This is a genomic window from Faecalibacterium faecis (genome assembly GCF_040096475.1).
In the GTDB taxonomy this organism is placed as follows: domain Bacteria; phylum Bacillota; class Clostridia; order Oscillospirales; family Ruminococcaceae; genus Faecalibacterium; species Faecalibacterium taiwanense.
Genome location: NZ_JBBMEP010000001.1, coordinates 1 through 57,439, shown reverse-complemented (window position 1 = coordinate 57,439; position 57,439 = coordinate 1). Strand labels below are relative to the sequence as shown.

The following is a 57,439-nucleotide window of genomic DNA, read 5'->3' as shown; positions in this document are numbered from 1 at the left end:
GTCCGGGATGACCATGTCCACACCGTACATGTCGCTGTCCGGGAACACAAGGCCGCAGTCCACGATGATCATGTCGCCGTTGCACTCGTACACGGTCATGTTCTTGCCCACTTCGCCCAGACCGCCCAACGGATAGATGTGGATGGGCACAGCGGCCTCTCTGGGCTGCTGCGGGCGGCGGGGCCGACGGTTATAATAAGGGCGGCGGGTGGTGCGGGGGCGCTTTTCGCCCGTCTGCGCGGCGGGTGCGCCGGTGCTCTGAGCAGCTGCTGCTGCCTTGCTGCGTGCGGAATTATTGGTATTTTCTTTCGACTGTGCCATTCTGACCTCCAAAATAATTACAGCGCAGGCCGTCCCCGCTTGTGGAAACAGCCGCGCTGTGCATGGGAAGCACCTTGAAAAATCGCATCGGCTTCCGTTGGATGCACCGTATAGAATTTATTTCTCAGCGTGTTTTTTGCAAACCGCTGCCTGTTCCGTAAGAGGTTTTGTGCCAGATAGGTCCATCTGCTCGATGCGACCGTGGCTTTTCTGTTGGAACGCCCGGGCACACGCCTGCGGTGCGCCCCTATACGCATTTTGTTAGGATAAGTATAGTATTTCCCGGCGTTTTTGTCAATTCCAAGGTTTGGCAGCTCCGGCACGGAATATACATTCGCACTTGACAGAAGCCGGAAAATAGCGCTAAATAGAAGCAACTCATTTTAGAAGGAGAACCGCATGAAGCAGGTCGAAGTGTACACCGACGGCGCATGCAGCGGCAATCCCGGCCCGGGCGGCTGGGGTGCCGTGCTGCGCTACCGTTTTAACGGCAAAGTTTACGAAAAAGAGCTGAGCGGTGGCGACGACAGCACCACCAACAACCGCATGGAGCTGACAGCCTTTATCGAAGCACTGCGCCAGCTCAAGGAGCCGTGCGAGGTACGGCTGTGCTCCGACAGCCAGTATGTCATCAACGGGCTTCAGAAGGGCTGGGCCAAAAACTGGCAGCGCCGGGGCTGGAAAAAAGCAGATGGCTCCCCTGCCCTGAACCCGGACCTCTGGGCACAGGCACTGGAGCAGGAAGCCCGGCACAAGATCACCTATGTCTGGGTCAAGGGCCACGCAGGCCACCCGGAGAACGAACGCTGCGACCAGCTGGCCGTGGCCCAAAGCAAAGCACATGGCGGGAGGCAGGGAACATGAGCGACACATTTTTGCCCGGCAGCGGGTTCGACACCTACGAGAGTCAGGATAAGGTTCTGGTGCAGATGGACGGCAGCAGAGAATGCGCCGTAGCTGTGCGCATTTTACAGCAGCAGGGCTTTGCCGTGGCGGGCGCTGCCGTGCGGCTGGCAGCAGAACAGACCGCCGATGCGGAAAGCGCCAAAAAGGCAGCAGAGGCCCTTGGCATCGAGTGCATCGTGCTGAACGCCGAAGCACTGGCCGGACAGGACGCAGACGTTCTGGGCGAAGGCGGCACGCCGCTGTTTGCCGCCCTGCTGACGGCTGCAGACAAGCTCGGGATGCAATATGTGGCAACCACTCACCGTGCCCGGGTGGAGACCGGTGCAGACGGCGTGCACACCGTCTGCCCGCCCGCAGGCACCGGCAGTGATGACAGCACGATTCTTGCAGCTCTGCCGCAGGAAACGCTGGCACGGCTGATCTTGCCGCTGGGCGATTTTGCCCCGGAAGATGTGGCGGAGATGGCCGAGGATTTTAAAGTTTAACCGTACGTTTCAAATGGCCTCCGTTGCACTCTGGCCATATTCAGCGGAAACATTATTTTTATATTAGAATTCCGGAAAATCTGCGGATTTTCCGGAATTCTTTTTTTCACAGGCAAGGCCGCTGCGGCACACGGCATCTGCTGTTTTTGCTTCCTGCGGAAACAGCCGCACGGCGGCAGAAATGCATTCTGCGGTTCGGACCCCATTCCCGTGAAAATGAAAATCGGGAACATCCGCAGATGTTCCCGATTTTCGCATTATCAATATAGTTTCCGCTGAATATGGCGCAGCGCACGCAGAGCCATTCCAAATCGTTTTGTCAGTTCTGGGGATGCACGATATCGCGCCAATCCAGATCGCCGCGCTCCAAGCCGTGGATGAGCACTTCTGCAGTGGCAATGTTGGTGGCCATGGGGATGTTGTGCACATCGCACAGGCGCAGCAGCGTCATTTCGTTGGGTTCGCTGGGCTTTGCGTTGATGGGATCACGGAAGAACAGCAACAGGTCGATCTCATTGCAGGCGATGCGGGATGCGATCTGCTGGTCGCCGCCCTGCACACCGGCCAGAAAGCGTTGCACCTGTAAGCCGGTAGCTTCTGCGATCAGTTTACCGGTGGTGCCGGTCGCTACCAGTTTATGCTGGCTCAGGATGCGGCAGTACGCCGTACAAAACTGAACCATCAGCTCCTTTTTGGAGTCATGCGCAATGAGTGCAATCGTCATCCGTTACCCTCTCCTCTTCCTAAACGATTGGAACGCTTTTGTAAAAAAGTCCTTCGCCTGAAATGATATCACAAAATCCAATCTTTTACAACTGGTTTTTATACAGAATATTCAATTTTGTTTTCTTTTCAGGGATGTTTCCATTCAAAACCCCGCTGCAGTGCCCTTTCCCGTGTCGGTTTTGTCTCCCGTTTTCAGTTCTCCGGCGCAATGGCATCGGGGTTCTGCTCGGTGTCTGCGGCGGGCTGCTGCTCGTCCTGCACGGCAGGCTGGGCTTCCCCTTCTGCTGCCGTTTCCGGCGCAGCAGTGTCTGCGGCGGGTGCCATCTGTGCAGGCTGGGCTGCGGCATTGCCGGTGGTCTGGCCTGCAGCGGCCTGTGCTGGGTCAGTGGTCTGCGCCTGATCTTCCTGCTGGGCCTGCTCGGCTTCCTTTTCCGCTTCGGCCTGCTGGGCAAGGCTGCCATCCTTCAGGGCAAAATAGGCATTTGCAATGTCCACCACCAGATCACCGGTACGGGCACCATAGCCTCCGTACTCAATGCTAATGCCAATGGCGATCTGCGGATCATCCGCCGGGAGGTAAGCCACCATCATGGCGTTCAGATAGTGCTTACCGGGCGCATAGGTCTCACTGCGCTGAGGTGTACCGGTCTTGCAGGCGATCGGCACCGGATAGCTGGAAATTTTGCCGCTGATGGTGCTGGGCACCTGCCTCATGCCCTGCCGCACCAGCTCAAAGGTGTTGCCGGTGCCTTCGATCACATCCATGACCTCGGGCTTGGTCTCGCTGAGCACCTCGCCGGTGTTGGTGTCCAGAATGGCCTTGACGAAATGGGTGCGGTAACGGGTGCCGTTGTTGGCCAGCGTTGCCGCGTAGGTAGCCAGCTGGATGGGCGAGACCACCGTGTTGCCCTGACCGATGGCGGCCTGCACATCCAGCGATGCCGTATAGTTGGAGTCGCTCTTGGTGGTCAGACGGCCCACGGCCTCGCTCACCTCCACACCGGTGCGCTGGCCAAGACCCAGCTTGTAGGCATAGGCATCGTACACATCGCTGGTCAGGCGGCGGCCAACATCATAGAAGAAGATGTTGCAGCTCCACTTAATGGCCGTTACCACATCGATGTTGCCGCTGTGGCCATGGCGGGTACAGCGGGGGTGGTAATCCTTGAAGTAGTTGTACACGCCGTTGCAGTAAACGGTAGAATACTGGTTGATGAGGCCGCTATCCAGTGCAGCCACCGCCACGGCGGGCTTGAAGGTAGAACCCGGCGTATACAGGCCCTGCAATGCGCGGTTGAACAGCGGCAGGCTCGGGTCGGAGCTGTACTCGCTGTAGTTGGCGGCATACAGGTTCTGGTCATAGCTGGGATAGTTGGAAGCAGCCAGCACACTGCCGTCCTTCACGTCCAGCACCACCACCGCACCGGCGGCAGCTTTCATGGTGCCGGTATTGTACACGCGGTTGATCATATCAATGTTGTCCGCCAGTGCCTTGTCCACGGCACGCTGGAAGTTGCTGTCAATGGTCAGCTGCACGGTATGGCCCGGCTCCGGCACAGTGGTGAGCTTTGTATCCACGATCACGCCGTCCGAATTGCGGGTGATGGTCTCCACGCCGTCCTTGCCGCGCAGCTCGTCCTCATAAACGGATTCCAGACCAGAAATGCCCAGAACATCGTTCATGTTATAGCCTTTTTCCCGCAGCGGATAGGTCACCTGACCGTTGGAATCGGTCACCTTCCACTTTTCCGCCGTGATCTTGCCCACACGGCCCAGCACCGCCGGGATGATATCGCTCTGGTCGTAGCTGCGGGCGCTGGTCTCCACGATCTCCACACCCGGCAGCTGCAGGCTGTGTTCCTTGATGGTGGCCACCGCGAGGGTGCTCACGTTCTCCGCCATGACAAAATTGTTCACATTGGAGAACGCCTGCCGGTCCATCTCGTAGTGGATGCCGGCCAGCACACGCTGCCATTCCGGCGAAAAATCCTGCAGATCGTTCTTTTCCACCAGCATTTCCATTACATCGTTGGCGGTGGCGTACTGCTGCAGACCAAGCGTTTCCTTCATGTCTGCCAGCTGCTTCTGGTCGCTGGTGGACGTGTCATCGTCCGTAAAGGCGTAATTGCCTGCTGCGTCCGCCTGACCGATCAGCAGCGTATCATTCCAGCTCTCGCCATTCGCACGCAGCAGCTCCACGATCTGCTGCAGCATGGTGTCCAGATCCCGGTCGCCCATCAGCAGTTTGTTGAGGACCACATTGTAGCTGGTGGTTGTGGTGGCAATGCGCCGCCCGGCGCTGTCCACGATATCGCCGCGGGCCGCCGTGACCGTAAAGTTATAGTCGGTGGTGTTGGTGGCCTTGGCCTTGAAGTCGTCGCCGTTGACCAGCTGCAGAAAGATCAGCCGCATCACGTACAGGCCCATGATAACACATGCCACTGCAATGAGCAGGATCATCCGGCGCACAACGTTTTTTCGTTCGTTTTGGTTCATCCGCGTTTCCTCCGGCGGTTCAGACTACGCCGTTGTCGATTTTGAATGCGCTGTAAATGTGCCGCACCAGACTGAACAGCATCAGCGACGGCACCAGCGTCATCATGGCCGAAGGCAGCACAAAGGTCAGCCAGCGGCTCAGCGCCCAGCTGTAGCCGGGCATGTAGTAGAAGAACAGCCAGTCCAGCGAGAGCACCACAAGGGCCGTGCCGGTGCTGATGAGCGCAAAGTTCCATGTGCTGCCCTGCAGATACACCTGAACCAGCACCGAAAGCGCAAAGCAGAGCAACAGCAGTTCCAGCGCCAGCATACCCACGGTGCGCCCGGCGGTGTAGTCCCACAAAAGGCCGCTCACGGCACCAAACAGCGCACCTGCAAACTCGCCTTCATACACGGCCACAGCCAGACACAGCGGCAGAATGAACAGCGGCTTTGCCTGCCCCAGCTGGAGCAGGCCGGGGGTCGTCTGCAGTGCCGCGCACACAAACAGTGCCACCGCGTAGCAGACCCATTTCAGGATCTGGCTGCGGCTGCGCATGCGGCGTGATTCCATACAAATGCGCCCCCTTAATAGTCGGTAATAACGAATACGTGCTTGACCGTGCGCGGGTCTGCACCCGGGCGCACCACTGCAATGGAAGATTTGCCGCTGACTTCCGGCTCCACCTTCTGCACGGTTCCCACCAGCAGATCCGGCGGGAACACTCCGCCAAGACCGGTGGTGATCACCTGATCGCCCATCTTCGTCTCAGTGGCGCGTTCCAGATTGGTCAGCACGCACAGGCCGTCACCGGCATAATCGGTGCTGCCATTGATAATGCCGTTTTCCCGCGTGCGGGATACCACGCCCGCAGCGCTGAAGCTGGGGTGCAGAATGGTCATCACCTTGCAGCTGGTGGTGTCGGCTTCCACCACCATGCCGATCAGATAGCCCTTATCGCTGATCACGGCATCGTTCACGGCTGCACCGTTCACCGTGCCGCAGTCCAGCGTAAAGCCTCCGAACTCATCCAGCGGGTCGCGGCCGATCACAAAGGCAGAAATATAGCTTGCTTCGGTGTTGGAATCCTGAATGCGGGCCAGTGCCTTGTAGGCTTCGTTCTCCGCCTTGATGCGGTCGTAGTCCACGATCTGCTGGCGCAGCTCAGCATTCTCCGCTTTCAGCTGTTCGTTCTGTTCCATGACCTCATCGATGCTGGTGTATTTTTCCCACACCGAGCCAATGCCGCCGCTCAGTGCCGATGTGACCTTCTGGAGCGGCATCAGCACCACGCCCAGCAGTTCCTGCGGGGCAGCAGTCAGCCGTCCGTTGGCACCGGCATAGGCCATGATTCCCACCAGAAACACCGCCACGGCTACCAGTATCTTAAATTTCCATGTGTCAAAAAAATCCTTCAAGGGAGTACCCTCCTGTTTCGGGTGGATGCCATGCCATAAGAAAAGCGCGGACAGCCCTGCCATCCGCGCAAGAGACATTGTTTGCAGCGGAAATCAGCGCAGACGCTGCGCAAAAGAGCCTTTTTCCGCAAGTGTGGGCCTTGCCCGTGTTACATGTGGCCGCCGTCGGTGTCCAGCACGTCATGCAGGACATCCACATGATCCAGCACCGCACCGGCACCCTTGGCCACGCAGTCCAGCGGGTCTTCCGCAATGTGTACGTCGATGCCGGTCTCGCTTTGGATCAGCTGATCCAGACCGCGCAGCAGTGCGCCGCCGCCGGTCAGGGTGATGCCGCGGTCGATGATATCCGCACTCAGCTCCGGCGGGGTGCGCTCCAGCGTTTCCTTGATGGCGCTGGTGATCTTGACCAGGCATTCCAGCAGAGCTTCGCGCACATCCTCAGAGTGGACGACGATGTTCTTGGGCAGGCCGTCCACGAGGTTACGGCCCTTGATCTCCATGGTCATTTCGGGGTCCAGCGCATAGGCGGAGCCGATCTCGATCTTGATCTGCTCTGCGGTGCGCTCACCGATCAGCAGGTTGTACTTGCGCTTGATGAAGGCGATGATGGCCTGATCGAACATATCGCCTGCCATGCGCACGCTGCGGGAGGCCACGATGCCGCCCAGAGAGATCACAGCGATCTCAGCCGTGCCGCCGCCGATATCCACGATCATGCTGCCGGTAGGCTCGCTGATGGGCAGGCCCGCACCGATGGCTGCTGCCATGGGTTCCTCAATGACGGACACCTGACGGGCACCGGCCTTCAGGGTAGCTTCGCGCACAGCGCGGCGCTCCACCTCGGTAACGCCGGACGGGATGCAGATGACCACGCGGGGGCGGGAGAACATGCTGTTGCCGCATGCCTTCTTGAGGAAATTTTCCAGCATGTTGGTGGTGATGTCAAAGTCAGCGATCACGCCATCCTTCAGCGGACGTACAGCCACGATGCTGCCGGGGGTACGGCCAATGACAGCCTTTGCCTCGGCACCCACACAGCGCACCTCGTCGGTCTTGGTATCCACAGCCACGACCGAAGGCTCCCGCATGATGATGCCCTTGCCCTTCATATATACCAGAGTATTTGCGGTACCCAGATCGATACCTACATCTTTAGAAAACAGGCCCATTGTAAAAATTCTCCTTATGCTTCCCATTTTATCTATAGCGCCAGAACATCCGGCAGCCCTTTTGTGCCGCCTTTGCGCAGAATAACACGGTTCTATTATAGCCGCAAGGCAATGATTTCTCAAGCGTTTGCGCAAGTTTTCTTCGTTTTTTCCAGTTTTATCACACAAAATGTGCCAGCAGCTGTACGGTGCGGCTCACCGGCAGACCCATGATGGTGTAGTAGTCGCCCTCAATACGGTCCAGCCAGAGGGCCGCCCGCCCCTGAATGGCATAGGCACCGGCTTTATCGTAGGGTTCGGCGGTGGAAGCGTAGAAGTCGATCTCCTCTTCACCCAGTGGGAAGAAGGTAACGCGGCAGCTGTCCACAAAGCTTTCAGTGCGCGCACCGTCCGAGATGCACACGCCGGTGTGCACCTCGTGGGTGGCACCGGAAAGGGCGCGCAGCATCCGCTTTGCGTCCTCTTCGCTGTGGGGTTTGCCGAACACCTCGCCGTTCACATCCACCACCGTATCACAGCCGATGACCACAGCGCCCGGGTGCTGGGCCGAAACAGCAAGGCACTTGCCCCGGGCCAGCTGTTCCACCAGATGGGCAGGCGTAGCGGCCTGCACCGCACTTTCGTCAAAGTCACTGACGCAGACGGTGAAATTGGTGGTATATAAGGAGAGCAGCTCCCGCCTGCGCGGGCTGCCGGAAGCTAAGATCAGGTTCATGATTCCATCTCACTTTCCGGTAGAGCCAAAGCCGCCCTCGCCGCGCTGGGTATCGCCCAGCTCTTCGGCAGGCACAAAGGCAGCGGTGTACACCGGTGCGATGCACAGCTGGGCCACACGCTCACCGGGCTGAATGGTGTAGGCTTCCCTGCCCAGATTGACCATGGGCACCTTCAGCTCGCCGCGGTAATCGCTGTCCACCACACCCACGCCGTTGGCCATGCACAGGCCGTGCTTGATGGAAAGGCCGCTGCGGGCGTACACCAGTGCCACGCTGTGGGGGCCGGGCAGCTCGATGGCAAGGCCGGTGGGCACCAGTGCCCGCTCCATGGGGGCAAGGGTGAGCGGCGCGTCCAGTACGGCGCACAGGTCGGCGGCAGCAGAGCCGGGGGTTGCGTAAGAGGGCACCTTGGCACGGGTGTCCAATACCTTATATTTTACTGTGATGGGTTCCATAGTATACCTCGTTTTGATTTTATAGCAACTCCTTCAGTCTCGCATACGCTCGCCATCTCCCTCAGGGAGGTGGCATTGCGTCAGCAATGACGGAAGGAGTTTCAGTTCGTACCTTTAAAATACAACCCACGGGTAAAATCACCTTCAAAGGGTGCATGGGTGCGGATCATCTCCAGAATTTTGGCCGCTTCCTCCCGGCTTTCCAGCGTGAAGTAAGCCACACCGTAGTCCACCGTCAAAGCGCCCGGCTTATCCCCCATATAAATAGGTACAGGGTTATAGATGGTGCGCACACCGAGGCCGCACCGCACTGGGAACTTCTTGGCCTTGCGGTCGGTCAGCACGCCGGTCTTGTCGCAGTGGGCGCAGTCGTGGATGTTCTGCAGCGGGCAGGCACGGGTGATCATCAGCGGCATATGGCCGTACACCAGCACGCCGGTGGGCACCGGCCTGCCGTTATGGGTGGGCGCAATGGTGCTGATGTCGCTGTCCTTCACCTCGGGCAGGATGAGCATGGAGCCAAGGCCGTTGTCCGCGTAGAACTGCGCGGCCAGCTGGTTCGTGATGTTCAGGCCAAAGCTGCCGCTCATGGGCAGGCCCCGACACAGGCGCAGGTGGGCGATATTGCTCACCTCATAGCCTGCAAAACCGGCGTCCTGCGTGGCCGCGATGCGGCGGGCGGTATCCTCTTCCAGCTTGCCAAACATGACCCGGGGCAGCTCCAAAAGGGTCTTTGCCCGCCATTCCCGGGGCACGCGGTCGGCCTGCGCAATGGGCAGGATGAAATACTCGATGCCGTCAAGCGCCCGCTCCGGCACCTGCTCCCAGCTCTCAAACCGGGCACGCAGGGTACGGTGGGGCGGCAGAGTGCGCAGCGGCAGGGCAGGCACATGCTCCTCGGTGGTGGGCCACGGGCGCAGCACTTCCCGCTTTTTGAGCAGGGCATCCAGCGCTTCGCGGCGCAGCTCGTTCACCGCACCGCCCGGGATAAACCACGGCCCGCCGTCCATTTCCACGGTAATATCCTGATCTTCCACCGCAAAAGGCGTGCCGCCGGTCTTGGCAAGGCTGCGGTGCAGGCTTTCGGTGGGATCAGTACGAGCAGGCTGCGGCTCTGCATCCCCATAAGCAAAGGCCCTGCTGCCGTCTGCATCGGTGACAGTGAGCTTTTCGCCACCCTCTTCAATTTCCAGCTTCATCTTTACCGGCACGCGGCTGCGCTCACGGCGGTAAAGCTCCCGCAGCATGGGCAGGGTCTTTTTGGTCTGCTCTGCGTCTGCTTCACTGCGCACGCCGAACATGGTGCCGTCGATCTTTCCATCCAGATAGCCGGAGGTGAAGCCGGAACGGCTGAAAGCATTCTTCAACAGATCGCGGTCGTAGGCGCGGCCCTCGCGGCCTGCAAGACAGGCGCTGACTGCCGCCGCCACATACTCCGGCGTGCGCAGACGGCCCTCGATTTTTGCCGATGCCACGCCAAGCGCCTGCAGCTTGTCCAGCTTATCAATGACCGAATTATCCTTTAAGGACAGGTGGTGCAGACGGCCCGGCTTGCCCTCCGGCAGGGCATTTGCCTCAAACGGCAGGCGGCACGGGCCGGCACAGGAACCGCGGTTGCCGCTGCGTCCGCCCAGAAAGGCCGACATGTAGCACTGGCCGCTGACGCACATGCACAGCGCGCCGTGCACGAAGCACTCGGTCTCGATGCCGCAGTGCTTTGTGATATGCTCCACCTCGGGCATGCTCAGCTCACGGGCCAGCACCACGCGGGTGAAGCCCAGCTCCTTGAGCTCCAGTGCACCCTGCAGGCTGTGCACGCTCATCTGGGTGGAGCCGTGGCGCGGCAGCTGCGGTGCAATTTTACCGATCAGCGTTGCCACTGCCAGATCCTGACAGATGACCGCATCGGCACCGCTGGCTGCAACGGCACGGATGGCCTGTTCCAGCGCGGGCAGCTCACCGCCATAGACGGTGGTGTTCAGCGCCACATGCACAGCCACGCCCCGCGCATGGCAGAAGGCGACCGCATCTTTCAGCGTATCCGCGTTAAAATTGTTGGCACTGGTGCGGGCATTGAAACCCGAAAAACCCAGATACACTGCGTCGGCACCGCTGAACACAGCGGCACGCAGCATTTCTTCGTTGCCCACCGGGGCAAGGATCTCGATCTTTGACATACTTCTCCTTTATCCTGTAAACGGCTTATTCCGCCTTGTCCGCTTCGCCCTCGGCAGCAGACTGCTGTGCCGCCTGCTGGGCGCGCTCCTCGCGCCGGGCTTCCTTATTGCGCATCTTTTCCAGCTGTTCGCGCAGGGCGGCAGCTTCCCGCCGCAGCACCTCATTCTCTGCTTTGACCTTATCTTCCGCCAGCTTTGCGCGGGTAGCATCCGCAATGTAATCCTGGATCTGGCTGCGCATATTCTCAGCACTGCCGGTGCTCTTGCGGTATTCGTCCAGATAATCCATGGCGCAGAACACCGCCGCCTTAGTCACCGAAAGATTCGCATTATCGTCCAAAAGCTTGGTGATGTCTTCATCCAACTTTTTCGCCAGCGACAAAATATATTTTTCCGGGTCCGTCGTAGCAATGGCATACGGCGTACCTGCAATGTTCACCCGTACCTTGTTGACCATATCTGTTTCCCCTTTTTATCCTTTTCTGCCCGCAGCGGGCAGTGATTTTCTGATTTTTGCCGGGAAACGGCACCGTTCCCGGTACCGTTTTGGTGTCCTGTCACCCGCCGGGCGAGTTACCCGGCACATTTCTCCCGGAGTTTGTCCCCGAAAATGTTTCGGAACACAGCTTTCTCTCCCTATTATAATATAAATAAGCATCAAGAAAAAGTGTATTTTTTGAAATTTTGGCATATTTATCAGAAAGTTCAATAAAAAAATGTCAGTTACAGAAAAAATCCCCTGATTCCTTGCATTTGTCATTCTGCCATATTATAATATCTTTGTTATGTTGGCGGCAGAGCAAGTGAGGGAAAGTGCCTGCAGGCGCCAATTATTTCAATTATTTTAGCAAAGCTGAAAACTTATGCGGATAGGAGTACCTTTATGACATCGAAAGAATTCGGTAAACTTCTTCAGGACAAGCTCACCAGCGAGTACGGCGTGGAGCTGAGCGTTGCTTCCAACCAGCAGATCTACCGCTCTTTGGCTCTGATCTGCCGCCAGATGATGAGTGAGAACCACAAGAAGTTCCAGTCCAAGGCCATTGGCACCGGCACCAAGCAGGTGTATTACCTGTGCATGGAGTTTCTGATGGGCCGCAGCCTGAAGACCAGCCTGCTGAACCTGGGTCTGGACGAGGTGGCAAAAAAGGCCCTGTCCGATGCTGATATCAATATTGACAGCATCTTTGAGGAAGAGCCGGATGCAGGTCTGGGCAACGGCGGTCTGGGCCGTCTGGCTGCCTGCTATCTGGACGGCATGGCCACCACCGGCATCTGCGGCACCGGCTACTCCATCCTGTACGAGTACGGCATCTTCAAGCAGAAGATCGTGGACGGCTGGCAGCAGGAGCGTGCCGACAACTGGCTGCCCGGCGGTCAGGTCTGGCTGCAGAGCCACCCCGATCAGGCTGTGGAAGTGCGCTTTGACGGCGAGATCCACGAGAACTGGGACAAAGGTTTCCACTATATCCAGCACACCAACTACAACAGCGTCATGGCTGTTCCCTCTGATATGTATGTGCAGGGCTACGACGGCAAGGGCGTTGCAAAGCTGCGCCTGTGGCAGGCAAAGGCCCCGGACTTTGATATGTCCAGCTTCTCTCTTGGCAACTACAACACTGCAATGAGCAAGAACGCCAATGCAGAGCTGATCTCCAAGGTGCTGTACCCCAACGATAACCATGTTGAGGGCAAGATCCTGCGCCTGCGCCAGCAGTACTTCCTGTCTGCCGCATCCATCGGCGATATCGTCCAGAACCACCTGTCCAGCTATGCGACCCTCGAGAACCTGCCCGACAAGGTGGCCATCCAGCTGAACGACACCCACCCCACCCTCGCCATCCCCGAGATGATGCGCATTCTGCTGGATGAGTGCGGCTTTGGCTGGGACAAGGCATTCGACATCTGCCAGAAGGTCTTCTCCTACACCAACCACACCGTCATGGCTGAGGCTCTGGAAAAGTGGAACGTGGATATCTTCAAGATGACCCTGCCCCGCATCTACCAGATCGTGGTGGAGATGGACCGCCGCGCCCGCGCAGAGCTGGAGAAGGTCTTCCCCGGCGACAAGGGCAAGATCGACTATATGGCACTGATCGGCGACAATCAGGTGCGCATGGCAAACATCTGCGCCTACACCGCCAACAGCATCAACGGCGTGTCCAAGCTGCACAGCCAGATCATCAAGGATAGCGTCTTCCACGATTACTACCTGTTCAAGCCGCAGGCCTTCAAGAACGTGACCAACGGCATCGCTTACCGCCGCTGGCTGCTGGCCTCTAACCCCGGCCTGTGCAAGCTGCTGGACGAGACCATCGGCGACGGCTACAAGCATGATGCTTCCGATCTGTCCAAGCTGAACAAGTTTGAGAACGACAAGACCGTTCTCAAGCAGCTGAACGCCATCAAGCTGGAAAACAAGAAGAACTTTGCCAACTATCTGTCCAAGAGCACCGGTCAGGTCATCGACCCGAACTCCATCTTTGACTGTCAGGTCAAGCGTATGCACGAGTATAAGCGCCAGCACCTGAACGCGCTGAACATTGCTGCCCAGTACCTGTACCTGAAGGAGAACCCCAACGCCGACTTCATCCCCAAGACCTATATCTTCGGTGCAAAGGCTGCTCCCGGTTACTACATGGCAAAGCAGATGATCCGCATGATCTGCAAGCTGGGCGACCTCATCAACAACGACCCCGCTGTGCGCGACAAGCTGCGCGTGGTCTATCTGGAAGAGTACTGCGTCTCTCTGAGCGAGCACCTGATGCCCGCCGCCGAGGTCTCTGAGCAGATCTCTCTGGCCGGCACCGAGGCTTCTGGTACCGGCAACATGAAGTTCATGCTGAACGGCGCTATCACTCTGGGCACTCTGGACGGCGCAAACGTGGAGATCGCAGACGCTGCCGGCAAGGAGAACGAGCTGATCTTCGGTATGCTGACCCCCGAGGTGAACAACCTCAAGCAGGTGGGCTACCATCCCAACGCTTTCATCATGGGCGATGACGTTGCCAACAACGCTCTGAACTTCCTGGAGCGCGGCTGGAATGGCGAGAACTTCCACGAAGTGACCGAGAACCTGCGCAGCAGCGACCCGTATATGGTCATGGCCGACTTCAAGGATTACCGCCGCGCACAGGCCGACCTGCAGAAGCTGTATGCCGACCGCGAAAAGTGGGCACACATGAGCCTGAAGAACATTGCCAACAGCGGCATCTTCAGCGCCGACCGCTCTGTGCTGGATTACGCACACGACATCTGGTACGCTTCCCCGGTGCCCATGGGCAAGTAATTTTCCCTTAAAAAATCCATCTGCCCCGGCGGCGTTTGGCCCGCCGGGGCTTTTTTGAGAAAGGACGACCCTGCTTTGTCTTGTCTGTTCAATAGCTACGACCCCTATTTCAAGCAGCCCTTTGGCGCACTGCGGGCCGGTCAGACCGTACGTTTGACCCTGTGCATCCCGGAAGAGCTGGGCTATGTCGATCCTCATCTGGTGCTCCAGAAGGAGGGAAAATATGACGTGCCGGTGCACTACCGCATGAAGTTCGACGGCCAGACCCCCCAGCAGAACCACTTTTCCGTGGAGCTGCCGCTGAATGACCCGGGCCTGTACTTCTACTACTTCGACCTCTACACCGACTTCCGCCGCATCTACCGCGGGCCGGACAACTGCGGCGTTGTCAGCTGGCAGGAAGGCGAAAAGTGGCAGATCACCGTCTACGATGCCGGTTTTCAGACCCCGGAGTGCATCAAGGGCAAGGTGTTCTATCAGATCTTCCCGGACCGGTTCTGCGAGGGCATTGAGAACAAGCCCATGCCTTTCCCGGACCGGCTGTATCAGGCCGACAAACACGCCGAACCCTTCTGGCAGCCCAACGAGACCGGCGGCCACCTGAACGAGGACTATTTCGGCGGCGACTTGGAAGGCATCCGCATCAAGCTGCCCTATCTGCGGGAGATGGGGGTGGACTACCTTTACCTCAACCCCATCTTTGAGGCGCACTCCAACCACCGCTACAACACCGCCGACTATCTCAACGTAGACCCGCTGCTGGGCACCAACGAGGAATTCGAGGTGCTCTGCCGCGAGGCCGCCAAGTACGGCATTGGCATCGTGCTGGACGGTGTGTTCAGCCACACCGGTTCCGACAGCCGCTATTTCAACCGCGAAGGCCGCTATGGTGACGGCGGCGCTTACCGCGACCCCAACTCCCCCTACCGCAGCTGGTACGATTTTGACCCCAAGTATAAGGGCGGCTACCGCAGCTGGTGGGGCTTCGAGACCCTGCCCGAGGTGAACGAAGAGAACCCCTCCTATGTGGAGTTCATCACCGGCGAGGGCGGTGTCATTGACACATGGCTGCGGCGCGGTGCCGCAGGCTTCCGTCTGGATGTGGCCGACGAGCTGCCGGACGACTTTATTGAAAAGATCCGCGCCGCTGTCAAGCGGGTCAGCCCGGAGAAGTTCCTGCTGGGCGAGGTGTGGGAGGATGCCACCACCAAATACGGCTTTGGCCAGCGCCGCACCTATCTGCTGGGCAAGGGGCTGGACAGCGTGATGAATTACCCCTTCAAAAACGCTGTGCTGGACTTTGTAAAGGGTAAGCCCGCCGAGCAGGCCATGGGCGAAATTCTGTCCATCTGTGAGCACTACCCCGCCCCTGCCATGGACACTGCGCTGAACTTTCTCTCCACCCACGACACCGAACGCGCCCTCACCGTGATCGCGGACGAGCCCGCCAACGGCCGTGGCCGCGAGTGGCAGAGCGGCCGCTGTGTGACCGGCGAAGCCTATGAGGAAGGGATGCTGCGTCTGCGCATGGCCTATGCCATCATCTACACGCTGCCCGGCGTGCCCTGCCTGTACTACGGTGACGAGATCGGGATGCAGGGCTACCGCGACCCCTTCAACCGTGCCTTCTTCTGCTGGGACAGCCATGAAAAGCGCCTGAAGCCGGTGCTTGCCCAGCTGGCGCAGCTGCGCCACACCTGCGAGGCCTTCCGCACCGGTGAGCTGCGGGTGCTCCGGGCGCAGGACGGCATCCTGCACTACCAGCGCGTAGGCGAAGCGGAGACCGCCGAGATCATCGTGAACCGCTCGGAGCACATCATCGTGGAGCCGCTGGCTTCCGGCAAGCACACGGAGGTGAACCCCATGGGCTTTACCATCGTGGTGGAGGAGAACGGGCATAACCCGAACCACAGCTATTACGATATCAAGTAAAAACGATTTGAATGCCCGCCGCGTTCGCTCTGGGCACATTCAGAGGAAATTTTATCTTTTATTTTCGCAACAACGGGCAGCCTGCGGGCCGCCCGTTGTTGCATTTTCACACAAAGGGCCGTATCCGCAAACTACATCTTGCACTGCTTTTCATTTATTTTGTTCTTTATTTCGTTTTCTGCGCAACGTTCCAGTAAAAAACGCTTGACCTTCCACCCGGGTGATACTCTATAATAGGGCCATAAGGAGGGAGAACCATGAATCCTGTTCCATTTCTCTGGCTGGCTGCCGTGGTGGGCTTTTTACTGTTGGAGGCTTCCACCTTCAGCATGACCTCTGTCTGGTTCGCCGTCGGCGCAGCTGCCGCCCTGCTCACCTGCCTGTTCACGGATTCGTTCCGGGCGCAGGCCCTGGTGTTCATTGTGGTAAGCATTCTGTGCCTGCTGGCGTTCCGGCCGCTGGCTGCAAAGCTGCGCCAGAAAATCACCCCCACCAATGGCGACCGAAACCTTGGCCGGGAGGCCACCGTGCTGACCACCGTCACCGCCGACCTACCGGGCCGTGTGCGACTGGACGGCGTGGACTGGAATGCCCGCTGCGCCACTCCCGGCGACATTCTCACCCCCGGGCAGCGCTGCCGTGTGACCGAACTGCACAGCACCCTGCTCATCGTGGAGCCCGTATTGACCGAAAGCCGCAGAGCGTGATCTGCGTTCTGCGCTGAAACGTTGCACCCATCTGAAAAAGGAGAACCACTATGGTCATGTTTTTTCTGATCCTCGCGCTGGTCTTTGTCGTCCTGCTGGTGATCATCACCAATATCGTCATCGTGCCCCAGTCCAAGGTGTATGTCGTTGAGCGGCTGGGCAGCTACTCCGACACATGGTCGGCAGGCCTGCACATTAAGATTCCCTTCATCGAGCGCATCGCCAAAAAGGTGAGCCTGAAAGAGCAGGTGGCAGACTTTCCCCCTCAGCCGGTCATCACCCGCGATAACGTTACCATGCAGATCGATACCGTGGTGTTCTTTCAGGTGATGGATGCCAAGCTCTACACCTACGGTGTCAACCAGCCCATTGCGGCAATCGAAAGCCTGTCTGCCACCACCCTGCGCAACATCATTGGCGAAATGGAGCTGGATCACACCCTGACCAGCCGCGATGTCATCAACGGCAAGATCACCGCCATCCTGGACGAAGCCACCGACAAGTGGGGCATCAAGGTGAACCGCGTGGAGGTGAAGAACATCATCCCGCCGCGTGAAATTCAGGAAGCCATGGAGAAACAGATGAAGGCTGAGCGCGAGAAGCGCGCCGTCATCCTGAAAGCCGACGGTGAAAAGCAGGCCGCCATTACCGCCGCTGAGGGCGAAAAGGAAGCCGCCATCCTGCGCGCGGATGCTGTGAAGCAGCAGCGCATTCTGGAAGCCGAGGGCGAAGCACAGGCCATTCTGGCCGTGCAGAAGGCCAACGCCGACGCCATCCGCCTGTTGAACGAGGCCATGCCCAGCGATAAGGTTCTGGCCATCCGCAGTCTGGAAGCTCTGGCCAAGGTGGCCAACGGCAAGGCAACCAAGATCATCATTCCTTCGGAGCTTCAGAATCTGGGCGGCGTGGTGCCCAGCATCAAAGAGCTGATGACCGACCCGAAGGACGCAGAATAAAATTTAAAATTCCGGTTCACCGTCTGTGCTATATGCAGGCGGTGAACCTTGTTTTGCACGATAAAGGAGTTCTTCTATGATCTACGATACCCTGAACAACCTGCCCAACTATCTGGGCGTGAGCGACAACCTCGACACCGTCATTGAGTATATCATGGCGCGGGACATCACCACCCTGCCCGCCGGACGCACCCGCATCGACGGCGAAAAGGCTGTGGTCACTGTGAGCACCGTCACACCGCTGACTTCCGATAAAGCGCTGTTCCAGCGCCACGACAACCACATCACGCTGGAGACCGATCTGGACGGCAGCGAGCTGTTTGAGGTAAGTCTTGCGGAACTGACCCCCACCAAGCCCACCGACGAAGCCACCGACACCACCGTAGGCACCGCCGGCACCAGCATTGCCGGTATGCTGTGTGAGGGACGGTTTGCCCTGTATCTGGCAGGCGAGCCGTATAAGTCCGGTCTGAAGGCACAGGGCTGCGGTAAGCTGAAAAAAGCCGTGTTCAGCATCGAGCTGGACCCGGACGAGGAAGAAACGGAAGAATAACCGAAAGGAGATTTTCTGTATGGGATTTTTTGCTGTCCTTGCTGCAAGCCTGTTTGCCGTGTTCCTCTTTACCGTGTTCGGCGGCTATTCGCTGCTGCTCTGGTGCCAGCAGTCCCTGTGGATGGTGGTTCCGCCTGCGGTGGTGCTGGCTGTTCTGGTGTGGACGTTCCTGAAAATGGACGACAAGATCACCGCCCTGCAAAAGCGGGTGGAGGAACTGGAAGCCGCGCAGAAAACCGCCGAAAAGTCCAAGAAATAAATACGCGCCGCCCTTACCGGAGAAGCTTCTCCTGCAGGGGCGGCGCTCTTTTTTACAGCTCACTTTTTATCCTGTGGGTCATCCAATCCTTTGAACATCACCATGCCCAGAATTGCAAAGCTGGCGCCCAGCACAAAACCCACTGTCCCCAGCGACACGCTGAACAAAACGCCCATGGCAACGCCGAACAGGATACCCGCGATCTGACTTTTCTTCATTTTACTGCTCCGCCTTTCCGTACCATGCAACAGACAGCCGCCACGAGAGAGCATACAGCGTCAGAGCCGCCACCGCAATACCCAGCAGCCCCAGCGACGAGATGCTCTGCGGAAGAAGGTTTCTCACAATACCGTCCTCGTTTGCGGCCACGGAAAAGCCCATCAGGGCCGCGAGCGCACCAACTATGAAATAGAACACGACCTTTGCCTTTTCGTAGCCGAAGCGGTAGCTCAGCGGCAGCAGGATGGTGCTGCTGAGCAGGGTGGTCATGCCCACCTGCACCAGCGTAGAGATCACGAGCGCGCTATCCACGGCTACCCAGTGCAGCTGTGCCACGCCAAGCGCCGCGGCAGCAAATACCTCTGCCAGCACCAGCCCGCACAGACCAACAATGTATTTACACCCCACCAGCTGCTCTTTTGTGGCCGGAAGCGCGGCACTGTATTCGTTGAAATTGCTGGTTTGGTCGTATGCCAGCAGTGTCATGGGCATCATACCCAGCAAAAAGCCCGCATAGACAATGAAGAAATTGGCCCCGTTCATCATCGGGATCACGCCCGCACCCATCATGACTACAGCTCCCACAACGACCATTTTTGCGTAATACCATGCCTGATATGCGTCCTTTAACAGCAAGCCTTTCATGCAGCACACTCCCCTTTCACCATCAGTACAAACAATTCCTCAATGCTTACCGGGGTAAGCTCTGCCCCGGCGGGCATTGCATCCCGGCGCACAAGCGCCTCTACCCCGTAGGGGGTGACCCGCTTGCCGTACACCCGCGTATCCAGTGCCGCCAGCTGCGCCGCCGTGCCATGCCACAGGGCGTATTCCTCCCGCAAGGCGTCCTTTTCCTCACAGAGCAGCAGTCTGCCCTTGTGCAGGAAGGCGATGGTATCGCACAGCTTTTCCAAGTCGCTGACGATGTGGGAGGAGATAAGGATGGAGTGGTTTTCGTCCCGGGCAAAGTCCAGCAGCAGGTCGGTCACCTCGTCCCGCACCACCGGGTCCAGCCCGTTGGTAGCTTCGTCCAATAGCAGCAGCTTCGGGTGGTGCGCCAGTGCCACCGCAATGCACAGCTTCCTCTGCATTCCAGCGGAGTAATCCTTATACTTTTTGTCCGGCGGCAGGTCAAATTTCCGGCAAAACGCCGTGTAGTCACCAGCGTCCCAGTTGCGGTAGATGCCCGCCATCACCTTGCCCACCTCCACAGCGTTCAGGCACAGGGGAATGCCATCGCTGCCCAGCACCACACCGATTTCTTCCTTGGTGTGTACAAGGTCGGTGCGGTTGTCCCTGTCCAAAATGGTCACGGTACCGCCGTCCCTCTGCAGCATGTCCAGAATCAATTTGATGGTGGTGCTTTTGCCTGCGCCGTTCTCGCCGATCAGGCCGCAGATGGTGCCGCCGGGCAGTGTCAGATCCAGCGGTCCGAGGGTAAAGTCCTTATAGTGCTTTGTAAGTCCCCGCAGTTCCAGTGCGTTCATGTTCAGCCCTCCCACAGCAGTTCCAGCATCTCCCGCAGCTCTTCCCTGCTCAGCCCGCAGGATGCGGACAGCTTCACAGCTTCGGTAAGGTGCGCTTCAATTTTTTTCAGGTTCTCTTCCCGCAGCAGCTCGGTGTTTTTAGGGGCTACAAAAAAGCCCTTTGCCGGTACTGCGTAAAGGAAGCCCTCTTTTTCCAGTTCATCGTAGGCGCGCTTGGTGGTAATGACGCTGATGCGCAGATCCCGTGCCAGCCCCCGGATGGAGGGCATGGCCTCGTCCGGCTGCAAAGCCCCGCTGATGATCTGCTGCTTGATCTGGTTGTAGATCTGGTCATAGATAGGCGCGCCGCTTTTGTTGTTGATAAACAGTTCCATCGGCTGCTCCTTTGGCTCTTATGTTTTATCTGTATATGTACAGTATATACAGTAGATACATAGTTGTCAAGGGGTACGAGAAAAGTTGGGTAAACAAAAAAGCTCCGCTGCACAGTTTGTGCAACAGAGCTTTTGAGAACTCCTTCCGTCACGACTTACGCCGTGCCACCTCCCTCATAGAGGGAGGCTTTTTTTCGCAGCGGGCAGCTTTCCGGGCCGCACCTGAAGGCTCCCTCTCAGAGGGAGCTGGCATCGCGCAGCGATGACTGAGGGAGTTTTCCTTTTTACAGTGCCTTGATGGCGTTCTTAATGCGCTCGGCGGCCATCTTGGTCTTTTCGGCATCACCGAAAGCGGTCAGGCGGAAGTAGCCCTCGCCGCACTCGCCGAAGCCCACGCCCGGGGTACCGACCACGCCGCAGTTTTCCAGCAGCCAATCGAAGAACTCCCAGCTCTTCATGTTACCGGGGCAGCGCAGCCAGATGTAGGGGCTGTTCTTGCCGCCGCAGTACCACACGCCGCACTCATCCAGTGCGTCCGCGATGACCTTGGCATTCTTGCGGTAGTAGTCCAGATTCTGCTGGATCTCGGCCATGCCGCTCTCGGTGAACACCGCAGCGGCGGCGCGCTGCACCACATAAGGCACACCGTTGAACTTGGTGGTCTGGCGGCGCAGCCACAGCTTATTGATGTTCATTCCCTCGCGCTCCAGCTCCTTGGGCACCACGGTGTAGCCGCAGCGGGTGCCGGTGAAGCCTGCGATCTTGGAGAAGGAGCAAATTTCAATGGCACACTCCCGTGCACCCTCGATCTCGAAGATGCTGCGGGCGAGGTTCTCGTCGGAGATGAAGCACTCGTATGCAGCATCGTACAGGATGATGGCATCGTTCTTACGGGCGTAGTCCACCCATGCCTTGAGCTGATCGCGGGTGTAGGCGGCACCGGTGGGGTTATTGGGGCTGCAGATATAGATGATGTCAGCCTTCACATTCTCATCCGGCATCCCCAGAAAGCCGTTCTCCTGACTGGTGCGGCTGTAGATGATCTTGCGGCCATCGGTCACGTTATCGTCCACGTAGGTGGGATAAACGGGGTCCGGCACCAGCACAGTGTTGTCCACATCGAACAGGCCCAGCACATTGGCCAGATCACTCTTGGCACCGTCCGAGATGAAGATCTCGTCCTCTGCCAGCTGGGTGCCGCGGCCTGCGTAGTAGCCCTGAATGGCCTGCTTGAGGAAGGGGTAGCCCTGCTCCGGGCCATAGCCGTGGAAGCCTTCCTTGGTGCCCATCTCATCGGCTGCATCGTGCATGGCCTTGACCACACACTTTGCCAGCGGCTGGGTCACATCGCCAATGCCCAGACGGATGATCTCCTTCTCCGGGTGTGCCTCCTGATAAGCGGCCACCTTGTGGGCAATGTCCACAAACAGGTAGCTTGCCTTCAGCTCGTTATAGTGTTTGTTCATCTTCATAGTACTTTCCCTCGCTTCTGTTTTGGTATGACCCTCTCAGTCATCTCGCGTCCGCTCGATGCCAGCTCCCCCGAGTGGGGGAGCTTTTTTGTTGTGAAGAAAAACTTTTCCTCTTGATGTGGAAAAGCTCGCCCTTCGGGAGAGCTGTCGCCGTCAGGCGACTGAGAGGGTTTTCGTTTTCCTTACACTTCTGTCGTGCCTTCGCACACGGTCTCGGCGGCGCCGGTCATCAGCAGCTGTCTGCCGGGCAATACCCGGATGGTCAGCACACCGCCGCGCAGCTGCACATGGATGTCCTCGCCTGCCGGGCAGATGCCAAGCTCGGTCAGGGCCGCCACGGTGGCGCAGGTGCCGGTGCCGCAGGCCCATGTCTCGCCGCTGCCGCGCTCCCACACCCGCATCTTCAGGTGGGTGGCATCCACCACCTGCACGAACTCGGTGTTGATGCGCTCCGGGAAGTTTGCGTGGTGCTCAAAGGCCGGGCCGATCTCTTCCAGCTTCAGGCTGTCCACATCCTCCACCACAGTCACACAGTGGGGGTTGCCCACACTGATGCAGGTCACATGCCACGTTTTGCCGTCCACGGTCAGTTCTTTGTCCACAAGCGGTTCTTCGCCCATGTTCACAGCAGGCAGGCTGGCAGGCATGGCACTGTAAGCGCCCATCTCCACCTGCCACAGGCCCGCACCCTTGTGGGTGACGGTCTTCAGGCCGCTGAGGGTATCAATGGCAAGCGTTTCCTTTGCAATGCCGTGGGTGTACAGCCATTCAGCCACGCAGCGGATGCCGTTGCCGCACATCCTGCCCTCGCTGCCGTCTGCGTTGAAGATGCGCATCATGCCGTCCGCACCCGCCGTCTGCGCAGCGCAGATGCAGATGATGCCGTCCGCACCAATGGAAAAATGCCGCCGGGACAATTTTTCGGAAAGGGCTGCAATGTTCTCCGGCACACCGCTTTTGCGGCAGTCCAGATAGATATAATCGTTGGCGCAGCCCTGCATTTTGGTAAATGAAAGCTTCATGCTCAAAACTCCTTCATGGGACTTGTGGTCAGTCCCTATAAACTCGCTACTCTATAATGATAAGAAACCGGGGCGCTCCTGTCAAGCGAAAATGCACCTTTCCGGCAATTTTTCGCAAAGGAATCTGCCAGAATGGAAAACAGGGCTTGACAATACGCATGGCATGGGATATAAAAAAAGAGAGAGTTTTGTACAGTCCGGGGCCGCGCAGCATCTGCGGGTGCATCCGTCACGGCAGCCGCACGCACGGCACCGGTGTACAGGACAGGCAAAACAACTGCAAAAAGGAGACCACAGGAATGGATACTTTTGAAAAAATCCGTGCATTGCTGGCGGAGCAGCTGGATGTTGACCCGGCAAAGATCACGATGGATAGTGACATCATGAGCGATTTTGAGGCCGACAGTCTGGATATCGTGGATATGGTGATGACGCTGGAGGATGAGTTTGGCATTGAGGTGCCGGACGATGCCATCGAGTCCCTGCGCACCGTGGGCGATGTGGTAAACTTTGTGGACAGCCACGCGCAGAACTGATTCAGTCAAAAAGCCCTGCCTTCTGGTGCGGCACCCGGCCGCACTGCATGGACGGGGCTTTTAATATGGTTCGTGCGGAACGCAAGCCGTTTGGCGCACGGCCTTAGGAGGAAAAAGCAAAAATGGCAAAAGATTCAAAGAAGCTCGTACAGGCGATCACCAGCCAGGAAGAGAACTTCGCACAGTGGTACACCGATATCTGCGTGAAGGCAGAGCTGGTGGAGTACTCCAGCGTGAAGGGTTTCATCATCCTGCGCCCCTACGGTCAGGCCATCTGGGAGCTGATCCAGAAGGACATGGATGCCCGTTTCAAGGCCACCGGCCATGAGAACGTGGCAATGCCCGTGCTGATCCCGGAAAGCCTGCTGCAGAAGGAAGGCGAACTGGTCAATGGCTTCGCGCCGGAGGTGGCGTGGGTCACGATGGGCGGTTCCGACAAGCTGGAAGAGCGTCTGGCCGTGCGTCCCACCAGTGAGACCATGTTCTGCGACCACTGGTCCCGCGTGCTGCACAGCTACCGTGAGCTTCCCATGAAGTACAACCAGTGGTGCAGCGTTGTCCGCTGGGAAAAGACCACCCGCCCCTTCCTGCGCAGCCGCGAGTTCTGGTGGCAGGAAGGCCACACCATCCACGAGACTGCCGCCGAGGCTGAGGCTGAGACCCAGCAGCAGCTGAACTGCTACGCAGATGTCTGCGAGCAGGATCTGGCCATCCCCGTGGTGAAGGGCCGCAAGACCGACAAGGAAAAGTTTGCCGGTGCCGAGGCCACCTATACCATCGAGGCCATGATGAAGGACGGCAAGGCCCTGCAGAGCGGCACCAGCCACTACTTTGGCGATAAGTTCAGCAAGGCTTATGACGTGACCTTTACCGGCCGCGACAACCAGCTGCATCATCCGTTCCAGACCAGCTGGGGCGTTTCCACCCGTCTGGTGGGCGCTATCATCATGACCCACGGCGACGACGACGGCCTGATCCTGCCCCCGGCAGTGGCCCCCATTCAGGTGGTCGTAGTGCCCATCGCAGCCCACAAGCCCGGCGTTTCCGAGAAGGCTGCCGAGCTGGCCGAGAAGATCAGCAAGTATGCCCGCGTGAAGCTGGACGACAGCGACAACGCACCGGGCTGGAAGTTCTCCCAGTGGGAGATGAAGGGCGTGCCTCTGCGTCTGGAGATCGGCCCCAAGGATCTGGAAAAGAACCAGTGCGTGCTGGTGCGCCGCGATACCCGCGAAAAAGTCTTCGTCTCTCTGGACGAGCTGGAGACTGCGATCCCCGCACAGCTGGAGGCCCTGCGCAAGGACCTGTACGAGCGTGCTCTTGCCAACCGCGAGAAGCGCACCTGGGCTGCCACCACCATGGACCAGGTGAAGGAGCTGGCCAAGGCAAACACCGGCTACATCAAGACCATGTGGTGCGGCGACCTTGCCTGCGAGATGAAGATGAAGGAAGAAGTCGGCCTGTCCAGCCGCTGCATGCCGTTTGAGCAGGAACACCTGAGCGATGTATGCCCCTGCTGCGGCAAGCCCGCCAAGACCATGGTCTACTGGGGCGTGGCGTACTAAGCTTTTCTTTTGATAACAGCATAAAAGCTCCCGGAGCATTTCGATGTTCCGGGAGCTTTTTCTTGTTTGCAGAACTCCTTCCGTCATCGCCGGCGCGATGCCACCGCCCTCAACGAGGGAGGCTTGACCGCGCAGACAGGCTTCCTCTCTGAGGGAGCTGGCGAGCGAAACGAGACTGAGGGAGTTTTACCGCTCAAATGTGGTGCTCAACGTGGTCTCCCAGCTTTCACCCGGGGCAAGGCAGGCGGCAGCGGCACGCTGGCTCCACTGCTGCGGGTCAGTCTCGGCGGCGGGCAGGCTGTGCCACGGCTCAATGCACACAAACCGCACCGGCTTTGCAGGGGCCGACCAGATGAGCGCGTAGGGGTAGCCTTCCACATTGCAGGTGATCTTGCGGCCGGTGCCCTTCTCATAGATGCCAATGGTCTTGGTGCGCAGGCCCGCCATGCAGAAGCTGTCGTTTGCGAACAGATCATCCGTCAGCTGGATGGCCTGCTGGTTCTTCCACTGATAATAGCACTTGCCAGACAGCAGGCCGTTCGGACGGGCATCCAGAATGACCGGGCTTTCCGGCTGGTCGAACCGGAACTCGTAATCCGTGGTGGTGTGCTGTGCATCAAAGGGGATGTTGAACGCCGGGTGATAGCCGATGCCAAAGCGCAGCTCTTCGGTGCCGGGGTTGCGCACCGTCAGCGTATGGTGCACGGTCTTGCCGTCCAGACGGAAGGTGCTGGTGAGCACAAAGTCGAAGGGGAAGCGTTCGGCTTTGATGGCATCATCCGAGCGCAGCTCCAACTGGATGGTATCGCCCTCGGCCTTGAGCAGGGTGTGCTCCATGTCGCGGGCAAAACCGTGCTGACCGCCCTTGTACGTTTTGCCGTCCACCTCAAAGGTACCGCCGGGCAGCTTGCCCGTCCACGGGAACAGAATGGGGGCGTGGCGCTTCCACACAGCCGGGTCGGCCTGCCAAAGCAGCTCTTCGCCTGCGGCGTTCTTCAGGCTGACAGCCTCTGCACCGTGGGTGTCCACGGTCAGGGTCAGAAATTCGTTGCGAATGGTTGCCTGCATTTTCAGTATCTCCTTTGTCCTTCTTATTTTCCGGGGTCTTCTGCTTCCAGTATACTCCCCCGTGTGCCAAAAATAAAGTCCCGCCCAGTTTCAGCAGGGCTGTGCCAGCGGCAGGGTGACTGCAAAGGTAGTGCCGTTTTCGCTGCTGCGTTCCACGGTCACACTGCCGCCATGCAGCACGGCGATCTCCCGCACAAGGGCAAGGCCAAGCCCAACGCCGCCCATCTCCCGGCTGCGGGACTTATCCACCCGGAAAAAGGGCTGGAAGATGCTCTCCCGGCAGTCTGCGGGGATACCCGGGCCGGTATCTGCAACGCGCAGTACAGCGGTCTGCTTTTCCTGTTGCAGGGTGACGCGCACCGCACCGCCGGGGCGGTTATACTTGATGCCGTTTTCCACCAGATTGAACACCAGCCGGTAGATCAGCGCATCGCTGCCCACCATGCCAAGTTCCTCGCAGTCCTGCTGCAAAGAGATATTGTTTTTCTGGGCAAGGGGGGTCAGGTCGGTCAGGATCTCCTCCACCAGCGGCGCAAGGGCGATCTGGTCGGTGCGGGAGACTGATTGCAGATTGCTCATCTCTAATAAAGTGCGCACAAGAGCGGTCAGGCGGTCCAGCTGCTCCCGCAGAGAGCGGATCAGCCCGGCAGTTTCGGCGTCCATGGCCGGGTGCTCCTCTGCAAACAGTTCCAGCTTCGTCTGCAAAATAGCCAGCGGGGTGCGCAGCTCGTGGGCGGCATTGCCCGCAAACTGCCGCTGCAACTCAAAGGACTGCGCCAGACCATCCAGCATCCGGTTCACCGACCGGCTCAACTGCCCGAATTCCTGCACAGTGTTTTCGTCCAGACGGGTGGTGGCGATGCTGTCCTGATCGACCTGCTGCGCCTGCTGCGCAAGCTGCTGTAACGGTTTCAGCGCTCTGCCGCTGACAAAATAAGCAATGGCAGCGCTGACGATGGTGACCACGACGGTGATGCACCAGCCCTTGCGGCCAAAGACCACCTTTGCATCGTAGACTTCCTGCGAAAAATGCGCCAGCAGACTGGACATTTCCTCCTGCGGGATCTCGATGGTCAACGGATCCGCACTGCCGGGCTGGTACTGCATCATAAAGCCGTTGAGGGCATCCATGCCGGTAACGCCGGTGCGGTATAAAAGCAGGTTCATGCACACGCAGGCGCAGGCGATGAGCAGCGCGGTCAGCAGGGTGATGCGCCATTGCAGGGACAAATGTTTCATTGTACCTCGCCTCCGATCTCGTAGCCTTCCCCGATGCGATTGCGGATGGGGTCGTAGCCCAGCGCCGCCCGCAGCTTTTTGCGCAGGGCAGAGATATGCACCCGGATGGAGTTGCTGAAGCTGTCTACACTGCCATCCCAGACGTGCTCGATGAGTTCTTCCTGACTGACCGGGCGTCCCTGATGCAGCAGCAGATATTCCAGTACGCCGCTCTCCTTCCGCGTCAAAGCAAGGGTCTGACCGTCCACAGCAGCAACGCGGCTGCGGGTGTTGAAGCTCAGCCGTCCGCAGCACAGACAGACGTCTTGCTGAATAAATTTGCGCCGGGTCAGGCTGCGCACCCGGGCTTCCAGCTCTGCAAGGTGAAAGGGCTTGGAAAGGTAATCGTTCGCCCCGGCATCCAGCCCCTCCACTTTATCTGCGATTTCACTGCGTGCCGACAAGATCAGCACACAGGTCTCAAGGTCGTGCCGGCGCAGGGTGCGCAGCACCTGCATTCCGTCCACCTTGGGCAGGTTGAGGTCCAGCAGTACAAGGTCGTACCGCTCTGCTGCCAGTGCCTCCAGCGCGGCCTCGCCGTCTGCACAGGCATCCACCTCGTACCCGGACAGCCGCAGCTTTCGGGCAATATCCTCCCGCAGGGAGTGCTCGTCCTCTACCACCAAAAGGCGCATCTTTGTTTTCCACCTTTCCCATAAAAATTGCGTTTTTTCTTCATTATAACAGATTATAGCAGACGGTGTTAAGATTCGTGTTAAGATTTTCTTAGCAGAGATTTTATCACGCATGGTGTATACTGATGCCATCAAACAACAGGAGGCTATGATGTTCATGACAAAAAAACAGGCGCAGCTGCTTTTGCTTGCCGCTGGGGTTCTGATGCTGCTGTTTGGCTTATGGCGGGGCGAGGCAGACACCGTATTTTCAAAAGCCATCCGGCTGTGTATGGAGTGTGTGGGCATTGGATAAGAAAAAGAAAAAGCTTTCTCCCCTTGCCCGCTTCCGGGGCTTTATACAAGCCGGGGCTACCCTGCTGACCAATCTCCACCTACCCAATTTTGCAAAAGGAGCGCTGTATCAGGGCGGCGGAAAATACGTCTGCGTGCCGGGGCTGAACTGCTATTCCTGCCCGGGCGCGGCCGGTGCCTGTCCGGTGGGAGCATTCCAGGCGGTGGTGGGCTCTTCCAAGTTCCGCTTTTCCTACTACATTACCGGCATCCTCATCCTCTTTGGGGTGCTGCTGGGGCGGTTCATCTGCGGTTTCCTCTGCCCATTCGGGTGGTTTCAGGAGCTTTTGCACAAGATCCCATCCCCCAAGCTTTCCACCAAAAAGCTGAAGCCGCTGCGCTATTTAAAGTATGCGGTGCTGCTGGTCATGGTGGTGTTGCTGCCTTTGCTGGCGGTCAATGAGCTGGGCATGGGCGACCCCTTCTTCTGCAAGTATCTCTGCCCGCAGGGCGTGCTGGAGGGTGCCATTCCCCTCTCCCTGACCAATGCGGGCATCCGCGCTGCGCTGGGCAAGCTGTTCACATGGAAGGCCTGCATCCTGCTGGCGGTCATCGTGGGCAGCGTGGTGTTCTACCGCCCCTTCTGCAAGTGGCTGTGCCCGCTGGGCGCGTTCTATGCGCTGCTGAACAAGGTCTCGCTGTTCCAGATGCGCGTAGACACCCACAAATGCGTCTCCTGCGGAGCCTGTGCAAAGGCTTGCAAGATGGACGTAGACATTACCAAGACCCCCAACCACGCCGAATGCATCCGCTGCGGGATGTGCATGAAAGCCTGCCCCACGGACGCCATTCAGTACAAGTTCGGGCTGGGGGACCAATCAAATACCGAAACAACAAAGGAGTAAAATCATGAAGATCCATCGTATCGCCGCACTTTTTCTCAGCCTTGTGCTGGCTTTCAGCCTTGCCGCCTGCGGGCAGGGCGCATCTTCTGCATCTTCTGCATCCTCTTCTGCCGCTTCCTCTGCGGCAGCAGAAAGCAAAACCGAGGAGCAGCTGCTGGCCGAGGAAAACGAGATCCTTTCTGCAAACGATGCTCTGTGGGAGAAAGTGTTCTCATCCATGGACAAAAACGTGACCGAAACCACGATCAGCGCCAACTACGGCGATTTTCTGCTCAGCGCTGTGGAAAAGGCCAAAGATCAGTTCTCGGACGAGGAGTACAAGACCCTGACCGCAGATGCCGAAAAGATTCGTGCCATCGAGGAGCAGATCGCCGCTCTTGCCCCCGCAGAGGATGCCGCTTCCAGTGCCGCCGCACAGGGCACCGCCTTCCCCAAGTTTGAGGGCAGCGATTTAGAGGGCAACCCGGTGGACAACAGCCTGTTTGCGGGCAACGCCTTTACGGTGGTGAATTTCTGGTTCAACGGCTGCAAGCCCTGCGTGGAGGAGTTGGACGACCTGAACGCCCTGAACGAGAAGGTCAAGGCACAGGGCGGTGAGGTCATCGGCATCAACACCGAGACGCTGGACGGCAACCAGCAGGGCATTGATGCCGCCAAAAAACTGCTGGAGACAACGGGCGCAAGCTACCGCAACATCTACTTTGCCTCCGGCAGTGAGGCCGGCAAGTTTGCACTGAACATCATGGCCTTCCCCACCACTTACGTTTTTGACCGGGACGGCAACGTTGTGGGGCAGCCCCTGCTTGGCGGCATCGACAAGGAAGAAAACCTTGCCGCTCTGCAAAAAAATATCGACGCCGCCCTTGCCAAGGACAGCGCCAAATAAACCTTTCTCCCCTGCCGCCTTCGGGCGGCTTTTTTATTTGCGGTGTGCATTGCCATGCACGTCCGGCGGCGCAGCGGAATACGCTGTGAGAGAAGCATTCCATTCTCACAGCAAAGGAGCATCCGCCTATGAAAAACACCGGCATTCTACGCATTCAGGCTTTCGGTGCCCGTCAGTCCTCGCCCATCGAGGGTGTTCTCGTCACCGTGTCCGGCAACGGCTTTACCGCTCAGCGTATCACCGACGAGACCGGCACCGCTGCCGACCTTTCCATTGAAGCCCCCTCCTGTGCGCTGTCCCTGCAGGAGGACAACACCATCCGGCCCTATGCCGTTGTGGACCTGACTGCCGCAAAGGCAGGCTTCCGCACCGTGCGCATTCAGGGTGTGCAGATCTTTGCCGGGCAGGTCACACTGGCCCAGCCGGAGATGATCCCTGAGACCGAAGGGGATCGCGACGTGGTAAACCCGCCCATAGTCATCCCGGAACATTCACTGTTCACCGGCGATGGCGGCAGCGGCCCGGACCCCATGGAGAACTGCGTGCCCCGGGTGCTGGACAGAGTCATCATTCCCAAAAACATCACGGTGCATCTGGGCAAGCCTGCGGCATCCGCCCGCAATGTGACTGTCTCCTTCCGGGATTATATCGCCAATGTTGCATCCAGCGAAGTCTACCCTACCTGGCCGGAGCAGGCCCTGCGGGCCAACATCCACTGTCAGATCTCGCTGGCACTCAACCGCATCTACACCGAGTGGTACCCCAGCAAAGGCTACACCTTCAACATTACCAACTCCACCAGCTACGACCAGTATTACGTTCACGGACGCACCGTGTTCGATGTGATGGTGCGCATCACCGACGACATCTTCAACACCTATATCCGCAAGACCGGCACCGTAAACCCCTACTACTCTGAATACTGCGACGGTAAATCGGTCACCTGCCCGGGTCTCAAGCAGTGGGGCACCGTGACGCTGGCCAATCAGGGCCGTAACGCCTTGCAGATCCTGAAGTATTACTACGGCAACGACATCGAGATCATCCGCACCTCGAACATCCAGTCCATCCCCCAGAGCTACCCCGGTTCGCCCATCCGGCAAGGCGACAGCGGCACAGCGGTGTTCACCCTGCAACGCCAGCTGAACCGCATCACCAAGGACTATCCCTTCCTCGGCCTGCTGACTGTGGACGGCGTGTTCGGGGCCAAGATGGCCGCCACTGTTAGGGCGTTCCAGAAGCAGTTCAACCTGATCGCCGACGGCGTAGTCGGACGACAGGCATGGTACAAGATCAGCTATATCTATGTGTCGGTCAAGGATCTTGCGGAGCTGACCAGCGAGGGCGAGGTGTCCAGCGGCACTCTCTCGGACGGCACATGGGGCGGCACCGTACTGCGCACCGGCTCCACCGGCAGCGCCGTGGAACAGCTGCAGTTCTGGCTGAATACGCTGGCACAGTATGAGTCTTCCATCCCATCGTTAACAGTGGACGGCGTTTACGGCACTGGAACGGCCAACACGGTGCGGGCCTTCCAGCGCAAATACGGCCTGACCGTGGACGGCGTGGTGGGCCGTGACACATGGACCGCGCTGTACGACCAGTTCCGCAGCATCCAGTCCGACAACGGCACCCCTAATGCCTACCCCGGCACCGCCCTGCGGGAGGGTGCAAGCGGACAGAATGTGCGGCTGGTGCAGTTCTGGCTCAAGATCGCGCGCACGGTGTACTCGAACCTGAACAACATCACGGTGGACGGCAAGTTCGGCAGTGCCACCACAGCGGCAGTCAAGCGGTTCCAGACCTACTTTGGCCTGACCAGCGACGGTGTGGTGGGCCGCACGACATGGAACAAGCTATACGAGGTGTACAACGACATCGCCAACAAGCTGCTGTCGTCCAGCCTGCGCCCCGGCGAGTACCCGGGCGTGCTGCGCAAGGGCTCTTCCGGCACAGCGGTGCGGGAGCTGCAGTTCTACCTCTACCTCATGAGCGCCTACGAAAGCAGCATCCCGGCCATTGGCATCGACGGACAGTTCGGTGCTTCCACCGAAGCTGCCGTGCGGGCCTACCAGCGCTTTGCGGGGCTGACTGTAGATGGCATCGTGGGACGTACCACATGGAACAGCCTGTACGACAAGGCGTCCACTCTGCGGACATCCGGGCCGGTGGTCACCCTGAAACGCCTGCCCTACCCCGGTACCCCGCTCACAGTGGGGTCTTCCGGCAGTGCAGTGCTCTACTACAGCCTGCTTTTGCAGCGCATTGCCTACTACTTTACCAGTGTGGAGAAGCCGCCCCTCTCCGACCAGTACACCGACGAGACTGCCGTCGCCACCCGCAGCGCACAGGAGCTGCTGGGCCTGCCCGAGACCGGCATTGCGGATGCCGGCACATGGACAGCTGTGGAAGCGCTGAGCCTGCAGCTCGCCGCCGAAATGCCCAACCCCGACCGCAGCATCGGGCATGGCCCGGTCTACCCGGGCCGGGCCATCGGCGCGGGCAGCGTGGGGCCGGACGTGGCGCAGGTGGAGACATGGCTGAACAGGCGTTCCTGCCTGTACTGCACCGAGGGCTATGTGACCGAGAACCGCCGCTTCGGCCCGGAAGAGACTGCCGCCGTCCGGCTGGCACAGCAGCGGGCCGGGCTGCTGGTGACCGGCACCGTGGACCGCGGAACATGGGCCTCGCTGCAGGCCCAGAGCTGCCCACACTGCAGCAAGGAGGAATGAGCGATGGCACGACTTCTGATCTACGATGCCTACGAGAACAAGGTATACACCTATGCAAACCTGAACGAGAACGACCCCATGCCCTACAGCACCGGCACCACCCTGCGGGTGCGGGAATTCCGGGGCAAATCCGCCAGCCCCACCCTGTGGACCACCATTGCGGCCATGGAAGCGTGGAACCTGACCCGCCGCAAGTACGGCAAGGGCATCCCGGTGGGGTATGCCTTCCGCCGCATCTGGGAGGGCGGCCACGGCACCCGCAGCCAGCACTACGCGGGCGTATCCTTTGACGTGGGCCAAAGCCTGACCCGGACCGCCCGCACGGCCATCTACAACGCAGCCCGGGGCACCGGGGCATGGGGCTATGTGGAGCCGCTGAGCCAGACCCCCACATGGGTGCACATGGACCGCCGCTACGGCACGCCCGCCTGCAGCGGCACCACCGCCGGGTATCCTACCCTGAGGCGGGGAAGCCGCGGCTGCTATGTGATGATTCTGCAGGACGCGCTTTCCACGCTGGGCTACCAGACCGGGAGCCGCATCGACGGCATCTTTGGTGCCCGGACGGAGGAAGCGCTGAAAGGCTTCCAGCGGCGCACGAGCCTGCGTGTGGACGGTGTGTGCGGCTGCAACAGCTGGAAAAAGATCAGCACCGCCGTCATCGGCGTGGGACGGACAAAAACGACGATCGATTGATAAACCCTCTCAGTCTCGCTTCGCTCGCCAGCTCCCCCGAAAGGGGGAGCTCTTTTGCATCTGATGGTTTGCACTCATAAAGCTCGCCCTTCGGGAGAGCTGGCACGGCGTCAGCCGTGACTGAGAGGGTTTTCTTCCCGTGAAACATCCTTCGCTTCCCATCACCGAAAGTTGAAACTTTCTCCCCCATCTGCCCTTTTCGTTGCGCGGTTTGGAAAAACGTGCTAAAATAGCTCTATCATTAAAATGGTTCATGTTGAAAACAAGAGGATTTGAGGGGTATCGTATCATGGAATTTTCCAAACGACTGGACTTGTTCGGCGACGAGATCTTCGCCGCACTGAACGAACGCAAGGTAGCTCTGGAAGCTCAGGGCCGCACCATTTATAATCTGAGCGTCGGCACGCCGGACTTTGCGCCCGCCGAGCACATCCGCAAGGCCATGATGGATGCCGCTGCCGACCCGCAGAACTGGAAGTACAGCCTGCGCGACCTGCCTGAGCTGCTGGATGCCGTGTGCGGCTACTACAAGCGCCGCTTCGGCGTAGAGATCGCGCCGGATCAGGTGGCCAGCTGTGCGGGCAGTCAGGAGGGCGTGGGCCACATTGGTATGGTGCTGTGCGACGAGGGCGACACCGTGCTGCTGCCCACTCCCTGCTACCCGGTGTTCATCGCGGGCAGTCTGCTGGGCGGCGCAAAGCCGTGGTATTACCCGCTGACCAAGGAGCACGGCTTCCTGCCTTATGTGAAGGACATCCCGGAGGATGTGGCCCGCAAGGCAAAGTATATGATCGTCTCCCTGCCCGCAAACCCGGTGGGCAGCGTCGGCTCCCCGGAGCTGTACGCCGAACTGGTGGCCTTTGCCAAAAAGTATGACATTCTCATCATCCACGACAACGCCTACAGCGACATTATCTTTGACGGGGCCGTGGGCAACAGCTTCTTCAATACGCCGGGTGCCATGGATGTGGGCGTGGAGTTCTTCAGCCTTTCCAAAAGCTTCAACGTCACCGGTGCCCGCATCAGCTTTCTTGTAGGCCGGAGGGACGTGGTAGCTGCCTTCAAGAAACTGCGCGGCCAGATCGATTTCGGCATGTTCCTGCCGGTGCAGAAAGCGGCCATCGCCGCCCTGACCGGCCCGCTGGACATGGTAAAAACGCAGTGCGGCCTGTACCAGCAGCGCCGCGACGCTCTGTGCGGCGGCCTGCGTTCCATTGGCTGGAATGTGCCGGACAGTCACGGCAGCATGTTCGTGTGGGCACCCATCCCGGCAAAGTACGCAAAGAGCATGGACTTCTGTCTTGACCTTGTGGAAAAGAGCGGTGTGCTGTGCACGCCGGGTTCCAGCTTTGGCCCGCTGGGCGAAGGCTACGTGCGCTTTGCCCTCACCCTGCCGCCGGAGCGCATTGCCGAGGCGGTGCAGTCCATCAAGGCAAGCGGTATCCTGAACTAAAAAAAACGGGAACGTCCATGCGGCGTTCCCGTTATTTTTATGCGTTCACAATATTCTCTCCCGCGCCATCCAGCCATGTGCGCAGGTTGTTGGCAGTAATATCCATCAGCCGCTGCAGGGCTTCGTTGGTGGCCCACGCGATGTGCGGTGTCAGCAGGGCATTCGGCAGGCCGCGCAAAGGGCTTGCCTGCGGCAGCGGTTCAGTGCCAAAGGCATCGGCACCGTAAAAGCCAAGCTTCCCGTTTTTCAGCGCATCGGCCACGGCCTGCTCGTCCACCAGTGCACCGCGGGCGGTGTTCAGCAAGATCATGCCGGGCTTTGCCTTTGCAAGGGTGGCCGCGTTGATCAGCCCCCGTGTTGCAGGTGTTGCCGGGCAGTGCAGGCTGAGCACATCGCTGCGGGCAAGCAGGGTGTCAAGATCCACGAATTCCACACCGTCGGCTTTGTACTCCGGCCGAACGGTGCGGGTGCACACCAACACCTCCATGCCAAAGGCCTTGGCAATGCGGGCGGTCTGCCGGCCAATGCTGCCGTAGCCATAGATGCCAAAGGTCTTGCCCAGCAGTTCCACCTGCGGCAGCAGACCGTAGGCCGCAGGCTCCTTGGTGCGCCAATGGCCGTCCTGCACAAGGCGATGGTAACGGTCGGCGCACTGGCAGATGGCCAGCAGCAGGCTGAAGGTCATCTGTGCCACACTGTAAGTAGAATAGCCCGGCACGTTGGCTACCGGCACGCCATGGCGGCGGCAGGCCTTCAGATCAAGGTTATCCGTGCCGGTGGCAATGATGCCCACCCACCTGAGCTTCGGGCACTGGGCCAGAACGGCTTCGTCGATGCGGCACTTATTCAGGAACACGATCTCCGCATCCCCGATGCGCGGCACCACCTCTTCCTGCGCGGTGCGCCCATAGCGGGTGATGTCCGGCACAAGCGCCTTCACACCCGACCAGTCCAGATCTCCCTGCTGTATGGCATAATCTTCCAGAACAACTGCTTTCATTTCAACTTCCTCACTTTCACATCATACGGGATACAGTGCCAGCACGGTGCCCTGCGGGCTTTCGCGGCTTTCCAGCGCGGCATAGCCTCGAGCCAGCAGGATGGCAATGTGCACCCGGTCGGCCAGCGGGAGCCATACCGGCGGCACATTCTGCGCAAGGCACCCGGCCTGCAGCAGGAAACACGGTGCCAGACTGTCCAGCGGACGGATAGCCCGCAAAGCAAACCCCTGACGCAGATACAGCGGGATCAGCTCTTCTGCCGCACATTCCACCACGGCCCACCGTGCCCGCTGCCGGGCAAGAAACTCCTGCCGGGCAGCAGCCGCAGCCAGCAACGGTGCAAGGGTCTCGGCGGCATGGCCGTCCGGCCCGGCTGCCGGGGTCAAAAAATATCCGCCTGACGTGCGGTTCCAGCCCAGAAAGCGGCGCAGCGCAGCCGCCGCTGCCACATCGGCATCCATGGGCAGCAGGATGCACCCGGCTCCCGGCACACCGCGTGTACTGTACACGCCCCACACCTCGCCTACCGTCAGCATCCGCAGCACCTCGCTGCGCGGACGGTACACACTGCTCACTTCGCTCTGCGCCAGCCGGCAGAATTCCTCCGCCGAAAGCCGCCTTACCTGCCGCGTGCGCGGCGGGTCACAAACCTGGATCATTTGGTTTCCCCCATTCTTTTTCAGTATGCATCCAGCATACCGGACCGGGGGCGAGAATCGGCGCGAAACAGGGCCGCTCTTTTTGTTTTACAGATCCAGCGTTACATCCTCGCTCAGCACCTGACCAATGGGCTTTGCAATGCACAGGTCGGCTTCCGCATCTGCCCCGGTGGGCTGCATGTTGATGACCACCAGATGGTCGCCCCGGAAGTACCGGATCAGTCCTGCCGCCGGGTACACCACAAGGCTTGTGCCGCCGATGATCAGGGTATCCGCATGGCGGATGGCGTTCACCGCGCCGGACAGCACCTCCTCGTCCAGCCCTTCTTCATACAGCACCACATCCGGCTTGACGATGCCGCCGCACTCGGTGCAGCGGGGCACACCGGTGCTGTTGGCAATGAAATCCACATCGTAGAACTTACCGCAGCGGGTGCAGTAGTTGCGCAGGGTGCTGCCGTGCAGCTCGTACACCGTGCGGCTGCCCGCCGCCTGATGCAGGCCGTCGATGTTCTGGGTGACGACCGCTTTCAGCCTGCCCTCCCGTTCCAGCTTTGCCAGCCGCAGGTGGGCCGCGTTGGGCTTTGCCCCCTTCACGATGAGCTTATCGCGGTAAAAACGGTAAAACTCCTCCGGGTTCTCCTCCCAGAAGGTATGGCTCAGGATCGTTTCCGGCGGGTAGGCGTACTTCTGATGATAAAGTCCGTCCACACTGCGGAAGTCCGGGATGCCGCTCTCGGTGGAAACGCCCGCCCCGCCAAAGAACACGATGCTGCTGCTTTTGGCAATGATTTCTTCCAATGCCTGTACCATAACAAAAAACGCCCCTTTCGCCGGATGTACATTTGTGTTAAGATAGCTTCAGTATAACACAAACTCACAGGAAAGGAAGCGCAACTTTTGAACGTCTGGTATGTGAACAGCATTCTGGGAACCTTCCGGCTGGAAGAGGAAAACGATGCCATCTGCGGGCTGACCCTCTGCCCGGACGGGGTGCCGGAACTGGAACCGCTGCCCCGCAAGGTGTGCGAGACACCGCTTTTACAGGAAGCCGAGGAGCAGCTGAACGAATATTTTGCCGGGGCGCGCAGGGAATTCGATCTGCCGCTGGCCCCCAAGGGCACCCCCTTCCAGAAAGCGGTCTGGGCCGAGATGTGCCGCATTCCCTACGGTGAGACCCGCACCTACGGCCAGCTGGCCGCCGCTGTTGGCAAACCCAAGGCCAGCCGTGCCGTGGGCGGTGCCTGCCACTGCAACCCCATCGCCATCCTTCAGCCCTGCCACCGGGTGGTGGGCAGCACCGGCAAGCTCACCGGCTACGCCTATGGCGTGGAGATGAAGCAGTATCTTCTGGAGTTGGAACAGCAGGAGTAATTTTATGATCGGAATGCCCTCCGCGTTCGCTCTGGGCATTTTCAGCGGAAAATTTATTTTTATATTTGTGTTTCAGAAAAGCCTGCGGGCTTTTCTGAAACACTTTTTCACCGTAGGGTCGCTGTGGGAAACTGCATCATACACAAAAGAGCCATTGCACATCCATTTTGTGCAACGGCTCTTTATTTTTCACTCCGTTTTACTGTGCACTGTAAATGCTGCCCATCGTCCAGGAATTGTCCGCGCTGTACTTGGCGTGGTTGCGCAGGTAGGTGACCCACGCGCCGTAGCCGTTGCCTGCAGAGAGATGCACGCCATCCGGCGCTGCAAGCATCTCCTTCAGGTTGCCCTCGCCGTCGGCAAGGGTCTCCCACAGGTCAAGGTAAACGCATCCCTTGCTGGCGGCCAGCTGAGCCAGCTGCTCGTTCACACCGCGCAGCACATCCGATGCAAGGCCGGGCTTTTCGGCAGCTGCCGAGGGTCGCACCGGCGGGATAGACTGCACGTAGATCACGCAGTCCTCGCCCAAAGCCTCGCGCAGCATATCCAGCATCTGGCCATAGTAGGCAAGGAAGCGGTCCGAAGCGCCCAGCGTGGTGAGGGTGTTAGTGCCCAGCAGGATATACAGCTTCTTGGGCCGGGCAGCGGCCAGCACATCCAGCGCTACCTCCTGCCCGCGGGTGGGGCTTTTGACTGCGCTGCGGTTCACAATGGCATCCGGGCCAACGCCGGTATAGCCGCAGATGAGTGCCCCGTCCAGATTGATCTGGTAATCCGAGAAGCCCACCGTCAGACTGTCGCCCAGAAAGGCTGCGTCCGCAAAGTAGCTCAAGTCCACCTGCCCGCAGCTGGGCTGGCGGATGACGCTGGCATCATAGGCTTTGACAGTGTAGGCCCCAGCGCTCTGCTTTGCAGGGCCAAAGTTCTCCAGTGTGACGGCCTGCCCACCGGTGCTGCCATCCTGTGCAGCACTGTTGCTATCCGCTTCGCCCTGCATGGGCAGCGGTGCCAGAATGTTCTCGGCAATGCCGCTGGCGTTGGTAGGCGGGGTATCGTCCGCGCCCTCTGCGCCCTTTTCCAGAATGGCCGTGATGGCGTAGGATACCAGCAAAATGGCGACCACTGCGCCCAGAAAGCGCAGCTTGCCGCTGACTGTACCGCGCCGTGCCCGGCGCGGCGCAGAATGATACTCGTGTGAAATGCCCATGGTTTTTCCAGCTTTCTCCATTTTTCCCGCACAGAAGGGGGTTTTATCCGCCCGGGGCTGTGCGTTTTTTATTTTATCATAATTTTTTTGCCTGTGCAACCAATTAGGTCTTGCATACAACAGGCAAAACAGGTACAATAAGGATGTGGTAATTTTGCACATTTTACAAAAAGGGTGTGCACATGCCGCAAACTTTTTTGTATCACTTGCAGCATCCGGTTTGTTTGCCGCACGGTCTGCGGGCAGTGCAGGGCCTTTAGACCAAACCCCACTCTGGCGGCGCGGAAGCCGGAACCTGCAGCGATGTACAAATGATAAGAATGAAATTTGCAAAAGGAGGTACTCATGGCCAAGAATGTGATCATTGGTCAGAGCGGCGGTCCTACCGCCGTGATCAACTCCAGTCTGGCAGGCGTGTACAAAGCCGCCTGCAGCCTGGGTGCAGACAAGGTGTACGGTATGAAATACGGCATCGAAGGTCTGCTCAAGGAAGAAATGCTGGAGCTGAACGTCCTGCTGGACGACCGCATGAGCATTGAACTGCTCAAGCGCACGCCTTCCAGCTACCTTGGCAGCTGCCGTTACAAGCTGCCGGACCCGGATGTGGACTCCACACCCTTCATCAAGCTGTTCACCCTGTTTGACAAGTACGACATCTGCGCGGTGTTCTACATTGGTGGTAACGACTCCATGGACACCATCGCAAAGCTTTCCCGCTACGGTGAGCGCGTGGGCAGCAGCGTGCGGTTCATCGGTGTGCCCAAAACCATCGACAACGACCTGTGCCTGACCGACCACACCCCCGGCTACGGCTCTGCCGCCAAGTACATTGCCACTATTTTAAAGGAAGTCATCCGGGATTCCTCCGTGTATGACATCCGCAGCGTGACCGTGGCCGAGATCATGGGCCGACATGCGGGCTGGCTTGCCGGTGCGGCCTGCCTTGCGGGCGGCGACGACTGCGAAGGCCCGGATCTGATCCTGCTGCCGGAGGTGCCCTTCGATCAGGACAAGTTCCTTGCCAAGGTGGACGAGCTGCAGCGCCGCAAGTCCAATGTGATCATTGCGGCCAGCGAGGGCGTAAAGACCGCCGACGGCACCTATCTGTGCGATCTGGTGTCCACCGCAGGCCAGCTGGATGCCTTTGGCCACAAGGCCGTGCTCAGCGGCACCAGCCGTTATCTCTCCGACCTCATCCACGACAAGCTGAACTGCAAGAGCCGCGCCATCGAGTTTTCCACCCTGCAGCGCTGCGCCAGCCATCTGGCCAGCCGCACGGATGTGAACGAAGCCTACGCTGTGGGCGGTGCCGCAGCCGCAGCCGCCTTTGCGGGCGAGACCGGCCGCATGATCGCGCTCAAGCGCATTTCCGCTTATCCCTACCAGTGCATCACCGAGTCGGTGGATGTGCAGCAGGTGGCAAACCTTGAAAAGAAGGTGCCGCTGGACTGGATCAGCCCCGACGGGATGCAGGTGACTGCTGCCTTTGAGGAGTATGCCCGTCCGCTGATCCTGGACGAGGTTACCCCCGTTTACGTCAACGGCACCCCGCGCCATATCCGTCTGTAACCCCTTTTCCCGCGTCTGTTTTCGTGCATCCTGCACGTAATATTATATTGCCGAAACAGAAAAACAAAAAAGGAGAAATCATCATGGGAAAAAATGCAATCGTTGGTCAGTCTGGCGGTCCTACTTCCGTCATCAATGCAAGCCTTGCAGGCGTATTTGAAAGCTGCAAGAACCGCGGCGCAGAGATCGTTTACGGTATGTGCAATGGCGTTGCCGGTTTGCTGGAGGAGCGGGTGGTGGATCTTTCCACCGTGCTGACGGACGATCTGGACATCGAGCTGCTCAAGCGCACCCCGTCCAGCTTCCTCGGCAGCTGCCGCTACAAGCTGCCGGACTGGCATGAGGACGAGACCGTCTACAAAAAGCTGTTCGCCATTCTGGAAAAGCTGAACATCGGCTACTTCTTCTACATCGGCGGCAACGACTCCATGGACACCATCGGCAAGCTGGCTGAGTACGGCGAGCGCATCCAGAGCGACATCCGCTTTATGGGCGTGCCCAAGACCATCGACAACGACCTGATGGTCACCGACCACACCCCCGGCTACGGCTCTGCTGCCAAGTACATCGGCGTGGTGATGAAGGAGATCATCCGCGATGCCACCGTGTACGGCACCAAGTACGTCACCGTGGTGGAGATCATGGGCCGCAACGCCGGCTGGCTGACCGCTGCCGCCGCTCTGGCAAAGAGTGACGACTGCGAGGGTGTGGACATGATCTGCCTGCCCGAAGTGCCCTTCAATGTGGAACACTTCATTGAGAAGGTGCGCGTGATGCAGGAGAAGAAGCCCAGCATCGTGATTGCCGTTTCCGAAGGCGTGAAGCTGGAGGATGGCCGCTACGTCTGTGAGCTGGCCGACGATGTGCACGCAGTGGATGCCTTTGGCCATAAGGCCCTGACCGGTACCGCACGGTATCTGGCAAATGTGGTGGCCCGCAATCTGGACACCAAGACCCGCTGCATCGAGCTTTCCACCCTGCAGCGCTGCGCAGGCCATCTGACCAGCCGCACCGACATCACCGAAGCCTATCAGGTGGGCGGTGCTGCCGCCAAGGCTGCCTTTGAGGGCGTTACCGGCCAGATGGTGGCCCTGAAGCGCATCTCCAACAGCCCGTACCAGTGCACCACCGAGCTGCACCCCATCAGCGAAGTTGCAAACCTCGAAAAGAAGGTGCCGCTGAGCTGGATGAACGCCAACCACACCCAGATGACCGATGAGTTCCTGGCTTATGCCCGCCCGCTGATCCAGGCCGAGCTGACCCCGCTGTACATTGCCGGTCTGCCCCACCACATCTACATGAAGAATCAGAAGTGATCTCTCCTGCATTGATTTTTCTCAAGGCATGATAAAAGCCCGTCCGAGTTTTACGCCCGGACGGGCTTTTTGCATTTCGGTATTTTCCGCTTTAGAACATCAGACCGCCGCGCCGACTTTGGGTGCGCCGCCTGCGATTTCCTCTGCCGTCAGAGGCTTTGCCTCCACCGGGGCATTCAGGCGCTCCTTGGCCACTGCCAGCATCAGCTTGATGCGGTTTTCCTGATTGACCTTGGTGGCGCTGGGGTCGTAATCGATGGGGGTGATGTTGGCACTGGGGTACAGGGCGCGGATCTTATTCACCATACCCTTGCCCACGATGTGGTTGGGCAGGCAGCCGAAGGGCTGGGCGCACACGATATTGCCGTAGCCGCCCTGCACCAGCTCGATCATCTCGGCAGTCAGCAGCCAGCCCTCGCCCATCTTGGCACCCAGCGAAATGATGCCCTTGGGCTTTTCCACCAGCTCCTTGAAAGGGCCGGGGGCGTAGAAGCCTGCGTCGGCCTCAGCCTTGAGCATGGCGCGCTCGATGCTGTCCAGCCAGTTCAGGAACTGGTCAATGCCGATCTTCACCGCCAGCTTGCCGCCGTACAGGACGTGGTCCTCGCCCATGTTGAAGGCACAGTACTGCACAAAGCCCATCAGGCCCGGGAAGTTCACCTCGCAGTCCTGACTTTCCAGGAACTTCTGCAGGTCGTTGTTGCCCAGCGGGCTGTACTTGACGTAAATTTCGCCAACCACGCCCACCTTGACCTTGGGCACCCGGGTAACGGGGATGGCAGCAAAGTCCTTTGCGATGAGGGGGAAGGTGTGCTTCATCTCCTTGGAGGTGTAGCCCTTGCCCGCCAGCAGCACGCGGCCCAAGCGTTCCACCCACAGGTCTACCATCTTATCGGCAGCCCCCTTCTCGTTCTCGTAAGGTGCCACCTGATTGCGCAAAGCGCACAGCATATCGCCGTAGAAGATGCAGGCCAGCGCACGGCGGGCCAGCGGCAGGGTCATCTGGAAGCCGCTGTCCTTTTCCAGACCCGAGAAGTTCAGGCTGGCCACCGGGATCTGCGGATAGCCCGCCTTGACCAGTGCCTTGCGCAGCAGATGAATGTAGTTGGAGGCACGGCAGCCACCACCGGTCTGGGTGATGAGCAGGGCGGTGTGATCCAGATCATACTTGCCGCTGTTCAGCGCATCCAGAAACTGACCGATGACCAGCAGAGCCGGGTAGCAGGTGTCGTTGTGGACGTATTTCAGGCCCAGCTGTGCCACGGCACTGCCGCAGTTGCCCAGAATTTCGCACTTGTAGCCGTCGTAACGCAGGGCGTACTCCAGCAGGCGGAACTGGGTAATGGCCATGTTGGGGATGAGGATGGTATGGGTCTTCTTCATCTCCGGGGTAAATTTGGGATAATTGTATTCCATAGGTTCCTCCTATGTTGCTTTCTTAAAAAGCTTTTTGCTCTATCTCTATTTTATTCTGCCTTTTCTGCGGCCACCTCGTCCCGCTCGTCCAGAGCAGCAAACAGACTGCGCAGGCGGATATTCACGGCACCCAGATTGGTGATCTCGTCGATCTTGAGCTGGGTGTAGAGCTTGCCGCCCTCCTGCAGAATTTCGCGGGTCTCGTCGGTGGTGATGGCATCCACGCCGCAGCCGAAGGACACCAGCTGCACCAGATCCATATCCTTCTGGGTGGTGCAGTACTTGGCGGCGGCATACAGGCGGCTGTGGTAGGTCCACTGGTTCAGCACACTGGTAGGGAACTTCTGCACCCGGTTGGAAATGCTGTCCTCGGTAACAACGGCAGCACCGTGGCGGGTGATGAGGCGGTCGATGCCGTGGTTCACCTCGGGGTCCACATGGTAGGGGCGGCCTGCCAGCACGATGATGCGCTTGCCCTGACGGCGGGCTTCATCGATGATCTCGCTGCCCTTCACGCGGATCTTTGCCATGTGGGACTCGTATTCCGCATAGGCGGCATCCGCTGCGGCCTGCACTTCCTTCTCGGAGATACCGCCAAAGTACTTGGGCAGGATGTTCTTTGCCATCTTGTGCACAAAGTCCTTAGGGCGGTGGATGCCCACATAGTCATAGATGAACTTGGTGCCCTCCAGCTCCGGGCAGTTGCCTGCCAGAACCTCGGGGTAGTAGGCCACCACCGGGCAGTTATAGTGGTTGTCGCCCAGTCCCTCGTCCACATTGTAGGTCAGGCAGGGGTAGAAAATAGCGTCCAGCTGCATCTGGCTCAGGGCCTTGATGTGGCCGTGGCTCAGCTTTGCCGGGAAGCAGGCGGTATCGCTGGGGATAGTAGCCTGACCGGCGAGGTACAGGCCGCGGCTGGACACTGGGCTGGTGTGCACGGCAAAGCCAAGCTTTGTCCAGAAGGCCCACCAGAAGGGCAGCAGCTCGTAGAAGCCCAGACACAGCGGGATGCCGATGGAGCCGCGCTTGCCGGCCACCGGCTTATACTCGGCCAGCAGCTGCTGCTTGTAGGCGTAGAGGTTCAGGCTGTCGTCGGCACTCTTGCCGGTCACGGGCTTGTCGCAGCGGTTGCCGGAGATGTACTTGCGGCCATCCGCAAAGGTGTTGACGGTGAGCTGGCAGTGGTTGCCGCAGCCGCCGCACTTGACGCTGACCACCTTCTGCGCAAAGGCTTCCAGCTCCTGCTCGTTCATCATGGCAGAAGCAGTCTTGTGGGCCTTCTGGCTCTGGCGCAGGCCGAACAGAGCCGCACCGTAAGCGCCCATCAAGCCGGCAATGTCCGGGCGGATGACCTCCACGCCCATCTCCTTTTCAAAGGCGCGCAGCACGGCTTCATTATAAAAGGTACCGCCCTGCACCACGATCTTGCGGCCCAGCTCTTCCGGGCTGGATGCGCGGATGACCTTGTACAGTGCGTTCTTGACCACGCTGATGGACAGACCAGCCGAGATGTTCTCGATGCTTGCACCGTCCTTCTGGGCCTGCTTGACCGAGCTGTTCATGAACACGGTGCAGCGGCTGCCCAGATCCACCGGACGGTCTGCGAACAGGCCCAAGCTGGCAAATTTCTTCACATCGTAGCCCAGTGCCTGTGCAAAGGTCTGCAAAAAGCTGCCACAGCCGGAGGAACATGCTTCGTTCAGGAAGATGTTGCTGATGGCACCATCTTCGATCTTGAAGCACTTCATATCCTGACCGCCGATGTCGATGATGAAATCCACATCCGGCATAAAGTATTTTGCAGCGGTAAAGTGCGCCACCGTTTCCACCAGACCGTAATCGCAGCGGAAGGCGTTCTTCACCAGGTCTTCGCCGTAGCCGGTGGTGGTCACGCTGGCCACCTGCAGGCCCGGGTGCTCCTTGTAAATTTTCAGCAGCTGCTCCCGGATGAGGGGCAGCGGGTTGCCGAGGTTCGGTTGATAGTTGGTGTAGAGGATCTGGCTCTTCTCGTCCACCACCACCAGCTTGACGGTGGTGGAGCCGGAGTCGATGCCGATATGCACCGGGCCGCACTGCGCGCTGAACGGCACACGCGGCACACTGTGGGACATGTGGCGGGCATGGAAGGCCTCATACTCCTCCTTGCTGGCGAACAGCGGCGGCTCGCTGGCGTAGGTGGCAGTGGCAGCATACTGGTCCAGCGCATCGGCCACCTCAGACAGAACGAAAGCCTTGTCGGCATAGAGGGCAGCGCCCAGTGCCACATACAGCAGGCTGTTCTCCGGGCAGGTGCCGGTCACGTTCAGCGCTTCGTCAAAGCTCTTGCGCAGCACGCTGCTGAAGGTGAGCGGGCCGCCCAGATACAGGATATTGCCCTTGATGGGACGGCCCTGTGCAAGGCCTGCAATGGTCTGGTTGACCACAGCCTTATAAATGCTGGCAGCAATGTCCTCGGTGCGGGCACCCTGATTGATCAGGGGCTGCACGTCGCTCTTGGCAAACACGCCGCAGCGGGACGCAATGGTGTAGGTGCGCTGTGCGTTCTCTGCTGCCTTGTTCATCTCGTCGGCACCCATTTTCAGCAGGGTGGCCATCTGGTCGATGAAGGCACCGGTGCCGCCGGCACAGCTGCCGTTCATGCGCACCTCGGTACCGTTGGTCAGAAACAGGATCTTGGCATCCTCACCGCCCAGCTCGATCACGCAGTCGGTGGCAGGCACAAAGCACTTGACCGCTACGCGGGTGGAAAACACCTCCTGCACAAAGGGCACGCCGCAGCTGTCGGCCAAACCCATGCCCGCCGAACCGGAAATGCTCAGCAACGCCTTCTGACCGTGCAACTGCTCGGCATCGATGCGGCGCAGCAGCTCCTGCGCCTTTTCCAGAATATGGCTGTAATGCCGTTCGTATGTAGAATACAGCAGCGCATCATGTTCATCCAGCACCACACACTTGATGGTGGTACTGCCGATGTCAAGACCTACTCTCACGTTGTTTTTCCTCCTAAGGACAAATGCCGGAGGCAAAGCCCCCGGTGGACGGCAAAATCAATTTCTTTGCCAAAAATTAGTTTGTTAACGAATCATTTTGTCAATTCGCATACAAATGTATTATAATCCAATTTTGCGGCACAATCAATCAGCGTCCCTTATTTTACACAGAAAAAATAGTATTTTCCGCTCAAAAAGTTAAACATTTTGTGAACTTGTCGCTTTTTATGCGGCTGCACCGGTGTCTCGGCAAAGTTTTTTAACCTTTGCCAACAAAAAAGGACTGCCGCACAGGAGCATCTCCCCCGCAGCAGTCCTTATTCATTATTATAATGCAATCATGCAGCATGCATCACAGCTCGTCCGGGTCGCCGCGCTCCGGCATGGTACGCAGCTCCCGCACCAGCATATTGCGCAGCTGGTACTGATGCTGCTGTGCCTGTGCCGTATCGCCGCCCGTATGCAGCTCTACCGTCGGCTCCGTTATGCGGTCGGTGCACAGCGGAATGGTCACCACTGCCTGTGTGCCCTTTTCCGGTGCGCGCTCCACCCGCAGGCCCCAGCCCATACGGCGGCAGCACTCGCGGCAGAGCAGCAGGCCCAGCTTTGCGCCGCCCAGAAAGCAGCGCCGGTTCTCCAGCCATGCATCCTCGCCTGCTTCCGGCAGGCCGCAGCCATTATCCATCACCGTCAGCTGCCAGAAGCTTTCGCTGCGGCGCAGCATCAGCCGCACTTTGCCGCCCGCACTGCAGGCCCGCAAGGCATTCGAAAGCAGATGCAGGCACAGCAGTTCTGCATCATTGCGGTCCGCCATGACCCGGCAGGCTGTCCAGCCGCCATAGTCCAGCGTCAGTTCCACCCCAAGCTGCGCCTGCACCATATCGGCCTGTGCGGCGACCTGCTGCAGCAGCTGGCACAGGTCCAGCGGATAGAGCCGCGGGTCTTCCTCGGTGCGCAGAAAATCCAGCAGCGACATCACTTCGTTCACAGTGCGATCCAGCCTTGCCGACGCAGCGCTGATATCGTTCACCGCCTGCCGGGTCTGCTGGTCGGCACCCACATGCGCAAGGTGCTGGTCCAGATATTCGCAATTGCGTCCGATCAGGCCCAGTGCATGGAAGCATGCCTGTTCCACATCCTTCTGCGGGATCGCCTGCGCGGTCAGTGCACCCGCCTCGTTCTGCCGCATCTGCTCCATACCCTTGCGCCTCCTGTGTTTTATGCTCAGTCGTCCTTCTGACGCTGAAGATAATTCTTGACAGTGTAGATCAGTTTACCAGTGGTAGGTTTCTCGTCCGCAAATCCGCTTTCGTCCTTGAAGCGCAGCCACTTGGCCGAGGGCTTTGCTTCCAGCTGGTCGATCATACGCCGGATGCCGCTGTCCACAGCAGAGACCGACACATTGTACTGCTCGCTCACCGCCTGCAGGATCTCCTTGCGGATGGCCAGCTTCTGGCTGGTGCCGTACACCACGCCCACCGCACAGGAAAGATAGTTGCAGTTCACGTCCGGCAGCTGGATGCCCCAGCCCTCATACAGTTCCTGACACTTGCGTTCCATGCGCTGGCTCTGCCGTCCCGGCAGGCGGTACAGCTCCCACAGCAGGTTCTTCAGTTCGGCATGGCCCACATAGCAGAATCCATCGCCCGATTCCAGACAAATGGCACTCGTATTCTGCCGCCTGCCCTCATCAAACAGAACAACATTCGGTTTGGGATCCATGCTGCGGATATTCATTAAAAACTCCAGCCCGCTCATATCTTCCAGCTGGCTGCAGAGGATCACAACATCAAACTGACGGCCCTGACGCAGCTGTTCCAGCAGACGGCCGCCGTTCTGGAAGCAGGTGCACTCCAACGCAGGGCTTTGCTCCTGCAGGTAGTTCTTTTCCACCCGCAGCTCCTTGCGGTCGTAGCTTCCAAGGGCGATCTGCAGCGTTTTTGCTGTGTGCTCACTCTCCACGCAACGCGCCGCCTTTCTGCCTGAGCTGTTCTGTATCGGTCAGTTCTTCTACCACATCCTGCCAGATCTCCGGCTGGACGCCATTCTCACACAGATAGCGCAGGATCCGGTAGCAGAACTCTGGTGCAGCTGCAATGTAGCAGCTTTGCATGTACTGCCGGTTCCCGGTACGGCAAAGCGTCAGGCAGCAACCGTTTTCGTTGCCTGTATCCATTGAGTATACCAGCGTATATGCTTTCTGCAACCCGTCGATTGCCGAAAACTGACGGATCATAGGTGAAAATGTACGTTCCATAATTTTTCCTCCCTTGCTACAAGGTCCTGCGACGTTTTCAAGGCATTCCTTGTTTTTCTTATCTTATTTTAAAGAGCAGAGAGGGCTGGTTCAATCCTGAAAAAGCGTCTAAAAATGTCAAAATCACATTCGTTGCGTTTTTTTGTCGTGTTTTTCTGTTCTGCGACGCATTTTATTTTGTGCTTACGGTTCATTGCAGATTTTTTGCGTCGTATTGGCAGTGTAATTCTGCTTTCGCGATGCTTTTCTGTTTTATCAGGATCTTCCGCTATTAAAATAGCACGACGGCGACGCAAATTCAACCTCCACGTCAATTTTTCCTTTATTTTCCTGTTTTTCTGCCTCAAAAGCCAAAAATACCGGTCCGGTCAAAATTTACGTTGAAATATACACAGTTTTTTCATATTATTTCGGTAAAATAGAAGTGTATAACGCCTTGCTGCGGGTCCTGTATCCGGGCAGTTTATTATAATGTACAGCGGCAGCGTTCCTGCGAGGATGCGCCGGAAAGGCTCACACATGCTCCAACTCAACCACATCAAGAAAGAATACAAAACCGGCGATCTGGTGCAGAAAGCACTGGATGATGTCAGCCTGAACCTGCGGGACAACGAATTCGTCGCCATTCTCGGCCCCAGCGGTTCCGGTAAGACCACCCTGCTGAACGTCATTGGCGGTCTGGACCGCTACGACAGCGGTGATCTGATCATCAACGGCATCTCCACCAAAAAATATACCGACCGCGACTGGGACTCTTACCGCAACCACACCATTGGCTTTGTGTTCCAGAGCTATAACCTCATCCCACACCAGACAGTGCTTTCCAATGTGGAGCTGGCGCTGACCATCTCCGGCATTTCCGGTGCCGAGCGCCGCAGCCGGGCCACCAAGGCGCTGGAGCAGGTAGGTCTGGGCGACCAGCTGCACAAGCACCCCAGCGAAATGTCCGGCGGCCAGATGCAGCGTGTGGCCATTGCCCGCGCACTGGTCAATAACCCCGACATCCTGCTGGCCGACGAGCCGACCGGCGCACTGGACAGCGACACCAGCATTCAGGTGATGGAGCTGCTGAAGGAGGTGGCCAAAGACCGCCTTGTGGTCATGGTCACCCATAACCCGGAGCTTGCAGAGCAGTATGCTACCCGCATCGTCCGCCTGCGGGACGGCGTGATCCAATCGGACACCGCACCGTTTGCGCCGGATGATTCCGCTCAGGTGCCGCCGGTGCACAAAAATCTGGGCCGTTCTTCCATGTCGCCGCTCACCGCTCTCGCGCTGAGCTTCAACAACCTGCTCACCAAAAAGACCCGCACCCTGCTCACCGCATTTGCGGGTTCCATCGGCATCATCGGCATTGCGCTCATCCTTTCGCTCTCGGCCGGTGTGAGCAATTATATCCAGGAGATGGAACGCTCCACCCTTTCGGAATATCCGCTGCAGATCTCGACCACCGGCGTAGACCTTGCCGCCCTGCTGGACCCGGGAAGCTACACCAGCGCCGTTGCCAACAACACCAATGTGGGCGCCACCAGCGCTTCTTCCACCCCGGAGGGCATGGTCACAGTGCGTGAACTGCTGAGCCAGCTGACCGAGGATAATTCCTCCGTCAATGACCTTGCCTCCCTGAAAAAATATCTGGACAGCGACGAGTGCACCATCTCGGAGGATGCTGCTTCCATCGAGTATTCCTACGGCATCGCACCGCTGATCTATCGCCAGAACAAGGACGGCACCGTGCGCCAGATCTTCCCGGACAGCAGCCTTTCTGCGCTGAACAACACCACCTCTGCCGCCGGCATCGTCTCTTCCATGACCAACCAGAGCGTGTTTACCGAGATGGCCGAAGAGCCTTCGCTGTACGAAGATCAGTACGATGTCAAGGCAGGCCGCTGGCCGGAAAGCTACAACGAGGCCGTTCTTGTGCTGAATTCGGATGGCAGCATCAGCGATTACGCTCTTTATATTCTGGGCATTGAGGACGACAGCGTGATGATGCGTTTTCTGCAGGAGTACGCAAAAAACAAGAACACACAGGCTCCCACCGGCTACGGCACCTACCCCTACGATACCTTTGTGGGCCTGAAATATAAGATCGTTACCAGCTCGGACTATTACGTTTATGACGAAGAACGCCAAATCTGGCGCAACCGCTCCGACGATGAAGCGTATGTGGAGCAGCTTGTGGAAAACAGTCCGGATCTGACCATCGTGGGCGTGGTGCAGCCCCGCGCAGATGCCAGCTCCACCATTCTGCCCATAGGCGTTGCCTATACCCATGCACTCACCTACTACGCCATCGACCATGCAGCCGAAAGTGAAGTGGTAAAGCAGCAGCTTGCCGACCCGGAAGTGAACGTGCTGACCGGCGAGCGCTTTGATGCCGACCAGCGCGAAACCGATCTTGACATTTCTTCCCTGTTCTCGGTGGATACCGATATGCTGAAGGATGCCTTCCAGTTCGATGCAAGCAAGCTGCAGTTCGACCTGAGCGGTGCATTTGATCTGCAGGATGGCAGCTTTGACTTTTCCTCCATCCTTGATCCGTCCGCATTCCAGCTGGATCTGAGCGATCTGGACCTGAGCGACATCGACATGAGCGATGTGGAGCTTCCGGACATGGACGCGCTGGATCTGAGCCAGTTGTTTGCCGATATGGACCTGTCCGTCTCGGAGGATGCGCTGCAGAGCCTGATGAAGAAGATCATGAATGGCTATAAGCGCTATATCATCGGCAACGGCATCTTGAATCTGGATAAGATTGGTTTCTCTTCCTATATGGAGAGCGACCAGTTCAAGCAGCTTCTGTCCGAATCCATGGGCGACCTGCTGGACACCACCGGCCTGCAGGAGCAGTTCACCGCTTCGCTGCAGCAGAACCTGCAGGGCATCATGACGAGCTATCTGCAAAGCTACTCGGAACAGCTGAGCCAGAAGCTGGGCGAAGCTCTGCAGACCAAACTCACCGCTGCCATTCAGACCCAGATGAGCACCGTGATGCAGCAGCTGATGACCCAGCTGACCACTCAGTTCAGCCAGCAGATCCAGTCCGCCATCCAGAACAACATCGCTCAGCTCAGCAGTCAGGTGGAAGATGCCCTGAAGATCGACCCCACCGTGTTCCAGAGTGCCGTGCAGGTGAACATGAGCACCGACGACCTTGTGGATCTGGTCAAGATGAACCTGCAGTCCAGCACCACCTCCTACAGCAGTGTTCTTGGTGCACTGGGCTATTCGGATTATGCAAAGCCCGGCAGCATCTGGATCTACCCCAAGAGCTTTGAGGCCAAGAACCGCATCGTGGACAGCCTGAACGCCTACAACGCCGCCATGCGTGCGCAGGGCGAAGAGGACAAGGTGATCGTATTCTCGGATACGGTCGGCACCCTGATGAGCGCCGTGACCAAGATCGTGGATATGGTCAGCAATGTGCTGGTGGCCTTTGTTGCCATCTCGCTGGCGGTTTCTTCCATCATGATCGGTGTCATCACCTATATCAGCGTGCTGGAACGCCGCAAGGAGATCGGTATTCTGCGTGCCATCGGTGCATCCAAGCACAATGTCTCCGAGGTGTTCAATGCCGAAACCTTCATTATCGGAATGTGCTCCGGCGTGATCGGCGTGGGCCTGTGCCTGCTGCTGCTGATTCCCGGCAACATGCTCATCCACTCCATTGCAGGAACCACCAGCGTCACCGCTGTGCTGCCGCCCAAAGCTGCACTGGTCCTGATCGTTCTGGCTACCCTGCTCACGATCCTTGGCGGTCTGATTCCCGCCCGCAGCGCAGCCAAGTGCAACCCCGTCACCGCCCTGCGTTCTGAGTAATTTCCTTTCTCGACAAGCAAAAGGAGTCGCTGCATCACGCAGCGGCTCCTTTTTTGATGTCCGGTGATTTATCTCAATTTCTCGTGTAATTCCTCATGCAGTTCCTCGCGTTCTTCCTTCAGTTCCTGCTTGAGAGTCCGGTCGATCTCCCGTGTCTCCTGCCGGATCTCAGCCAGATCCTTTTCGATCGCAGGGTTTTCTTCGATTTCTTCCCGGATGAACATGAGCGCAAAGCTTACCAGCAGCAGCCCGCAGGAGATCCAGATGGTCTTTCCTGCCAGCCGCGCTGCGCCCATGCTTCCAATACCGGCACCCACCGCGAACAACAGAATGATGCCAAAATAACGCATCATCCGGTCCTTAACTTTCGGTTCATGGGTCTTGCTCCAGATGCAGAATGCTTCCACACCGCTGCGCAGGTCACCAATGCACATGGTGCTGGCAAATGCATAGCCGTTCACCTTGCGGAACGCCTGCACCTGCATTGCGCAGGAGAAGGAAACGATGGCGTTTGCCAGCAGGTTTTGCTCCTGTGGCAGAAAGCCAACAATGAACAGCAGAAGCACTTCGCCCAGCACCACCAGCTGCCGCCAGTGAAGCCGCTGCATGTTGCAAAAGCTCTCCCGCATCTTTTCTGCCACCAGTACGCCCAGCGCAAAAGCACACAGAGGAACCAGATAGTGCAGCACCCGATCCCACTGACCATCCATGATGTTGAAACTCAGCAGCACGATGTTGCCGGTCTGTGCATTTGCAAACACCTTACCGCGGAACAGATACGTATAGGCATCCTGCAGCCCGCCTGAAAGCGAAAGGAACACCGCCGTCAGGAAGGACTCTGACATCTGCCCATGATGTTTTGTTTTCATATTACCTTTTCCCCTCTTTTCGTACCCTATTATAATATATTTTTACAGCTTGGTCCATATCAGTTTTACATATCCGGCATGTGTATCTCTGCGCTCTGCCAGCGCCGAAAATACGGCCCGTGCCCGGCCTGCACTTTGCATTCCCTCACAGGTTGTGTTAGAATAAGAAAAAAGCTTTTCCAAAGGAGAACTTCCTTATGCCGAATATTGTCGAGATCACAGACCTTTCCGCACCGGAGCTGGATGTCTATGCCCGCCTGACGCAGGCGCAGCTGCGCAATCGTCTGGAACCGGAAAAAGGCATCTTTATTGCCGAAAGTCCCAAGGTGATCGCCCGCGCGCTGGATGCCGGATACACACCGCTCTCCCTGCTCATGGAGCGTAAACAGATCACCGGCCCGGCTGCCGATCTCCTGACCCGTTGCGGTGATGCCCCGGTGTACACAGCCGACCGCGAGACCCTTGCCAGCCTGACCGGCTTCGAGCTGACCCGCGGCGTGCTGTGCGCCTTCCGCCGCCCGCTGCCGCGCAGCGTGGAAGAGGTCTGCCGCAATGCCCGCCGGGTGGCCGTTCTGGAGGGCATTGTGGACTCCACCAATGTGGGAGCGATCTTCCGCAGCGCCGCTGCACTGAACATGGATGCCGTGCTCGTTACTCCTTCCTGCTGCGACCCGCTGTGCCGCCGTGCCGTGCGTGTGAGCATGGGCACCGTGTTTCAGGTGCCCTGGGCGCAGATCGGCACCTGCCCTGCCGACTGGCCGGAAAACGGCATTGCTCAGCTGCACAGTCTTGGCTTCAAGACTGCTGCCATGGCTCTGAGCGACCGCTCCGTAAGCATTGACGACAGCGCTCTTTCCGCCGAGCCGAAGCTCGCCATCGTGCTGGGCACAGAGGGTGACGGCCTTGCCCACAGCACCATTGCCGCCTGTGACTACACCGTAAAAATCCCTATGTCCCACGGCGTGGATTCCCTGAACGTTGCCGCTGCCAGCGCTGTTGCTTTCTGGCAGCTAGGCAACCGCTGAGCGATGCTTTTTGGCCCTGCCCAAAATACTTGACAAATTTCCTGAACAGAGTTACACTTACAGGGTCATCACATGGGCCTATAGCTCAGTTGGGAGAGCGTTCGGTTCGCATCCGAGAGGTCAAGGGTTCGAATCCCTCTAGGTCCACTTTTAGCAGCAGTGTAATTTTAACGCTGCTGCTTTTCTTTTGTGTGCACATAAGTCAAACGCTGGCTTTGGGACCTGGAGGGATTCGAACAGCACGGCCCTGCCGCAGGCAGGGCAAGCAACAGCCCAGTGCAACGGCGACGACCGCAGCCAGTGGCTGAAACAGGGAGGAGCTGTTGGGGCCGCGTTCTGATTTTTCAAAGCCCCGCCAAGGGGCTGCGGAAAAATCAGCTAACGCAACTCGTCGCTGTTGCTTCGTGCGCGGGTCCCAACCAGTAGGAATGTCTACCGGGGAGACTTTCGTTTTTGCCGCATCGTTTTGTACGATGCGGCGTTTTTTATGCCTAAAAAAATTTGGCAGACCGTGCCGGGCTCCGAACCCTGAAGTCGGATGCGAACCGGGTAGGGTCATCCATGTGCTTTTTGAAAATCCATCGCTTTCACGTCTCTTTCTTTGCATTTTGCAGAGTGCTGCGGGCAAGTGCATCGCTTTTATGCCCCCCTCTCGGAAATTCCTTCAAAAATTTCCGCACCATCGTAGGTTGATACAGCCTTGAGCTGCTCCACTTGGTTGAAGCTGGCGTTCAGCGTAATCGAGATCTCATAGTCTTTTCGGACGCGAATCTCCTTGATGAACTGCTGCAAAATGGCGCGGCGTTCATCGTGGTTGGCGGTGTCGTAAACATCCGCCCATGTAAACAGCTCGTTGCAGATGTAGTTGCTGCGCTTTGCTGTTTTGGTGGCTTCTTCGTATTCATCCTGTGCCTGCACGAGCTGCTTTTCCAGAGTTTCCAGAGCCTCTCTTGCCTCGGCTACCAGTGTGCCCAGCAGTTCTTTGTCCAAGGCACTTACGCCCCGGATGACGAGGATGGTTTCGGCTTTCAGGTCGTCCAGTTCTTTCTGCTTGCTTTCCAAGTCTTTCTGGATTTTCTTGACCTTCTTCTGGATGCGAGCGGCATCGTTGGTCTTGACCGATTCCAGCAGCTTCTTCCGGGAAACCTCCCGGAACTGTGCGAAGATCTGCCGGACAACTTCTTCCACAATGGAATCCAGCTTGGAAACACCGTAGCCGGACTGCCCATCGCAGTCACCCGGATGCCGAATCTTATAAAAGCAGCTATACCGGGGCCGGACTTCTTTCACCGTATAGCGTAATAGGCACCTTCCCACAAGAATGTTTTATAAAGGCTTGCGGCACTCATGCCAATAGCCCGCTGCATACCAATTTCATTGACACGTGTATGGATGTTGCTGTAAACGGTGTTTATGATATTCAATATGTCATTGCTATTGTTGTCCCAATAGGAATCCACCAGCTTGCCCGTCAAATCGGAAATCTGCTGGCTGAGCCTTTCATGGTAAACGCCGTACTCTCTGGCAAGCATTTCCGACACAGGCTGCACCAAATCGGGGCCGAGCTGCCATACCTCCGGGTCGCGAGAATTGCGGCGCACCCCGGTGTCGCTCACATCGAAAACATAGTGCAGGCACGGTACGCTGCTGGACTGGTCTAACAGGGCGATTCCTTTAGAACCTCTGCGCACATAGCGGTTCATGCGGTTATTCCAAATGTCGAAGCTGGCGCAGGCGGTGGCATCAGGCCGCTGGGCGTAGATCATCAACTGGTCTGCAAAACTGTACTTGTACCGCCGGGATGCAGTGGTCAGGTAGTCCGTCCAGTTTTCCCAATATCGGGTCAGTTCCTTTGCCGTTTGCTGGGCGAGGTTAAGGTATTCTTGCGTTTTGTTTGGCATTTTGGCCTCCTTTCAGCTCTGTGGTAAACAAAAAAGCGAGCGGCCTTTTCAGGTCACTCGCTTATGGAATCTATGGTAGTTTATGGCGCACTTCGGCCTTCCGGTCTTGCTGCCTGCGGGCTGATACGCCGTCTGCATAAGAGCGACACCTTTGTGCTGGCTGTAGACCTGCCCAGCGGCATCAACACGGATACCGGGGAGGTTGCCGAGGGTGCTGCCCATGCAGATTTGACCGTAACCTTCGACAGTTATAAGCCTTTGCATATGGCAGAAGCTTCTGCGCCGCTGTGCGGAAAAATCATCTGTGCTGACATTGGCATCCGGGATGAATGGCACCCGGAGTTTTGACGAAGGCTTGCCGCTGCGGAAAAATACCGGGAAACAAAAAATGCCCCCGGAGGGCTTGTTGCGGCTCTCCGGGGGCATCTTATGTGCGTTGTGCCTTGGCGCACACGACCGGCGTTTTACTCGATCTCGATCAGATTCGGGTTCTCAGGCAAAGCCTTCGTCTGCTGAGGAGCAGGCAGCTCGACGTGCAGGACGCCATCCTCGAACTTTGCGTGGATGTCTTCCTTCTTCACATCGCCTACGTAGAAACTGCGTGCACAGGTGCCGGAGAAGGATTCGTGCCGCAGATAGCGGCCCTTCTTATCCTTTTCGTCATTACTGTGGCTGCGCACTGCCTGAATGGTCAGGTAGCCGTCGTTCAGATCCATCTGAACGTCTTCCTTCTTGCAGCCCGGCAGGTCAACAGCTACTTCATAACCGTTGTCCGTCTGTTTGACATCGGTCTTCATCATGTTTGCACCACGCTTACCAAAGGTATCACGAGCCTCACGGTTCATCATACGTTCCAGTGCAGCGTCATTCCAGAACGGATCGAAGAA

General features: G+C 58.4%; 55 protein-coding genes and 1 tRNA gene (1 of these 56 cut by a window edge). 23 read left to right on the top strand and 33 right to left on the bottom strand.

Translation table 11 applies throughout. From position 1 onward, the window contains the following. Positions 1-321, bottom strand: the beginning of a protein-coding gene (locus tag WMO17_RS00280) for a ribonuclease J (protein WP_097774789.1). Its footprint begins 1,506 nt before the window's first position; only the first 321 of its 1,827 coding nucleotides appear in the window; it begins with the start codon at positions 319-321; the stop codon falls past the left edge of the window. 399 nt (positions 322-720) lie between these two features. Between WMO17_RS00280 and rnhA the strand changes: the two genes are divergently transcribed. Together rnhA and WMO17_RS00270 are read left to right on the top strand one after the other, a co-directional pair. Further along, positions 721-1,185, top strand: a complete 465-nt coding sequence (gene rnhA, locus WMO17_RS00275) for a ribonuclease HI (protein WP_005939979.1) — start codon at positions 721-723, stop codon at positions 1,183-1,185. Further along, the gene (locus WMO17_RS00270) at positions 1,182-1,712 is read left to right on the top strand and encodes a hypothetical protein (protein WP_097778181.1); all 531 of its coding nucleotides are present in this window, start codon (positions 1,182-1,184) and stop codon (positions 1,710-1,712) included. Before rnhA ends, WMO17_RS00270 begins: the two co-directional genes overlap by 4 nt. Positions 1,713-2,031: 319 nt before the next feature. On the opposite strand, the gene mgsA is transcribed toward WMO17_RS00270, so the two are convergent. The 9 genes from mgsA to WMO17_RS00225 all read right to left on the bottom strand — a co-directional run bounded on the left by mgsA (position 2,032) and on the right by WMO17_RS00225 (position 11,309). Continuing rightward, a complete protein-coding gene (gene mgsA, locus WMO17_RS00265) occupies positions 2,032-2,436 on the bottom strand; it encodes a methylglyoxal synthase (protein WP_005939970.1) in 405 nt (134 codons plus the stop codon). Positions 2,437-2,630: 194 nt separating this feature from the next. Beyond that, positions 2,631-4,934, bottom strand: a complete 2,304-nt coding sequence (locus WMO17_RS00260; protein ID WP_349137241.1) for a peptidoglycan D,D-transpeptidase FtsI family protein — start codon at positions 4,932-4,934, stop codon at positions 2,631-2,633. 19 nt (positions 4,935-4,953) lie between these two features. Beyond that, complete coding sequence (gene mreD / locus WMO17_RS00255) at positions 4,954-5,487, bottom strand: rod shape-determining protein MreD (RefSeq protein WP_044953428.1); 534 nt, start codon at positions 5,485-5,487, stop codon at positions 4,954-4,956. A 14-nt stretch (positions 5,488-5,501) separates the two neighbouring features. Next, positions 5,502-6,332 carry a rod shape-determining protein MreC gene (gene mreC / locus WMO17_RS00250; protein ID WP_349137240.1) on the bottom strand — a complete coding sequence of 277 codons (831 nt, stop codon included), beginning with the start codon at positions 6,330-6,332 and terminating at the stop codon, positions 5,502-5,504. Positions 6,333-6,481: 149 nt separating this feature from the next. Further along, entirely contained in the window at positions 6,482-7,504 is a 1,023-nt protein-coding gene (locus tag WMO17_RS00245; RefSeq protein ID WP_005939954.1) for a rod shape-determining protein, read from the bottom strand. Between the two features lie 160 nt (positions 7,505-7,664). Beyond that, positions 7,665-8,219, bottom strand: coding sequence for a Maf family protein (locus WMO17_RS00240; RefSeq protein WP_005939951.1), 555 nt, complete (start codon positions 8,217-8,219; stop codon positions 7,665-7,667). 9 nt (positions 8,220-8,228) lie between these two features. Then, positions 8,229-8,675 carry a dUTP diphosphatase gene (dut, locus tag WMO17_RS00235; RefSeq protein WP_005939948.1) on the bottom strand — a complete coding sequence of 149 codons (447 nt, stop codon included), beginning with the start codon at positions 8,673-8,675 and terminating at the stop codon, positions 8,229-8,231. A 101-nt stretch (positions 8,676-8,776) separates the two neighbouring features. Then, positions 8,777-10,852 (bottom strand): U32 family peptidase, encoded by a 2,076-nt coding sequence (locus WMO17_RS00230; protein ID WP_349137239.1) that lies wholly within the window; start codon positions 10,850-10,852, stop codon positions 8,777-8,779. A 25-nt stretch (positions 10,853-10,877) separates the two neighbouring features. Then, entirely contained in the window at positions 10,878-11,309 is a 432-nt protein-coding gene (locus tag WMO17_RS00225) for a cell division protein ZapA (RefSeq protein WP_097774784.1), read from the bottom strand. 426 nt (positions 11,310-11,735) lie between these two features. On the opposite strand from WMO17_RS00225, the gene WMO17_RS00220 reads away from it, so the two are divergent. From WMO17_RS00220 to WMO17_RS00195, 6 genes are all read left to right on the top strand, one after another. After that, positions 11,736-14,141, top strand: coding sequence for a glycogen/starch/alpha-glucan phosphorylase (locus tag WMO17_RS00220; protein ID WP_349137238.1), 2,406 nt, complete (start codon positions 11,736-11,738; stop codon positions 14,139-14,141). Positions 14,142-14,216: 75 nt separating this feature from the next. Beyond that, the gene (locus tag WMO17_RS00215; protein ID WP_338428616.1) at positions 14,217-16,073 is read left to right on the top strand and encodes a glycoside hydrolase family 13 protein; all 1,857 of its coding nucleotides are present in this window, start codon (positions 14,217-14,219) and stop codon (positions 16,071-16,073) included. A 257-nt stretch (positions 16,074-16,330) separates the two neighbouring features. Continuing rightward, the gene (locus tag WMO17_RS00210; protein WP_120079455.1) at positions 16,331-16,780 is read left to right on the top strand and encodes an NfeD family protein; all 450 of its coding nucleotides are present in this window, start codon (positions 16,331-16,333) and stop codon (positions 16,778-16,780) included. A gap of 50 nt (positions 16,781-16,830) precedes the next feature. Further along, positions 16,831-17,736, top strand: coding sequence for an SPFH domain-containing protein (locus WMO17_RS00205; RefSeq protein WP_005939926.1), 906 nt, complete (start codon positions 16,831-16,833; stop codon positions 17,734-17,736). Between the two features lie 76 nt (positions 17,737-17,812). Next, complete coding sequence (locus WMO17_RS00200) at positions 17,813-18,289, top strand: NanQ anomerase/TabA/YiaL family protein (protein ID WP_349137237.1); 477 nt, start codon at positions 17,813-17,815, stop codon at positions 18,287-18,289. 19 nt (positions 18,290-18,308) lie between these two features. Then, entirely contained in the window at positions 18,309-18,548 is a 240-nt protein-coding gene (locus WMO17_RS00195; RefSeq protein ID WP_349137236.1) for a hypothetical protein, read from the top strand. Between the two features lie 59 nt (positions 18,549-18,607). On the opposite strand, the gene WMO17_RS00190 is transcribed toward WMO17_RS00195, so the two are convergent. The 6 genes from WMO17_RS00190 to dapF all read right to left on the bottom strand — a co-directional run bounded on the left by WMO17_RS00190 (position 18,608) and on the right by dapF (position 23,122). Next, a complete protein-coding gene (locus WMO17_RS00190; protein WP_173012852.1) occupies positions 18,608-18,766 on the bottom strand; it encodes a hypothetical protein in 159 nt (52 codons plus the stop codon). 1 nt (position 18,767) lies between these two features. After that, positions 18,768-19,412 (bottom strand): ABC-2 transporter permease, encoded by a 645-nt coding sequence (locus WMO17_RS00185; protein WP_349137235.1) that lies wholly within the window; start codon positions 19,410-19,412, stop codon positions 18,768-18,770. Further along, entirely contained in the window at positions 19,409-20,254 is an 846-nt protein-coding gene (locus WMO17_RS00180) for an ABC transporter ATP-binding protein (RefSeq protein ID WP_349137234.1), read from the bottom strand. The genes WMO17_RS00185 and WMO17_RS00180 overlap by 4 nt, the downstream gene beginning before the upstream one ends. Positions 20,255-20,256: 2 nt before the next feature. Continuing rightward, entirely contained in the window at positions 20,257-20,628 is a 372-nt protein-coding gene (locus WMO17_RS00175; protein ID WP_005939906.1) for a GntR family transcriptional regulator, read from the bottom strand. 284 nt (positions 20,629-20,912) lie between these two features. Further along, positions 20,913-22,100 (bottom strand): LL-diaminopimelate aminotransferase, encoded by a 1,188-nt coding sequence (locus tag WMO17_RS00170; protein ID WP_349137233.1) that lies wholly within the window; start codon positions 22,098-22,100, stop codon positions 20,913-20,915. Between the two features lie 182 nt (positions 22,101-22,282). Continuing rightward, the gene (gene dapF / locus WMO17_RS00165) at positions 22,283-23,122 is read right to left on the bottom strand and encodes a diaminopimelate epimerase (protein ID WP_005939901.1); all 840 of its coding nucleotides are present in this window, start codon (positions 23,120-23,122) and stop codon (positions 22,283-22,285) included. 299 nt (positions 23,123-23,421) lie between these two features. Here dapF and acpP point away from each other — a divergent pair, with 299 nt between their 5' ends. Together acpP and proS are read left to right on the top strand one after the other, a co-directional pair. Further along, positions 23,422-23,658, top strand: coding sequence for an acyl carrier protein (gene acpP / locus WMO17_RS00160; RefSeq protein ID WP_044953468.1), 237 nt, complete (start codon positions 23,422-23,424; stop codon positions 23,656-23,658). Positions 23,659-23,780: 122 nt separating this feature from the next. Next, positions 23,781-25,220, top strand: a complete 1,440-nt coding sequence (gene proS, locus WMO17_RS00155; protein ID WP_332376162.1) for a proline--tRNA ligase — start codon at positions 23,781-23,783, stop codon at positions 25,218-25,220. A 186-nt stretch (positions 25,221-25,406) separates the two neighbouring features. Here proS and WMO17_RS00150 read toward each other — a convergent pair whose 3' ends face one another. From WMO17_RS00150 to WMO17_RS00140, 3 genes are all read right to left on the bottom strand, one after another. Then, entirely contained in the window at positions 25,407-26,288 is an 882-nt protein-coding gene (locus tag WMO17_RS00150; protein ID WP_349137232.1) for an aldose 1-epimerase family protein, read from the bottom strand. A 90-nt stretch (positions 26,289-26,378) separates the two neighbouring features. Then, positions 26,379-27,527: a sensor histidine kinase gene (locus WMO17_RS00145; protein ID WP_097781961.1), complete on the bottom strand. Its 1,149-nt coding sequence runs from the start codon at positions 27,525-27,527 to the stop codon at positions 26,379-26,381. After that, a complete protein-coding gene (locus WMO17_RS00140; protein ID WP_044953424.1) occupies positions 27,524-28,201 on the bottom strand; it encodes a response regulator transcription factor in 678 nt (225 codons plus the stop codon). Before WMO17_RS00140 ends, WMO17_RS00145 begins: the two co-directional genes overlap by 4 nt. Before the next feature lie 151 nt (positions 28,202-28,352). Here WMO17_RS00140 and WMO17_RS00135 point away from each other — a divergent pair, with 151 nt between their 5' ends. From WMO17_RS00135 to WMO17_RS00110, 6 genes are all read left to right on the top strand, one after another. Then, positions 28,353-28,496, top strand: coding sequence for a CD1871A family CXXC motif-containing protein (locus tag WMO17_RS00135; protein ID WP_337678835.1), 144 nt, complete (start codon positions 28,353-28,355; stop codon positions 28,494-28,496). Beyond that, positions 28,489-29,379, top strand: a complete 891-nt coding sequence (locus WMO17_RS00130) for a 4Fe-4S binding protein (RefSeq protein WP_005939881.1) — start codon at positions 28,489-28,491, stop codon at positions 29,377-29,379. Before WMO17_RS00135 ends, WMO17_RS00130 begins: the two co-directional genes overlap by 8 nt. 4 nt (positions 29,380-29,383) lie before the next feature. Next, entirely contained in the window at positions 29,384-30,265 is an 882-nt protein-coding gene (locus tag WMO17_RS00125; RefSeq protein WP_005939879.1) for a TlpA family protein disulfide reductase, read from the top strand. A gap of 128 nt (positions 30,266-30,393) precedes the next feature. After that, complete coding sequence (locus tag WMO17_RS00120) at positions 30,394-32,997, top strand: peptidoglycan-binding domain-containing protein (RefSeq protein WP_349137231.1); 2,604 nt, start codon at positions 30,394-30,396, stop codon at positions 32,995-32,997. Positions 32,998-33,000: 3 nt separating this feature from the next. Beyond that, positions 33,001-33,693 carry a peptidoglycan-binding domain-containing protein gene (locus WMO17_RS00115; RefSeq protein ID WP_097781966.1) on the top strand — a complete coding sequence of 231 codons (693 nt, stop codon included), beginning with the start codon at positions 33,001-33,003 and terminating at the stop codon, positions 33,691-33,693. Positions 33,694-33,982: 289 nt separating this feature from the next. After that, on the top strand, positions 33,983-35,146 hold the full coding sequence (locus WMO17_RS00110) for an aminotransferase class I/II-fold pyridoxal phosphate-dependent enzyme (protein WP_120079431.1): 1,164 nt from the start codon (positions 33,983-33,985) through the stop codon (positions 35,144-35,146). A 37-nt stretch (positions 35,147-35,183) separates the two neighbouring features. Here the strand turns inward: WMO17_RS00110 and WMO17_RS00105 are convergent, their stop codons facing one another. The 3 genes from WMO17_RS00105 to WMO17_RS00095 all read right to left on the bottom strand — a co-directional run bounded on the left by WMO17_RS00105 (position 35,184) and on the right by WMO17_RS00095 (position 37,619). Next, on the bottom strand, positions 35,184-36,146 hold the full coding sequence (locus tag WMO17_RS00105; RefSeq protein WP_349137230.1) for a D-2-hydroxyacid dehydrogenase: 963 nt from the start codon (positions 36,144-36,146) through the stop codon (positions 35,184-35,186). Between the two features lie 21 nt (positions 36,147-36,167). Next, positions 36,168-36,806, bottom strand: a complete 639-nt coding sequence (locus tag WMO17_RS00100; RefSeq protein WP_249235753.1) for a hypothetical protein — start codon at positions 36,804-36,806, stop codon at positions 36,168-36,170. A gap of 87 nt (positions 36,807-36,893) precedes the next feature. Then, the gene (locus WMO17_RS00095) at positions 36,894-37,619 is read right to left on the bottom strand and encodes an NAD-dependent protein deacylase (protein ID WP_097774769.1); all 726 of its coding nucleotides are present in this window, start codon (positions 37,617-37,619) and stop codon (positions 36,894-36,896) included. A gap of 87 nt (positions 37,620-37,706) precedes the next feature. Here WMO17_RS00095 and WMO17_RS00090 point away from each other — a divergent pair, with 87 nt between their 5' ends. Next, a complete protein-coding gene (locus WMO17_RS00090; protein WP_005939857.1) occupies positions 37,707-38,180 on the top strand; it encodes a methylated-DNA--[protein]-cysteine S-methyltransferase in 474 nt (157 codons plus the stop codon). A gap of 199 nt (positions 38,181-38,379) precedes the next feature. Here WMO17_RS00090 and WMO17_RS00085 read toward each other — a convergent pair whose 3' ends face one another. Further along, positions 38,380-39,387, bottom strand: a complete 1,008-nt coding sequence (locus WMO17_RS00085) for a GDSL-type esterase/lipase family protein (protein WP_349137229.1) — start codon at positions 39,385-39,387, stop codon at positions 38,380-38,382. A 345-nt stretch (positions 39,388-39,732) separates the two neighbouring features. On the opposite strand from WMO17_RS00085, the gene WMO17_RS00080 reads away from it, so the two are divergent. Both WMO17_RS00080 and WMO17_RS00075 read left to right on the top strand, forming a co-directional pair. Further along, entirely contained in the window at positions 39,733-40,956 is a 1,224-nt protein-coding gene (locus tag WMO17_RS00080; protein WP_005939849.1) for a 6-phosphofructokinase, read from the top strand. Between the two features lie 83 nt (positions 40,957-41,039). Continuing rightward, on the top strand, positions 41,040-42,272 hold the full coding sequence (locus WMO17_RS00075; RefSeq protein ID WP_097781973.1) for a 6-phosphofructokinase: 1,233 nt from the start codon (positions 41,040-41,042) through the stop codon (positions 42,270-42,272). A gap of 99 nt (positions 42,273-42,371) precedes the next feature. Here the strand turns inward: WMO17_RS00075 and WMO17_RS00070 are convergent, their stop codons facing one another. The 6 genes from WMO17_RS00070 to WMO17_RS00045 form a co-directional block, all read right to left on the bottom strand. Continuing rightward, a complete protein-coding gene (locus WMO17_RS00070) occupies positions 42,372-43,688 on the bottom strand; it encodes a 2-hydroxyacyl-CoA dehydratase (protein WP_005939846.1) in 1,317 nt (438 codons plus the stop codon). A gap of 50 nt (positions 43,689-43,738) precedes the next feature. Continuing rightward, the gene (locus WMO17_RS00065) at positions 43,739-46,678 is read right to left on the bottom strand and encodes an acyl-CoA dehydratase activase (RefSeq protein WP_349137228.1); all 2,940 of its coding nucleotides are present in this window, start codon (positions 46,676-46,678) and stop codon (positions 43,739-43,741) included. Positions 46,679-47,030: 352 nt separating this feature from the next. After that, positions 47,031-47,876 (bottom strand): sensor histidine kinase, encoded by an 846-nt coding sequence (locus WMO17_RS00060; RefSeq protein WP_097774765.1) that lies wholly within the window; start codon positions 47,874-47,876, stop codon positions 47,031-47,033. Positions 47,877-47,902: 26 nt separating this feature from the next. Further along, complete coding sequence (locus WMO17_RS00055) at positions 47,903-48,640, bottom strand: response regulator (RefSeq protein WP_349137227.1); 738 nt, start codon at positions 48,638-48,640, stop codon at positions 47,903-47,905. Continuing rightward, positions 48,630-48,935 (bottom strand): hypothetical protein, encoded by a 306-nt coding sequence (locus tag WMO17_RS00050; protein WP_101956483.1) that lies wholly within the window; start codon positions 48,933-48,935, stop codon positions 48,630-48,632. Before WMO17_RS00050 ends, WMO17_RS00055 begins: the two co-directional genes overlap by 11 nt. 68 nt (positions 48,936-49,003) lie before the next feature. Then, complete coding sequence (locus tag WMO17_RS00045; RefSeq protein WP_154255340.1) at positions 49,004-49,231, bottom strand: hypothetical protein; 228 nt, start codon at positions 49,229-49,231, stop codon at positions 49,004-49,006. 223 nt (positions 49,232-49,454) lie between these two features. Here WMO17_RS00045 and WMO17_RS00040 point away from each other — a divergent pair, with 223 nt between their 5' ends. Beyond that, the gene (locus WMO17_RS00040) at positions 49,455-52,757 is read left to right on the top strand and encodes an ATP-binding cassette domain-containing protein (protein ID WP_005939823.1); all 3,303 of its coding nucleotides are present in this window, start codon (positions 49,455-49,457) and stop codon (positions 52,755-52,757) included. Positions 52,758-52,825: 68 nt separating this feature from the next. Here the strand turns inward: WMO17_RS00040 and WMO17_RS00035 are convergent, their stop codons facing one another. Then, positions 52,826-53,626: a YoaK family protein gene (locus tag WMO17_RS00035; RefSeq protein ID WP_349137226.1), complete on the bottom strand. Its 801-nt coding sequence runs from the start codon at positions 53,624-53,626 to the stop codon at positions 52,826-52,828. Positions 53,627-53,823: 197 nt separating this feature from the next. Here WMO17_RS00035 and WMO17_RS00030 point away from each other — a divergent pair, with 197 nt between their 5' ends. Then, on the top strand, positions 53,824-54,651 hold the full coding sequence (locus WMO17_RS00030) for a TrmH family RNA methyltransferase (RefSeq protein ID WP_349137225.1): 828 nt from the start codon (positions 53,824-53,826) through the stop codon (positions 54,649-54,651). A 74-nt stretch (positions 54,652-54,725) separates the two neighbouring features. Next, positions 54,726-54,798 (top strand) — tRNA-Ala (locus tag WMO17_RS00025). A 492-nt stretch (positions 54,799-55,290) separates the two neighbouring features. Here the strand turns inward: WMO17_RS00025 and WMO17_RS00020 are convergent. Both WMO17_RS00020 and WMO17_RS00015 read right to left on the bottom strand, forming a co-directional pair. Further along, a complete protein-coding gene (locus WMO17_RS00020) occupies positions 55,291-55,839 on the bottom strand; it encodes a hypothetical protein (protein ID WP_349137224.1) in 549 nt (182 codons plus the stop codon). 98 nt (positions 55,840-55,937) lie between these two features. Then, positions 55,938-56,552 carry an FtsX-like permease family protein gene (locus tag WMO17_RS00015; protein WP_349137223.1) on the bottom strand — a complete coding sequence of 205 codons (615 nt, stop codon included), beginning with the start codon at positions 56,550-56,552 and terminating at the stop codon, positions 55,938-55,940. 63 nt (positions 56,553-56,615) lie between these two features. Here WMO17_RS00015 and WMO17_RS00010 point away from each other — a divergent pair, with 63 nt between their 5' ends. Then, on the top strand, positions 56,616-56,900 hold the full coding sequence (locus tag WMO17_RS00010) for an NAD(P)H-hydrate epimerase (protein WP_156068789.1): 285 nt from the start codon (positions 56,616-56,618) through the stop codon (positions 56,898-56,900). Between the two features lie 116 nt (positions 56,901-57,016). Here the strand turns inward: WMO17_RS00010 and WMO17_RS00005 are convergent. After that, a partial coding sequence (locus WMO17_RS00005; RefSeq protein WP_349137222.1) for an Hsp20/alpha crystallin family protein occupies positions 57,017-57,439 on the bottom strand: 423 nt, incomplete at its 5' end.

Coding starts and splice junctions, on each gene's coding strand:
- rnhA (WP_005939979.1), top strand. CDS start 721: ATGAAGCAGGTCGAAGTGTACACCGACGGCGCATGCAGCGGCAATCCC.
- WMO17_RS00270 (WP_097778181.1), top strand. CDS start 1,182: ATGAGCGACACATTTTTGCCCGGCAGCGGGTTCGACACCTACGAGAGT.
- mgsA (WP_005939970.1), bottom strand. CDS start 2,436: ATGACGATTGCACTCATTGCGCATGACTCCAAAAAGGAGCTGATGGTT.
- WMO17_RS00260 (WP_349137241.1), bottom strand. CDS start 4,934: ATGAACCAAAACGAACGAAAAAACGTTGTGCGCCGGATGATCCTGCTC.
- mreD (WP_044953428.1), bottom strand. CDS start 5,487: ATGGAATCACGCCGCATGCGCAGCCGCAGCCAGATCCTGAAATGGGTC.
- WMO17_RS00245 (WP_005939954.1), bottom strand. CDS start 7,504: ATGGGCCTGTTTTCTAAAGATGTAGGTATCGATCTGGGTACCGCAAAT.
- WMO17_RS00240 (WP_005939951.1), bottom strand. CDS start 8,219: ATGAACCTGATCTTAGCTTCCGGCAGCCCGCGCAGGCGGGAGCTGCTC.
- dut (WP_005939948.1), bottom strand. CDS start 8,675: ATGGAACCCATCACAGTAAAATATAAGGTATTGGACACCCGTGCCAAG.
- WMO17_RS00230 (WP_349137239.1), bottom strand. CDS start 10,852: ATGTCAAAGATCGAGATCCTTGCCCCGGTGGGCAACGAAGAAATGCTG.
- WMO17_RS00225 (WP_097774784.1), bottom strand. CDS start 11,309: ATGGTCAACAAGGTACGGGTGAACATTGCAGGTACGCCGTATGCCATT.
- WMO17_RS00220 (WP_349137238.1), top strand. CDS start 11,736: ATGACATCGAAAGAATTCGGTAAACTTCTTCAGGACAAGCTCACCAGC.
- WMO17_RS00210 (WP_120079455.1), top strand. CDS start 16,331: ATGAATCCTGTTCCATTTCTCTGGCTGGCTGCCGTGGTGGGCTTTTTA.
- WMO17_RS00205 (WP_005939926.1), top strand. CDS start 16,831: ATGGTCATGTTTTTTCTGATCCTCGCGCTGGTCTTTGTCGTCCTGCTG.
- WMO17_RS00200 (WP_349137237.1), top strand. CDS start 17,813: ATGATCTACGATACCCTGAACAACCTGCCCAACTATCTGGGCGTGAGC.
- WMO17_RS00195 (WP_349137236.1), top strand. CDS start 18,309: ATGGGATTTTTTGCTGTCCTTGCTGCAAGCCTGTTTGCCGTGTTCCTC.
- WMO17_RS00190 (WP_173012852.1), bottom strand. CDS start 18,766: ATGAAGAAAAGTCAGATCGCGGGTATCCTGTTCGGCGTTGCCATGGGC.
- WMO17_RS00185 (WP_349137235.1), bottom strand. CDS start 19,412: ATGAAAGGCTTGCTGTTAAAGGACGCATATCAGGCATGGTATTACGCA.
- WMO17_RS00180 (WP_349137234.1), bottom strand. CDS start 20,254: ATGAACGCACTGGAACTGCGGGGACTTACAAAGCACTATAAGGACTTT.
- WMO17_RS00175 (WP_005939906.1), bottom strand. CDS start 20,628: ATGGAACTGTTTATCAACAACAAAAGCGGCGCGCCTATCTATGACCAG.
- WMO17_RS00170 (WP_349137233.1), bottom strand. CDS start 22,100: ATGAAGATGAACAAACACTATAACGAGCTGAAGGCAAGCTACCTGTTT.
- dapF (WP_005939901.1), bottom strand. CDS start 23,122: ATGAAGCTTTCATTTACCAAAATGCAGGGCTGCGCCAACGATTATATC.
- acpP (WP_044953468.1), top strand. CDS start 23,422: ATGGATACTTTTGAAAAAATCCGTGCATTGCTGGCGGAGCAGCTGGAT.
- proS (WP_332376162.1), top strand. CDS start 23,781: ATGGCAAAAGATTCAAAGAAGCTCGTACAGGCGATCACCAGCCAGGAA.
- WMO17_RS00150 (WP_349137232.1), bottom strand. CDS start 26,288: ATGCAGGCAACCATTCGCAACGAATTTCTGACCCTGACCGTGGACACC.
- WMO17_RS00145 (WP_097781961.1), bottom strand. CDS start 27,527: ATGAAACATTTGTCCCTGCAATGGCGCATCACCCTGCTGACCGCGCTG.
- WMO17_RS00140 (WP_044953424.1), bottom strand. CDS start 28,201: ATGCGCCTTTTGGTGGTAGAGGACGAGCACTCCCTGCGGGAGGATATT.
- WMO17_RS00135 (WP_337678835.1), top strand. CDS start 28,353: ATGTTCATGACAAAAAAACAGGCGCAGCTGCTTTTGCTTGCCGCTGGG.
- WMO17_RS00125 (WP_005939879.1), top strand. CDS start 29,384: ATGAAGATCCATCGTATCGCCGCACTTTTTCTCAGCCTTGTGCTGGCT.
- WMO17_RS00120 (WP_349137231.1), top strand. CDS start 30,394: ATGAAAAACACCGGCATTCTACGCATTCAGGCTTTCGGTGCCCGTCAG.
- WMO17_RS00115 (WP_097781966.1), top strand. CDS start 33,001: ATGGCACGACTTCTGATCTACGATGCCTACGAGAACAAGGTATACACC.
- WMO17_RS00110 (WP_120079431.1), top strand. CDS start 33,983: ATGGAATTTTCCAAACGACTGGACTTGTTCGGCGACGAGATCTTCGCC.
- WMO17_RS00105 (WP_349137230.1), bottom strand. CDS start 36,146: ATGAAAGCAGTTGTTCTGGAAGATTATGCCATACAGCAGGGAGATCTG.
- WMO17_RS00100 (WP_249235753.1), bottom strand. CDS start 36,806: ATGATCCAGGTTTGTGACCCGCCGCGCACGCGGCAGGTAAGGCGGCTT.
- WMO17_RS00095 (WP_097774769.1), bottom strand. CDS start 37,619: ATGGTACAGGCATTGGAAGAAATCATTGCCAAAAGCAGCAGCATCGTG.
- WMO17_RS00085 (WP_349137229.1), bottom strand. CDS start 39,387: ATGGGCATTTCACACGAGTATCATTCTGCGCCGCGCCGGGCACGGCGC.
- WMO17_RS00080 (WP_005939849.1), top strand. CDS start 39,733: ATGGCCAAGAATGTGATCATTGGTCAGAGCGGCGGTCCTACCGCCGTG.
- WMO17_RS00075 (WP_097781973.1), top strand. CDS start 41,040: ATGGGAAAAAATGCAATCGTTGGTCAGTCTGGCGGTCCTACTTCCGTC.
- WMO17_RS00070 (WP_005939846.1), bottom strand. CDS start 43,688: ATGGAATACAATTATCCCAAATTTACCCCGGAGATGAAGAAGACCCAT.
- WMO17_RS00060 (WP_097774765.1), bottom strand. CDS start 47,876: ATGGAGCAGATGCGGCAGAACGAGGCGGGTGCACTGACCGCGCAGGCG.
- WMO17_RS00050 (WP_101956483.1), bottom strand. CDS start 48,935: ATGGAACGTACATTTTCACCTATGATCCGTCAGTTTTCGGCAATCGAC.
- WMO17_RS00040 (WP_005939823.1), top strand. CDS start 49,455: ATGCTCCAACTCAACCACATCAAGAAAGAATACAAAACCGGCGATCTG.
- WMO17_RS00035 (WP_349137226.1), bottom strand. CDS start 53,626: ATGAAAACAAAACATCATGGGCAGATGTCAGAGTCCTTCCTGACGGCG.
- WMO17_RS00030 (WP_349137225.1), top strand. CDS start 53,824: ATGCCGAATATTGTCGAGATCACAGACCTTTCCGCACCGGAGCTGGAT.
- WMO17_RS00015 (WP_349137223.1), bottom strand. CDS start 56,552: ATGCCAAACAAAACGCAAGAATACCTTAACCTCGCCCAGCAAACGGCA.
- WMO17_RS00010 (WP_156068789.1), top strand. CDS start 56,616: ATGGAATCTATGGTAGTTTATGGCGCACTTCGGCCTTCCGGTCTTGCT.